Origin of the sequence: Phormidium sp. CCY1219, assembly GCF_035615515.1 — a bacterium.
Taxonomy (GTDB): Bacteria; Cyanobacteriota; Cyanobacteriia; order Cyanobacteriales; family Laspinemataceae; genus CCY1219.
The window spans coordinates 1-57,671 of sequence record NZ_JAJENT010000805.1 but is presented as its reverse complement, the minus strand read 5'-3'; the positions used below and the strand labels follow the sequence as shown (position 1 = coordinate 57,671).

Genomic DNA, 57,671 nt, shown 5'->3' with positions numbered 1-57,671 from the left:
TGCGAACTTTAGAAGTGAGTTAAACATTATGCTATGTAGGGTGGGCATTGCCCACCTCACGATTGTCAACTCCAGTAGTATGTAGGGCGGGCATTGCCTACCTCACGATTGTCAACCCAAGTGCCATATATACACAAAGGTAACTTTCGGGGGGATACGTAAGTCCCAAAATGGGATGAAATCGGCAATGTCAAACCTTTTGCATCAGGTAAAAAACATAGGCGAAGGTCTCGCCAAAGCGATCGCAAATGTCGATTTCGCGTTCGGTTTCCGCAATAATTTGGGATAATTGTGGGTTGAGATTGCCGGCGGCGCGTAACTCAGCAATGCGTTGGCGCAGGGGGTGATAATATTCATCCCACCAGTTCGATCGCGGTAAGGTAAAATTATCCAAAACCTGATATCCGGTCTCAGTTGCGGTTTTGAGGTTTTCTGCGATCGTGGTCATCCCCGGATATTCACCCTGCCAAAACTCTAGGGCTTCAGCGGGCGGATTTTCCGCAATCCAGGTGCATTCACTCGCCACCAAAAATCCCCCCGGGCGCAGCAGGGAACGCCACAAGCGCAACCCAGTGGCAAAACCCACGATATAAATCGACCCTTCCGACCAAATCACATCGAAACTACCCGGGGCATCGGACAACTCTGCCATATCCGCTTCTCGGGTGATGATGCGATCGCTCATTCCGGCATCTGACGCCCGGTGGCGCAAACCCTGCAAAAAATGCGGAAAAATGTCCACCGCCGTCACCGTAGCATTCAGTTCTCGCGCCAAAACCAAACTTTGTCGTCCCGGACCGCATCCCACATCCAAGATGCGCGGCGACGGTGGCAAAGAAGGCAGGCGGCGAATCGCCTCCCGGGTTGCCTCGTCGCTTCCCGGCCCTTCCCGGGGCATATCCCGGTGAACGGTAAAAAAAGCTTCTACATCCATGAGATTTTACGCTATAGTAACGATCCTGCCGATGAGTGTACCATTCTCGGGAGTCACCCGGCGCATTTCTGCCAATTCTCAGGGGTTCGGAGATTTTTCTCCTCTCCGAGGGGGGTGGATGTAAAAATCGGATAGAATGAATGCAAGATGCACATGTAAGCAGGACACTGGTAATGAAACGTACAAATTGACACTAAAGGTGGAGTTAGGGTGGAAATAACAAGGGTTGATGACGAATACAAAATAAGAGGTCAAAAAATCCGCCTCCTAGTTCTTAAAGCGACCCAAAAACTAGCTAATAAGGTGAAAATACAGTAAAATTAAGGGCAAAATATGTCTGATTGAAATCCAGTTAAAATGACAACTTAACTTTAACGCAATTGACGAAATAATCGGGTAAATGGTATAATCTCAAATGACGATGAATGGAAGCAAAGCAATCGGAAAAGTTTACTTAGTGGGTGCCGGACCGGGAGATCCGGGTTTGCTGACGGTGAAGGGCAAAACGTTATTAGAACATGCCGATGTGGTGGTGTACGATGCGTTGGTCAGCCCACAAATTTTAGACAAGATTAACCCGCAGGCGGAACGCATCCACGCCGGGAAGCGTCGGGGAAGACATTCCCTGGAGCAAGCAAAAACCACGCAGATTTTGATAGAAAAGGCGCAGGATTGGGCGGTGGTGGTACGGCTCAAAGGCGGCGATCCGTTTGTGTTTGGTCGCGGCGGAGAGGAGATGGAAGATTTAATTGCGGCGGGGGTGCCGGTGGAAGTTGTGCCGGGAGTGACCTCGGGAATTGCCGCCCCGGCGTATGCGGGAATTCCCCTCACCCATCGCAAATATAGCTCTTCAGTGACATTTGTCACCGGTCACGAGGCGGTGGGCAAGTATCGCCCCCAGGTGAATTGGGAAGCGATCGCGCGCGGTTCGGAAACCATCGCCATTTACATGGGAGTTCACAACCTCGGGGATATCGTGAGACAGCTTACCGAAGCGGGATTGAGTCCGCAAACCCCGATCGCCTTGATTCGCTGGGGGACGCGATCGGACCAAGAAGAACTGATCGCTACCCTAGAGACGATCGCCCAGAAAGTGGAATCCAGCGGATTTGAAGCACCGGCGATCGCGGTGATTGGGAATGTGGTGAACCTGCATGAGGTTTTATGCACCACCCGCCCTGCAGTTTTCTAAACCCAAATGCGGGTGATATGGAAAGGTTGTCGTGAATAAAGTAGGGTGGGCATTGCCCACCCTACCATCCCTACCGTGGCGATAAATTCTGTTGCATCATGCATCGGTATTCCCCGAGATTAACGCTGTAGAATAATCCCACCGCACAAATCGCGATCGCTTCGTTTCACCGTGGGATTGTACGCCAGATAGTTCCCCAACCAATCGCAACCGCGATCGAGCAAATTATCCAGATCCAAATTCCACAGAATCACCGTTTCATCCTCACTGGCGGAGGCGATCGTTTTGCCATCGGGGCTGAAACTGAGACTGAGGACCGGCTTGGTATGACCTTCCAACACCGTAAGCAATTGCCCCTCTGCGCTCCACAATCTCACCGTTTTATCCGCACTGGCGGAGGCGAGGGTTTTGCCATCGGGGCTGAAGCTGACCCAATATACAGAGCCAATATGCGCCTCGAGGGTGGCGATCTCCTTCCCCTGGCGAGTCCAGAGTTTCACCGTATTATCCCCACTTGCCGTAGCAATGCGATCGCCGTCGGGGGAAAACGCGACGCTATACACCTGGTCGGTATGCCCGGCCAAGGTATTCACCAGCGTCCCTTCGCGGGTCCAGAGTTTCACCATATTGTCCTCACTTGCGGTAGCGATCGCTTGACCGTCCGGCGAAAATCCGATACTATTAATCCCTTTTGCATGAGCGACAATGCTGCGAAGCTGAGTGCCGTCGCGGGACCACACCATTGCCATGCCGTCCTCACTTCCAGATACCAAAATCTGGCCATCGGGACTAAAACTCACCGCCAGGACCGGGGCGGTATGTCCCTGCAAGGTTCTCACTAACCCTTGGCGCGACTTGCTCCAAATATTCACGGTTTGGTCTTCACTGGCGGTAGCAAACAATTCGCGATCGGGACTGAAACTGAGATTCCACACCGCATCCTCATGCCCTTGCAAACTGGCTATTTCCTCCCCATTCGGTTTCCACAGTTTCACCGTATTGTCCCGACTCGCAGAAGCGAGTACCCGCCCAGTGGGGGAATATCCCACCACCAAAACGGACTTGCTGTGCCCCATGAAGGCGGGCAACTGGCGATCGTGAGTGCGCCAGAGTTTGACCGTGTTATCGCTGCTGCCCGTGAGTAAGGTTTGACCATCGGGACCGAAGCTCACACTCCAGACCACATCGCGATGCCCGGTTAAGGTTCGCAGGCGATCGCCGCCGCGACTCCAGAGAATCACCTGATTATCCTGACTCGCCGTAGCGAGGGTTTCGCCGTCGGCGCTGAAGGCGACGCCGAGAACCCAATCGGTATGTCCCGCTAAAGTGCGAAGCAATCTCCCATCGGGTGTCCAGAGTTTTACCGTATTGTCGGCGCTGGCGGTGGCGATCGCCTGCCCGTCGGGACTGAAACTCACCCGGGTCACGGCATCATTATGCCCGGTTAAGGTGGCGATCGCCTTCCCGTCGATCCGCCACAATTTCACCGTCTTATCCAAACTCGCCGTGGCCAATATCTGCCCATCCGGGGAAAAGCTCACACTGGTCACCGACTGGCGATGGGCGTTCAACGTCCGCACTAACTGCCCTTCCACGGTCCAGATTTTTACCGTCTTATCCTGACTCGCCGTGGCAATATATTTCCCATCCGGGGAAAAACTCACGCTGGTGACGCCCTTCGCGTGAGCGAAAATCGTGTCGATTTCGCTCCCATCTTCGCAGCGCCACAGTTTTACCGTGCGATCCAAACTCGCCGTGGCCAAGATTTTGCCATTCGGCGACCACGCCACGTCTCTCACCCAGTCGGTATGTCCCACCAATGTCTGCAGTTTGCGACCTTTCCAGTCCCACAGAATCGCGGTTTTATCCGTACTTGCCGTGGCGATCGCATCCCCCTGCGGCGATACGCTGACGCTGACTACACTATTCTTATGCCCTGACAAGCGGTTGACTTCGCTTATTGTATAAACCGCTTTTTGCAGTCGCGTCACGGTCTCCATCTTCAATTCCAGGGGCACTTTGGTCTTCCCTAACTTCCGTCCCGCCTTCACCCCCGCCAACAAACTGCCTATCTCGTCATTCGACAATAATAACGCTTTCGAGGCTAAATTTTGCGCTTCGATTTCCGCCCGCGCGGCATTTTGCCCTTCGGAGAATGCTTTATGTGCCAACCATCCCAGGGCGATCGCCGAAACCGCCGCCCCGGTTAGCGCCCCTTGCATGACCCGGTTGAGCCATTTTTGTGCGCGTCGTTCTTTATCCCGGGCAATGTCTCGCTCTTTTAATAACTGGGTTTTCTCATTCAACTCTTGTCTCACTGCCTTTAAACTGGCTTTAATTTGTTCCTGCTGACGAATAAACATCACCAAATAATCGTGAACTAACTGATAGCGATTCGTGGGTAACTCGCGCAGCATAAACACCAACCCGGCTTTCTCGAAAATCCCTAATACCAAATCTAACTTTTCCGGATTGCCGGACAATTCTGGCGTTAAATCGGCGACGAGTTCGGCGCGACTTTTCAACGGGCGCAAGCCGTTTTCTTCGGTGAGGAAATACAACACCAATCTGGCAATTTTCTCGTTTTCCGGTCCGCAGTCGGCGATGACTTCTTCTAAAAATCGCTCCACCAGTTTTTCTTTCGGTCCGGATTCGCGATAGCGCTTCAGGGTGGTAATGTTTTCCGCTTGCAATTGGGCACCTACCACCTGCAACTCGATGGGGCGGATTTCCCCCAATTTCCCCGCTAAGTCTTCTACTAATTCGTCGATTAAAGCCGGTTCTAAATAAAATTGAGACCGGGCGGTTAAGCTTTCGATGACATTGCGGGCTTTGTCGCGGGAGAGATTGCCCAGATAGTAGCGGATCTTGTTACTGAGGATATCGCCGTCGTCGATGGTTTCTAAATTAACTAGGCGATCGCATTCCAATAAATAATGCAAATAATCTTCCCGCAAGGCAATAATGACTTTCACAAATGGTAAGTTCAAGCATTGAGCGAGAAAGCGATAAAATTCTAGCCGCTGTTGCGGGTCGGTATGGACGAAAAAGAATTCTTCAAATTGGTCGAGAATTAAAACCGTCAGCAGATTAATATCGCCATTGCGCCGCAACTGTTCGATTAAGATTGAAATTCGATCGCGGTTGGTTTGCGGGTCGGATGAATTTTGACCGCTATCGGCTTGAATGGCGGCTAATTCGGGGCTAACTTCCAATCCCAGCTCTTGCAATTCTGCGGTTAAGAATTGCGCCACACAGCGAATCCAATCCGGGTAAACTTGCAGGACGATCGGCAATGTATTGCGCCCGTCAATCGCGCTATGTTTCAGCGCCGGAATCAACCCCGCCTGTAGCAAGGAACTTTTGCCCACTCCCGATTCGCCGTGAATTACGGTGAGTTTTAAATCATTGCGCCCCAGACGGTCGATCGCCCATTTCACATCTTCTTCGCGCCCGGAGGCGGCAATTTCGAGGGCCACACTTTCCGGTTGGGGAAGGGGGGCGAGGGAGGGGTTGAGAGAGTGGCGTTGGGAGTGCAGACGCCCCGCGCCGATAAAGGCTTGCAAGCCAAATTGCGCCTCGATGGCACGTTGTTCTTGCTTGATTTCAAAAGCTTGCAGATATTGCCGATCGCGGAAATAGAGCGATCGCAATTCTGACAAGATGCGACGGTAAAGCTGTAAATCGTATTCCGGATTGGTGCGATCGCGGGCAGATTGCAGATGGGCGATCGCCTCCCCGGGTTCTCCCAGTTGCGCCTGCGATCGCGCCAGCAGCAGCAAGTATAACCCTTCCTGCTGCGATCGCACCGGGGTCGGGGCGCTATCCACCGTAGAAAGGGCAAGCTGCGCCCATTGGCGCGCCTCTGTCCAGTTTTCCCGATGCAGGGCCACTTCGGCTAAAAACCCATAATCCTGAGCCAACTGATGCACATTCCCATAGGTTTGATGCAATTTTAACGCCGATTTCGCCACGGCGTGCAATGCACTCCATTGTTCTAAGCGCTGCAAATTTTCCCCCAAAAATCCAATAAACTGCGCCACCAATTCCGGATGTTGCGCGGCTTCAAAGAGTTTGATACAGCGTTTAAAGCAGTCTCGCGCCCGGATGAGATACTGGTGTCTCCCCCCTTGATGCAATTGCGATTGGCGACAGTAGCACAAGGCAATGTGAAACAGCAACACGCCCTGTTGCACTAAGTAAGGGGAGGGGGAGACTTCCCAGATAACCGGGGAAGGACTCCCGCCGAGGGCGATCTGGGAGAGAGACAGCAGCGGATACTCTCCCCCATCCCCACCCGGGGCGGCGTCGTCTTTAACCGTTTCGCTGTCAGCGGCGCTTTGCCAAAACATCAGGCTTTGCTGATATTGTGCGAGGGCGCTGTCGATGCGATCGTTCGCATAGTCGTCGCGCCCGAGGACGAATTGCAAACTGGCGGTGAGTGCGGGATCTAAGGATACGCCGCGATCGGCTAAATCCTGTTTGGCAAATGCCAGTTCTACGCAAGTGCGCGAGGAAAGGATAAAATGATTGGCAATAAATTGCTCGGAACCGGCTTGCAAAACTGCCTCGAAAACCCGATCGCTAGCATTGGCGATCGCCTGGATTAATTCCTCGGTGGAGGGCGAAAATTCAATGGTGGTTCCCCAACTTTCAAAATCAGGCGCGACTTGAATAAAGGTTTTTAATACCTCGTCATTCATCCACAACACCAAGGGGAAAGGAAAGCGATTTCTAAATTCCTCGCGCACTTGATTCGCCGCCATAAATAGGCGATCGAGATGGTTCACCGATTCGAGTCCCCACACCATAAATGCCTGGGGCATTTCTTCGCCGATCGCCGCTTGGATGCTTTGATAAAGCGTGTTAGTGGAGGTTTGCAAACTCAGTTCTTGCATCTGCAACTCGAGGGTTTCTTGCAGTTGCTGCTTGATGCGATCGCGCAAAGGAGCGTAGTTGCACTGCACCACAATCAGCGAAAACTGACCCTGAGAAAAAGAAATCGCGCGGCGGAGCATTTTTAAAGAGTCTTGGTTATATGCTGCCGTGACTTGGTTATGGTACGATCCGATCATTTCGCGTGCCGTTAGGGGACGTGGGAGGGTGGAAATTGAAATTACCCGAAGGATAAGGAACGAGAGCCAAAATTTCCTTGCTTAAATGCTTTGGCTTCGATTAAAATGGGATTGATATCAAACCAGCGCCCTGCGTCGGCGTGGCGATATTCAAACACGAACATGCTTCGCAATAAGGTTTGATAGGTGGCTTCGCTGCTGATATTTTTGGTTTCGTGAACCTGTCGCAGCAATTCCCAATCGTGGGGCGAAAGGGCTAAAATTAAATCGTTTCGCCGTTCTTCAATCAGCAGTTCGATGGTTTCGCGCGAAAAGGGCGGATCTTCTCGCTGCAAACACCGGAAAATCAATCCTAACAGGTTTCGCACGTGTCCGCCACTGATATTGCACAGGCGATCTAAACTGTCGGAAGTATCGAAAATGCAATCGATATATTGCATTCGGCTGTCGGGATCGGTGTGCGGAAAAGCTCTGGCTAAAATCATTTGTCGCAACAGATTCAAGCCGGCTTCGCAAGGACTGCCCGATCGCAGTTTTACCGGCACCATTGGCAGCACTTTCGGCGCGACTCCCCCGCCCAATCGGGTTTTGAGCGCTTCGCTTTCGTGGGAAAAAATTAAGGAGAGGGGAATGGTGTACACTAAGTGACATTTGAGCTTGCGAAGCTGTTCGCCGCGATCGACGAATAAATACTCGGGAAGCGATCGCCCGGAAGACAGGGGACGGTTATCCACCCGATCGAGGTTATCCACAATCGCCACCAAACCTTGTTTTCCCCGTTCTTTCAGCTGTGCGGTGGCGGGAAGCAGAATTTCTTCATTAATCGCTTGCAAAATTCGACTGGTACGTGGTTCTAAATATTGTCGCAATTGCGTCCGCAGTTTGGGACTACCTTTGGCGCGATCGGTAATTTGCGCGATCGCCCCTGACAGTTCTTGGGTTTCGCTCAGTTCTATCCCGTGCAAAAATTCGCTAATTTCCTGAAACTGTTTGTGGAAATATCCCGACTGCAATTCGATGCCGATCGCCGCGAGATTTTCGCTCACCTGTCTCGCGATCGCCAACAAAATATCCGACATATCCACATCCGCCATCTCTAAATCTTGAGAAGACTCGAAATACACCACATGAAATCCTTCTGACTCTAACTCTGCTTTCAGTCTGAGCAATTCCGTGGATTTCCCGCATCCGATATGGCCGGTAAACAGTTGACAAGTCGGGTCTTCTGGCGATAACCGAACGATGGTTCGTCGCAATTCTTCGATGATTTTGCCCCCCCGCACTGAGGAAAAATCGATATAATACTGTCGGTCCTGTGCTTTCTCAAAATTTAAGGTTTTGCTCGGGTTGCACCCTTGATAAAATTTGAGTAAATCAATGCTCATCACCCTTCTCCTTGCTGGTTGTTCTGGGAAAACTGCGCCCGCAAATTCGGATCGACAACCCTAACCCTACCCTGTCACGCCAGAACCCCTGGCGCGATCGCCCTGGAGGGTGGAGGGGCGATAACACCCACAGTTATCGCCCCTAGCGGTGAGAAACCGACTCGGAGTGATAACCTTCCACTTTGGGGGATGGTCACTGGATGGATGGCGACGCAGAAGCTACCCGGACTCATTTTACGCTCGTTTACCTCTAAGTTTGACTCAATTTTATCTCCTGACTCACCCGATTGAGAAATCCTCGGGAGGCGATCGCCCCCTCGGGTCGATATCCGGCGTCTGACAAGTCACTTTTGCGGATTATTTGCACAGTCCCAACAAGCGACAAGCTTCAGAGTCTTCCCCTCTGGCGGAAATGAGAAACGATGGGGATCTAGTGTCGGTGAATTGTTCTGGAGACCCTTCGGTGGCGATCGCCCGATTCCAATCTGGAGGCATTCGCCCCCCGTGACTCGCCACAGTCTGACCCGTACCGATAATTAAAATCGGGACTGTCAGAAGTAAATTGAACGTTCTGTTTTTCATTTCAACCATCTCCTTGAGGGGTAGACACTCCCTTAATATAGAGTGACGCTTAATTTTTTCTCTAGTTGCTATTTTCTATTGTTTATTCACCAGGTCAGGATCCGTTATCGACCCCGCAACCCCACCAGAAGAAGTTCCCGAAGTCACTTTGGCGACTCGATCGCTGAAATTTCACCCCATCCTTTCCATCCCCCAATTAACTTGACACCGCCAATCGATCTGTTACCGATGCGATGTTGGGTTGGTTGTCATGGGTTGCATTTTCATCTGTGCAACTAACCCATTCTGTCGGGTTTTCGTCTCAGATGTGCCGCCATCCGTGACACTTCTGGCAATGGTTTTTTCTCATCCCGCTTTTTCCTGCTTGTCTCGCATCCGGAGTCCATAGCACGGGAAAATTCCGGAACCAATTTACCTGCCGCGATCGCGAAAATTCAACCTGCACCCGCTCGGCAAAACTCCCGGTCATTCACCCTCTGCGTTCGGGACACCTGGCCATGTGGCACAAACCTTAGTTGCCGATCTAATGTAATGAATCTCTCTAATTTTATTTTAGCATAGATTTTTGAAATTGACCGCCATTAACTTGCGCCAATTCAAGCGATCGCGATCGCCTGTGGGGGATTTAATGAATGGCCATACCTATCCCTTAGCCTGGGAACCGATTTTAAATCAATAGCAGCAATCCCCGGCAACTTCAACACCCCGAACTGGGCATCGGCTTTCTATCTGCTTGCTTGGGGGTCAAAACTCCGGACGATCCCGTGGCTAAAATGGCCAAAAACACTCAAAAAAATAGGACGCGGCACCGCCGCATCCCTACCGTAAATTGAGAGTATTCGGATTAACAAACGGGCTTACATTTTCTCACTGAGCGTATCGAGTACCTCCCAGACTTGAGAGATATTATGCTTCAAGAAATACTCGCAGCGATCCACATAGAAACGCGCCGCTTGGTCTTGGGGATTCTGTTCCAAAACCTTTTTAAACAACTGATGAGCTTCGGCGAATTTTTCCCCTTGATAGAGCATAATGCCGCGCTCGAACTTAGTTCGAGTATCCAGCTTAATTTCCACCAAATGCGGCGGATAGCAATCCAACACCTCAAACACCGCCACCGATTCTTTTTTCCCCTTCACCTGCACCTTGCCCAAAAAGCGATAATTGTACTTCGTCGGGTCATCCAAATGAATCAGGGTTTGGCCGCTAATCGCAATTGACGCCCCATAAAGTTTCGTCAACCCTTCCATCCGCGACGCCAAATTCACCGCATCAGAAATCACCGTAGTTTCCATGCGCTGTTCCTCGCCAATAGTGCCCAGCATCAAAGAACCGGTATGCAGACCGATTCCGATCGCGATCGGCATATAGCCGCTTTTTTGGCGGTGAACGTTGTAAATCGTCACTTGTTTTTGCATATCCAGGGCCGCTTGCAAGGCATCTTCCGCCCGATTCGGAAATAACGCCATCACCGCATCCCCGATGTACTTATCCACAAACCCATTGTAATTTCTAATCACCGGTCCGACGCGACTCAAATAAGAGTTAATAAAATTAAAGTTTTCGCGCGGGGACAGGCGTTCGGACAAACTGGTAAACGAGCGAATATCCGAGAACAAAATCGTCATATCCTTCTGCACTTGGTCCCCGAGTTGCACGTCGATAATGCTTTCATACCCGAGAAACTGCAAGAACTCGCGCGGAACGAATCGAGCATATGCCAGGTTAATTTTAGAAAGCTGGATGTGCATTTTAATCCGCGCCAGCAATTCATTTTTAGAAATCGGTTTAGTGAGATAATCATTCGCCCCGGCACCAAATGCCTCCATCATATCCGTGGTTTGATTGCGCGCCGTCAGTAGCACCACCGGCAGTTCGTTGGCGGGGAAAGTTTCGCGAATTTTTTGACAGACTTCATAACCAGTCATCCGGGGCATCATCACATCGAGTAAAATGATATCCGGGCGCAATCCATTCTCGATCGCCTCCAATGCTTCGATACCATTCGATGCGGTGGTAATCGAATAATTCTCCAACGACAAATGGTTGACGAGGACTTGAAGATTGATCGGTTCGTCATCCACGATTAAAATTTCAAATTCACCATTGCCCCGGTTTCGCATCGGTTTGAATTGAGGAATCGGGCTTTCTTCCCTCGGTGCGGTTTCCGTGGGTTGGGGAACCGGAACCGGAGGGGTCGCCGATTTTTGCGGAAGCGGCACAGAAGGTGCGACTAACTGACGCGGTTTGTTTTCCGTGGCATTCGCCGACAGGGGTAATGTAAAGGTGAATTTCGACCCTTCATTCACTTTAGATTCCACCCAAATTTTACCCCCGTGCAGTTCCACCAGTTGTTTGGTAATGGCTAATCCGAGACCCACACCGCTATATTGTCGCGCGTTGGAGCCATCTACCTGCTCGAAGGAGACAAAAATCCGGTTTAATTTTTCATCTTCAATGCCGATTCCGGTATCGCGCACCGAGATGGCTAAGTACCCCTCGGGGGAAGGGGAATTTTCCGGGGAATCAGACTCGGCGAGTTCCACGCCTTTATGTTCGCGGATAATTTCTGCCGAGACTTCTACCACTCCCGAATCGGTGTATTTAATGGCATTTCCGACTAAGTTATGTAAGATTTGTTGCAAGCGGTTTTCATCCGCCTCCACCGGGGGTAAATCGGTGGCGATCGCATTGATGAGTTGCAAGGATTTATTGCCGATTAGCGGTTGGCAAATGGTCAGCACCACATCGGCAATTTCCCGCATTCCCACCGGTTTGATATCCAGTTGAATGTTTTTGTGTTTGAGTTTGGAAAAGTCGAGCAAATCGTCAACCAGTTGGGTGAGACTTCTACCACTGGCGACGACTAAAGACAGATTCGAGCGCTGGAACTCGCTCAATTCGCCGGTGGCACCATCTAACATGGATTCAGCAATGCCGATAATGCCATTTAAGGGCGTTCGCAATTCGTGGGAGGTATTGGCTAAGAATTCATCTTTCAGGCGATCGAGTTGTTCTAAGGCGCGGTTTTTCTCTTCTAGTTCTTGGGAAAACCCGAGCAAATTGGTATAGAGGCGCGCATTTTCAATCGAGATAGCCGCTTGAGAGGAAAGCAGTTTTAAGACTTCCAGGCGATCGGGCGTAAAGGCACCGGCAATCAGATTGTTTTCCAGGTAAAGAAGACCGATAAGTTTGCCTTGATGGAGAATGGGGGTACAGAGAATCGATTTGGGTTGATGTTGGATGATGTAGGTATCCGTGGGGAAGCGTTCTTCGGTGCTGGCGTCTTTTAGAACCACCGATTCTTGGGTGCGAGCCACGTAATTAATCACCGAAACCGGCAGGCGATCGCAGCGTTCTACCGCCAGATGTTCGGCAATTTTTACCTGGGATTCTTCGGCGGTAGCGGTGGATTCAATATAGAATTTGCCGTCGGTTTCTAAAATTAGATAGCATTTTTGTGCCCCGGCATTTTCCATGACAATCGTCATTAGTTTTTGCAGCAGGTTATCCAGGACAATTTCCCCATTAATCGCTTGCGAAGCTTTGACAAATGCTGTGAGGTCGAGCAATCCCGCATGAGAGCCGGTGGTGGTAGAAATGGTGGTGGTTCTCATCACGCTGGGTTTGTCATCGCCAGATCCGCGCGAGATTAATTGCGGGTATTGGGTGTCGAGTTCTTTGACCTTGCGCGTCGCCCCCCAGCGAATGTAAGTGTAGTAGGCGATTGTCATGTATGTGGCGGCAATTTTTTCCCGACCCAATTGCAGGTAAAATTCTGCCGCCCGTTCCGATGCGATCGCCGCGACTTGAAGGTATCCCTGCTTGCGCGCTGCCTTGATGGCGCGGTCGTAATAACCCATTGCTTTCACGGTTTTACCCAATATCCGCGCCTTTTCTGCCTCGATTAAATCGTATTTATGTTGATAGTTTGTGGCAGCATGAGTGGCCCAGCGCTTCATTTTTCGCTGATTTAACGTGACGCGCATCAAAGATTGAATTTTTCGATAAAGCGGCTGGTCGCGCAGATTCGCCAGTAAGGCAAGGGACTGATAGAAATTATGCTCCGTGGCACTGAGTAAACCCACCACACCGAGTTTGTAGTTTTCCGCCCGTTTGGCGTAAAAAACGGCCCGTTCCCGTTCGCCAAATAAATATGCCAGCATGGATTTGGCGAGATAGACGGCAAACAGAGACATGGTATTGGTGGAGTCTACCAAACTGGGCAACATTGCTTCTTCATCAAAACTGTTGCCCGAAAGTACCCAAGGAGCTTCCGCATTTTCCCGCAAGTTGAACGTGAATTGTTCCCAGATTTTGGCATACTGGATGTGGAATTCCAGTTTTATTTTGACCATCCAGGCAATATATTGTTCGTATTTTTCGACAACGGATTCGAGGGGTTCTCCACTAAATAAATTGTGACTGCAATAATGCAGGGCCGAATGTCCGGCCCATTCGAGGTCGCCGGTATCCAGACCGATTTGAATTGATTGGGAGAGCGGTTCGATGGTGTCGCGGATGTGAAGTTTGGCATGTTTGATATGAGCGTAGACTAAATCACTCACTTTGGCTTTGATGGAATTGGCGTCCAAGCGTTCGACCAAACGTAAGGCGAGTTGACCGCTGCGATCGCCTCCTTTAATATCGGACCAGGTTCCGTAAAGCAGCACGCCATAAAAGGCATAGGCAAAGGCAGAAAGGGGCGAATTGCCGTATTTAACCGAGAGCTGAACCATTGTAAACACTACCACGTGCAACATGGCCGGAGAGGCCACATATGCCGCCGGGGTCATCGCCGCTAAAATTCGCATGGCAGCTAAGCGATCGCGATCGCTCATTTCGGGCAAGGCGGCTAAATCTTCCATCGCTTTACCGGCGATCGCCCATTTCGTGTGGATCAGTTGCCACAACACATGCAGTTGGTTCGGCTTTTTCGGCAAGGTAATGCCCAACATATTCAGCACCACCCACCCGGTGTCGATCGCTTTTCGCATTTGGTTTTGCGATACATACGATTCGATTTTTTTCTCGTAAATCGCAATTTTTTCTAGCAGGGTTCGGGCATTTTCCAGGGCCACTTTTCCTAAGGCACTTGCCCGTCGGTAATTGCGGTTTAAATATTCCGCCTCCACAATTTCCACATAGAGATTTAGGGTCAAATCATATTGGGTCTGCCAGCTATCTGCGGCGAGCAGTTCTAACCCTTGGGTTAAATATTTTACGGCATTTTCATAGGCCATCGCCGCTTTTGCTTTTTCTCCTGCCATTAAATTCAGGCGGGCAAGGCGGTATTTTTCGCTTTGGGAGCGAATCCAGTTGGCGCCGAGATTGAGATGGTGAACGATGTCGAAAATTTTCTCTTCTCGTTCTTCGGGATTGGTATGTTTGAGAATCAGTTTGCCAACTTTTAAATGGACTTGCTCCGTGCGATCGTCGTGAATCATGGAATAGGCTGCCTGATGGACGCGATCGTGCAAAAAGCGATAAGCGACGACTAAATTATCCACGGGCAATGCCACGGGTTCGGTGCTGCCAAATAGCAGGGGAATTTTATAGGTATTTTCCAACGGCACTATCAATCCTTGTTCCACCGCTTCTTTCAAATCGGCGGCAGTGGCGGACAGGGATTTTTCACACACCAGGGCGAGCAAATCGAGAAAAAAGAAATTGCCAATACAAGCGGCAAATTGCAGGACGGTTTGCCCGTTTTCAGAAAGTTGCTGAATTTTTCTGACCATTAAATCGACCACATTATCGGTGATATCGAGTTTCTCGATTTCTGCCAAATCCCATTCCCACCGACCGGCACTGAGGTTGCATGCCAAAAGTTTGTCTTGGGTGAGGGAATTGAGCAGCATCCGGATAAAAAAGGGATTTCCTTGGGTTTTGCGGTAGATTAATTCCGCCAGGGGTTGCGATCGCGTCGGCGGACAACTGAGGGTCTCGCAAAGCAGTTGATTGAGGGCCGGAATATTTAACGGTTGCAGTTCTAGGGGGGTGACTCGCACTCCAGAAGCGGCGATCGCTTCTATGGTTTGCAATAAAGGATGCTCGAAGCCCCGGCGATCGGTTTCTACTTCGTTTTCTCGATAGGCTCCTATCAATAACAAATATTGACTTTCGGCGGCAGTTAAGATATAATGCAGCAACTTCAAAGAGGCGGAATCTGCCCAATGTAAATCATCGAGAAACAGCACTAAAGGATGTTCGGCGATGGTAAAGACGCTGAGGAATTGTTGAAAAACTAAGTTAAACCGATTTTGTGCTTCTAGGGGGGGCAAGGAAGGCACCAACGGCTGCTCCCCAATAATCAGTTCCACTTCCGGAATCACGTCAATAATGACTTGCCCGTTTTTGCCAATCTGGGAGAGTATTTTATTTTGCCAGCGATTAATGTCTTCTTCACTTTCACTCAAGAGCTGGCGCATTAATTCCTGAAAGGCTTCGATTAACCCCACATAGGGAGTGTTGTGTTTGTAGCGCTCGAATTTGCCCCGGATGAAATAGCCGCCTTGTCGCACGATCGGTTGATGCACGGCATCAATTAAGGCAGATTTCCCCACGCCGGAATATCCGCGTACCAGCACGATCTCGCTTTTACCATCGAGGGATTTGACTTGGCGATCGCGAGAGCGCCCACCGGATGCACTCGCACCACTGACTCGCCAGTAAGTTTCGAGCAAAATCGCCACTTCTTGCTCGCGACCATACAGTTTGTTCGGGATGACTAATTCCCCAGATAAGTCTTGTTGGGCGAGGGGAAAACTGGCAATCTCACCCCTGGCCCGCAGTTGGTGCCAGCACTGTTCGAGATCGGCTTTGATCCCATAGGCACTTTGATAGCGCTCTTGGGGAGTTTTGGCCAGCAATTTCATCACGATGTCGGACAGGGCCGGCGGAATGTCGGAATTGACATCGCTCAAATATCGCGGGGTTTTGGCGATATGACAGTGAACGATTTCCATCGGATCGCTGGTTTTAAAGGGGAGTTCCCCGGCGAGCATTTCATAAAAAGTGATGCCGAGGGAATAAAAGTCACAGCGGCGATCGACACCGGCGTTCATCCGCCCGGTTTGTTCCGGCGACATATAGGGTAAGGTGCCCTCGATCGCATTGACTTCCTCCCGCGTCTCGCTCAGGGAAATACTAAAATCTGTAATCTTGACTTCCTGGGTCTTGGGATGAATAATAATATTTAACGGATGAATATCTCGATGGATAATATTATGGTGATGCAGTTCCCCTAAAATGTCGGTTAGGGCGATCGCCATTCGCAAAAAGTCACTGAGCTTGAGTCGAAAAGAGTTTAGGTACTCTCGCAAGGAGACCCCGCCAAAATCTTCTAAGACTAACGCCACTTGCCGATCGTCAAAGTTTTCCAGGGCGTAAGCTTTGACGATGCCCGCAGAATCGAATTGGCTCGCGATTTCATATTCGCGTTCGAATTTGGCCAAATCCTCGGGGGTGGGATACTCGGCTTTTAAGAGCTTCAGAATCGCCTGTCGTTCGTCGCGATCGCGTCGCGCTCGATACACGATGGTGTTGGCCCCTTCGTAAATTTTTTCGCTGATGGTGTAGCCTGGAAGATCGATGGTCATTGGTCTCAACAATAGTCGGTGAGTAAGCTTCGGGATGAATCATGTTTGAATGCCGAGTAATGGACGATGGCTGGTTCTCACTTACCCCCTCTCATGCCCTAATCCGCAATTAGAACTGACGCAGTAAGCAGCAGGCAGACCCGAATAACCCCACCGGTTCTCTGAATTCTGCCTACAGGTGGTATTTGACAATCATGCCGCAGTCCTTTGTTTCGAGTAGAGAGAGTGCCGCTCATGCCACGATGGGCTGAGTTTCTCGCCGGGAGTATTGCCCAGAAATCGGGAAGGGAACTCCGGGCTACTGGCATTGGGGTTATGAAAAATAGGTTGACTCGAAACTTACTCGATTTGGTTCTCCTTGTAGGCTCCTGTGGGGAGCGCACCCCGTTTTCCTCAAACCGTACCCTGAATCCTTCCCGGAAAAAGGACTCTGTGCTTCTATCATCTCCTATCCTAGGATTTTTGTCAGAAAAACGAGTAATCGTAGATACCACAAGAAGTCTTCTGAACGACGACAATGAATCTCGCTCGGGACGATCCTGTGACCCTCACCCGGTTCGGTGGTGGGGTCATCCGGGCAAAACGGGGGATGGAGTAGGCTCAGACTCTCCTGGGCGATCGCTTCCCACGTTCCGGTTGATTCCCTAGCGAATATTTTGCCCCCTTGGGTGGCAGATGCACCAACACCCCTGATGGACGCCCGATTGACTCCTTTGCACTCGGCACACCGTGGATGCTCTGGTTCTGATTCCAAATTTTAAGGCCAAATATGAAAATCTGCTCGGATTGTGGCGCTGATGAGAACCGGGCGATCGCCTCAATGGATCCGCAGTGACGCGAGGCCCTCGGTCCGCGCATCGCAAATCTTCTGGGAAATCCCAGATCCCGCGATCGCTCCACTTCTCCTCCCTGAATCTGCATGCATAATTTGCACCCTTGCTGAATGTAGCCCGGGGGAGCCAAAAAATGCAAACGCCCCACCCTGTTTCCGGGGTGGGGCTTTTCTGACGAGCAAAGCAATTGACAGTTAATGCCATTTGCGATCGCCTTCCCCCGACACAGTGGGCGCGATCGCCTCGCACGAAAGCGGTTTAAGAACGCACTCGCGAGGAAGGAGTCCAAGTGGAACGACAAGTCCCTCCGGAGCAATCCAAATGTAACTCATGCCAATATAGAGTGGGAAGTCCCCAGCCGCGATCGCCTGCATGTTCGCTTCCCAAAACGCGGTTTTCCAAATAATCATTGGGTGACTCATAACGCCGCTTGCGCCAGTAAGGTACGGTAAAACAACCAAACGCCTTGCGGTATTCCTCTGAGTCGATCAATGCCGACACCATTGCTCCCACCCCTCGTTCCACCAACAGCCGATCGCAGGCGCGGATTTCGGTTTCGTCATGGGGCGATCGCCCTAAAAAATGCTTGAAGGCGTTCTCAATAAACTTCACATTCGAACTCGGTTCGTAGAACGTCTCCAAATAAATCTCAGACACCGCAAGACTTTTCAAAAAATGCCGAATCCCGATTTTTCCTTTGATAAAGCCTTTTTCTAACTCCGCAAGCTGCTGACGCTCAAACTCATAAAGCGGACGCTCTATCACCTGATTGTAAATCTGCTTGAGTACAAATTCTCGTTCTTCGGCGGATGCGGTATGGCGCGTCGTCACCGGTTCTTGCAAGGGCATTTTTCCCTCCTTTTCGCTTTTCTTAACTCTATTCTTTTAATTCCCCAAACCTGGCGGCTTCTCTTAACTCGCCATCGCTCCTTTTTGAACGGTTGCCATGAGTTTCGGCGGCAAGTCTAAGGCTTCCATCATCATATTGAGGTAAGGGTCAATCAACTGACTGGCGCTACTTGGCAGGCGATCGTCCACCTCTTCTTTCAAACAGCGATAAGCCACGCCACAAGAATTTTGTTTCTGATACGCGGTCAAAATATTCGCTTGCCACAACAGTAATGAGTCGTTAAAAAACTGCGGGTCGTCTTTCAGAATCGATAATCCAATGTAGCGAACCACTTGCGTCATGTCATAGTAACAGCGCTTTCCGTGCTGTTGCATGATATCCGGGTGCATCGCCATGAACTTTTTCAAGGCATGACGCACCAGCACATCTCCTTTTTCCCGCAAAATCTCGTAGGTTTTCGCGCGATCGGCAAAGGAGTGCAGATATTTTTTCATCGGTTGCAGTTGTGCCCCACTCAGATAGCGCCCCTCGCTGTCGTGAATCAATTCGGCTAATTTGGAATTAATCGCCTGCATTGCATCCCCCTATTCTTCGTCTTCTGTGTTTGTTCGTTCTAATATGATTTTGATATAGCCGGCTGCATTCTTGCAAGCTTTGTATGGAATTTTTAATATTTCCCCCAGGTTTCCGGCAATTGATTAATTTTCAATAATTTTTATGAATTTTTATCAACCCATATCCCGGGGGAGTCGGGAAACCCGCCAAGGACTTGAGAATTCTAGAGAAAATGATAAGGAGGAAGCGCCCCTTCCAGGTGCAATTCCCAACTCGGACAGGCAGACTGCCAATCGCGAAAACGCTGATGGAGTAAAGATTCTTCCTGCACAGAAGCCAGCAAATACATGCGTTGCGTATTTTCCCGAGGTTCAGCAGCGATCGCCTCTGGATAATTCTGGGTAATTACGGAGCGAATATTGGCCCACTGTGCCGCTTGGGACTCGCGAAAATTTTGCAAACTTTGATAGCGCCGCTTTTTTGCCAATAAATAGGCTTTCCCTTTAGTCTGTGCGGGCATATCGGGAGTTGGTGCCGCTAACGGGGTAAATTTTAACGCATATTCTCCTTTGCCCGCCAACCGCTGCAGGGTAGAGAAATACGCCTCCTCCTGGCGAACCAAATGACCTTCTAACCCAGCAATCGAATCAAACACCGTGCCAAACCGTAAAGGCAGGACTACAGTTTGCCGAAACAACTGGCAAATCGCGCGATCGTGGTCTAACACTGCCTGCAGCAGGCGATCGTCATTGGAGTGCAATGCCTCCACATCCACATCCGGTTCCACCACCGCCGCCACCCGATCCCGGGAAATCAGTTGCACCGTTTTAAAAATTCCTTCGGGTAACTCCAACTCAGAAGCCTTGCCCTTTAGCGTAAAAGCGTAAGTGTAGACAGTCATATTCACCAAAAACTTGCATCTAATCCTCTGACCTCGGGAAATTCGGGTGGGAAATAAACTCCAAATGGAAGCTTAACCGAGCGCATGCACCGTACCAACTCGAATCAGAGTGGCACAGTTCCACCGGAATCTCCTTCAACGATAACAACCGCGCATCCAATCGCTTCAGCGGCGACGCCGTAGGGCTAAGCTCCTGTGCAGGCGGCAGCGCTTGAATTTGTTCGATTAACCCCTGCAACAAATTTTCCCCAATCGTCGGTTCTCCACCCCCCTGCCACTGCGGGGCATACACGATCGCATCCCCAGGCAAGGCGCATGTGGATTCCGCCTCACCGGTGGCCACATCCATCTGCCAACTCAACGCCGGGGTAGTCACCTGCAAAATCCCCACCAGTCGCAATATCCCCCGTTCCCAGTAGCTTTGCGATCGCAGCACAGAAGCTTCCACCCCCACCACCAACTGCATCACCGAATAAGACCCTCGAACCATCTGCCATAACAGGCGGTGCAGCAACTCATCCAGGGACATGTCCTTTGCCCCCAGCTCATCCACCGACGCCAATCGGGACTTCTGTTCCTGCAACAGTCCACATGCCGAAGCCACCAATCGGGTCAGACCCGCGTGAAAATCCGGCGTGCAAGCGGGACTTTCCCGGTTCCATTTCTCCTTCCGGGATAACAGACTCATCACCGCCTCAGCGATCGCATGGTGGGTCAATTCCCCGGTCACTTGAGCCAAGGGAATCCGAATGTTGGTATGGCGCGGCGCGGGGGGTCCATCCCGTTCCACCGACATCGGGGGCGGTGGTTCCACAGATGCGGCAGTGAGGTCCCCCTCCGCATCGGGGAAAAATTCAAAATCCAACGTCAGTTGCACCCTTGCGGTTTGCCAGGGGGTGCCCGGTTGCAGTAACGCGATCGCGGAGGGTTCCAGGAAATGCGCCAGTTCTGGGGCGGCATTTTGCAGGTGGCGTTGCACCGTGGCAATTAAGCGATCCTTGGGGGTTGCTTGGTGACACAGAGGAACCGCATCGGATTGAATCTGAATGTCTCTGCCTTGCAGGGTAGCGATCGCCGCTTGTCGTTGCACGGGGCGATCGCTGGCGAGGTCAAAAAACCAAGACCAATCCGCCCCAGAAGCGTCCAAACCGGCCACCAGTCGCACCATGCCTGGGGTTTGTGTCCCGGACTGAATCCTGCGCCCGGGCACCCCGGCGATCGCCCGCATCAGATCGGAGGAACTGCGAACCACGGACCACAACAGTTGGGGAATCAACTCTTCGACGAAAATCAACCCGGTTTCTGAGGCGTAGGTGGTAGACCGAGGGGGCGGTGTTGCTTGCGGGGGTGCCGATTCCGGGTTTCCCAGTGGTTCGGCGCAGGTCAAAGCGTCCCACAGATCGGCGGCTTCTTCTAAAACGTAGGGGGTGAGGGTTTCCGGAGTGGGGTCAGAGTCTACCGACGCGCCGCCGGGACGCGATCGCACCTGGGCGATCGCCGCCATCAACCGCTGCATCGCTTCGGTGGCGAGTTGGGGCACCGATGGGGGTTTTGCAGGGAACCTTTCCGGTGGCGCAATAGTTGGCGGGTTCCATTTGAGGATCGTCTGCGCCACATGCGGCAGCTCTAAGGAGGGTGGGGAAACCTGCGGGTGTTGCTGTTCGCTCATGGATTTTTTTTGACGTTGACCTCAAAGTAGTGTAGTGCTGCACCACCGGCATCGGTTCGGGTCGCGATCGCCAGTTTCATGGAGTCTCCCGGGGTGAGGGTTCCTCCCTGGAAACCCGCCGCTAATGCCACGGGTTCTGGTACCCCCTGCCAGCTTCCCAGGGGATTTCCTTCTTCATCTAAGCAGAGAATTTCACCCGCATGGGCGAGGATAATTCCTCCGGGGACGGCGGACCAACAGGCGGGCGGGGTGGATAAGGGAATCCGGGTCACTTGCAGGGGGAACAGTTGGATGCGCCAAGCGGCGGGTAAGGGATGATGGGCGATGCCGAAGAGGGTATAGGGTTGCCCTGCAAGCATCAGGCGATCGAGTTTCAGTTGCAATTGCACGGAAGCGACTCGCATTCCCCGGCGGGCATACACTTGCAACAGGGTGCGCTGTTTTTTCGGATGCGGATCGGTCCAGATGGCGAGCAGATGGCGCGGGTCGAGAAAGAGGATTTGCGGTAAGCGGGGGGCGGGTAGGGCACAGGCGTGAGTCGGGGCATCGGGTTTGAGGGGCGCTTGGTGGGTGAGGGAATAGAATGCTAAGTGACGGGGACGGGCAACGGCTAACCAGCGGTTTTGCGGGTCGATCGCGGCGTGGAAGGGGGGGTTTAGGGTCAGCAGGGGTTGGCACTGGTCCGCTTCGGGAGAAATGGCGTAAATGTGGTGTTGGGTGGCAATGGTGCAGTTTTTTGCTCCGGGGAGAATCGCGGCGATCGCTTCGGGGAAATTCAGTTGTTTCGTCTGGGGGTTGTCGGCGGGTTGTATTTGCAGGTGTCGATCGCTGGCGGTGTAGAGGACTTCGGCGGTGGCGGTTAAGGCGAAGTCTTTGGTGGGCGAGGATTCGATGCGGCTTGTCTGAGTCGGGGTCAGGGTTAGAGTGGGGGCCTCTGCTGTGGGGGGATGCTCTCCCAAGGGCAACAGGCGAGTGGATAGGGATTGGACTTGCGGGTCTTGCAGCGCTTGGGCAATGGCTTGTGCCATTGTGGTGGCGGTTTTGTAGCGACGGGCGGGCAGTTTTTCTAGGGCTTTGGCGATGATGTGGCGCAAGGCGGCGGGCATCCAGGGCGGTAGGGACAATCGTTGGTTTAAGTGTGCCCACATGAGTTGGGTGGGGTTGCCGGAAAAGGGGCGATCGCCCAGCAGGATTTCAAAGAGCAAAATCCCCATCGAGTACAAATCGGCACTGGGGGAGTACAGACCGTAAAATCCTTCGGGGGCGGTGTAGGCGATCGCGCCAATGGCTTCCATCGCGTCGGACCGAGGGCGCTGGGACTGAAATTGCGAAAAGCGGCGGGCAATGCCAAAATCGGAGAGTCGGGCAAACCATTCGCCGTTTTTCAGGGTCAGGAGGATGTTTTCTGGTTTGAGATCGCAGTGAACGATGCTTTGTCGGTGGGCGCAGTCTAATCCGGCGAGAATGCAGCGCATCAGGTGCAAGCCTTCGGCTAGGGTTAGGGAGTTTTGCCGTTCGAGCAGTTCGCGCAGGGTGCTGCCTTCGCAGTAGTCCATGACGAAATAGCGGGCGGTGGGGGTTTGTTCTAAGGCGCGACAGGTGACAATATTGGGATGCTGCAGGGTCAGCAAGGACCAGAGTTCTTGCAAAAATTTATGGGTGGTAAGCCGTTGGTGGGTGAGTTCTTTGAGGGCCACCAATTGCTCGGTTTTGCGTTCTGTTGCACAAAAGACTTTGCCAAATTGCCCTTGTCCCACTAATTGGAGTATGCGGTATTTGGAAAGTTGTGGTTTCAGGGGGTGCAATGAGGCGCGATCGCTACTGAGGTGGGTGGGGTTCATGGTTCATCCTTTGCCCGAGTTTGTCCGAATCGAGGGTTGGGTTTTCTCTTGCCTATTTTCTATGCTAGTTCGCCTCTGGGCTAAATTGCGGCGCATTTTTGCTATGCCGGGGCAGTCGTTTTGTGCTGAGAAATGTAACAATTATTCATAAATCGTCCTTTGCCCTCAGGGTGCATCCCGTTCGGATTTCTGTGGCCTCTTTGATGCACAGAAGTCGTTTTTTGTCAAGGGTTAATTGCCCGCAACCCTCGCGCGCTTAGTGTCAACCACGCAACTACCAACAAGAAGTGAAAAATGGTCAAAATTGTCAGGTTAGAGCCAATTTCCCAAAATACAGAAGTGCAAACCAATGCCAACCTCCTGTCTGCGTTATTGTCAGAAGATCTACATGTGCTGAAAGAATGTGGCGGTCGGGGTCTGTGCGCCACCTGCCACGTCTATATCAAACAGGGCATGGAGAGTCTCTCTACAATGGCACGCCGCGAACAGCGTACCCTGGAGGTGATTACCACCGCCCAGGCTAATTCTCGGCTGGCTTGTCAGTCGCGGGTTTTGGGCGAAGGGGTGGTGGTGGAAGTGCCTTCTGGTATGTATATTGACGCCCTCGAAGATGTAGAAGCGCTCATCGGTCGCCGCACGGAACAAGCGTTGTTGCACCCGATCACTGGTGATGTGGTGGTGGAACCGGGTAAGCTGATTACTCGTTCGGTGTTGAGCGAATTGAAGGATATCCGCTTCCAAGTGGGCGAATATTTATCTCGCACTCGTCAAGCGTAAATTTCGCCGGCAAAGCAGTCGCGATCGCTGACTTGTGTTTCTTCTACCTGTTTGTTGTTGTTTCATCGACCACACCGGATTTTCCATGTTAACCCAATTCGGACGTCTGCGTGCCTCTGCTGATGGTCGCTATGCCACAGCGGCAGAATTGCAATTCCTGAAAGATTACTTTAAAACGTTCCCACTGCGCTTGAGTGCTTATCAAAAAATTCAAGCAGCGGAAAAAGACATCGTTCGCCAAGTACAAGAAAAACTCCAATCCCGCGACCCGGATATCTTCAATCGCGGTTCTGAGGATTTGACGGCAAAATGGCGTCTGGACTTGATTCGGGTGCTGCGCCACTCTTCTGCTGCGTTATTGAGTAATGACCTCGATCGCCTGCAAAACGATTTTTTACTCTGGTTTAAAAGCATTTTACATGCGTTGCAAGTTCAGCGCCATTCGGCACTGACTTATAGCGTCATGCAAGATGTGGTTAAAGGGTATTTAACGCCGGAAGAAGCAGCTGTGTTTTCGCCAATTTTGGACCTGACTCGAAAGGTTCTGGGAGGATAATTTTCTTTCCCACCAGGGCGGTGGTTTGGGTTAGCATGTTTGTTAGCTCGATTGAGGGGCAAAGGGAAAGCATCCAGCATGACGTTTCCTATCTGGCGCGATCGCCTCCTCTCACCGCCCTGGCATCAGTTTCTCATAATGTACTTTCACAATATCCCAGATTATTCGCCTGAATGTAGCCCTCAAAGGGGGCGTAAATCGGCACCCAACCATTTTGACCGCGATTCTCGATCGCTACCTGTTCGCGAAAGTCGAGATTTCCCACGACTCCACTCTCGAACGAGGGGGTTTGCCAAACGGTGGCACCCTCTCCAAGCACTTCGCGACAGTCGTTGATGGGGGGAGATGCACTCTCGGGGCAATAGGCTAAATCGTTGGCGCGCACGTACCCTTGATAAGGCGCGGAAATCGACACCCAACCCCCTGCGCCAGGACCATCAATGGCCACTTGCTCGTTATTGGGGATTTCTCCCACCACCGCACTATCGGGACGCGGATCGATGAGCACGGTAATCCCCCCGGGTTTCGAGACTTCCCGACAAGCATTGGAGACTTGTGCGACGCGAAATTCCTTCGCCTGTGCGATCGCGGGTTGGATGTTTTGGCTTTTCGCCTGTTGGGGGAGAACCGCACCGCCTAACCCGCTTGCCGCTAAAGAAATAATCGAGGTTAATAGTAGAGAATTTCTCCAATTGCTTTTAACTTTCATAACCGTAATTTTCTCCTAAATTTAATTAAAATGGGAACATGGGAATTCGATAGAATTCCATACACCCGGCTTGTTTTAAGGGTAAAAAATTTTTCAGGCGATCGCGACTATCGAAAGAGGGAGTTTCGGCGGTGAGCTGCTCTGACTGGGGATAGAGTTGCCCTTCATCAGGCTCAAATGGTGCCCCGGCGTAAAAAAACCCGCCCCAGGCGAAAACGCTTCTGGAGCGGGAGGCGGAGCCTGTGATGCCTCGTTGTCGGAACCGAGGAACGAGTACCACTGGGCGGCTGTGAGTTGGGGGGGGGGGAGAGAAACAGAATAGAATCTGTAGCGAAGGGAAGGGAATCTTGTGTTACAACTGCTTCACTTCACCCACGAGCTTGGTGACAATATCTTTTGCACTGCCAAACAGCATCATGGTTTTGTCTTTGTAAAATAGGTCGTTGTCAATGCCGGCGAAACCGGTATTGAGACTGCGCTTGATGACGATAGTGTGACCGGCTTTGTCTACTTCGAGAATCGGCATGCCGTAAATGGGACTGGCGGAATTGTCGCGGGCGGCGGGGTTGACCACATCGTTAGCCCCGATGACCAATGCCACGTCAGTGCGATCGAATTCCGGATTGATGTCGTCCATATCGCACAACAGTTCGTAAGGCACATTGGCTTCTGCCAATAGCACGTTCATATGTCCGGGCATCCGACCGGCAACCGGGTGGATGGCGTATTTCACTTCCACGCCGAGGCGTTCGAGTTGGTCGGCCAATTCGCGCACGGCGTGCTGTGCTTGGGCCACAGCCATGCCATATCCGGGAACGATGACGATGGAGCGGGCGTAACCGAGCATCATCGCACTTTCTTCCGGATCGATGGAGCGCACCACTTTCTCGCCGGCGTCACCGCCTGCGCCAGTGGCACCACCGCCTTCACCGGTTCCGAAGGCGGCAAAGAGGACGTTGGTGAGCGATCGGTTCATCGCTTTGCACATGATGACGGTGAGGATGATTCCGGAGGCACCCACCAAGGCACCGGCAACGATCAGCATGTTGTTCATCACCACGAAGCCGGCAGCGGATGCGGCTAGCCCGGAAAAGGAGTTTAACAGGGAAATCACCACCGGCATGTCGCCTCCGCCGATGGGGATGACGAACATGAAGCCGAGTATCAGAGAAATCCCCACAACGCCGAGGAAGACGGGGGTGTTCAGGGGATTGAGGCACAGATAAAGGCTGCCGGCGAGAAATCCGCCCAGCAGCAGGGCGTTAAAGGGTTGCTGCAAGGGGAAGGTGATGGGTCTTCCGGTCATAATGCCTTGCAGTTTGGCAAAGGCGACGAGAGATCCGGTGAAGGTGATACCGCCAATTAAGACGCCCAGCAATGCGGTGATGGTGGTGTCTAGGGGGGGATTCTCGAAGCTGGAATAGTAGCGCCAAAATTCTCCTACGGCAATCAGGGCGGAGGCGGCACCGCCAAAGCCGTTGAATAAACCGACCATTTGCGGCATGGCGGTCATTTCGACTTTCTGGGCGGCGATCGCGCCGATCGCAGAACCGATCGCGATGCCAAGCAAAATCATCGGGTAGTTCAGCACTTGGGCATCGAGCAAGGTGGCGACGATCGCTACCAACATCGCGATCGCAGCGAGTAAATTGCCGTTGCGGGCGGTGGATGGGGAACTTAGCTTTTTCAACCCCAGGAAAAATAATGATGCCGCAACGATATAGCTGAGCTGGATTCCAGTAGGCAGAAATTCGCTCATGGGTTCACCTCTTTTTTCTTGAACATTTGCAACATGCGATCGGTCACTAGGAAACCTCCCACAACGTTAATGGTGGCAAAGATTACCGCTAGCAATCCTAAAATTACCGTTACGTTCCAATCTCGCTCGCCGGCTACGATTAGTGCCCCCAAAATTGCGATTCCAGAAATCGCATTCGCCCCTGACATTAACGGTGTATGCAGGGTGGGCGGTACTTTGGTAATTACTTCAAATCCGGCAAAGGCTGCTAGCACAAATACGAACAGCGAAGAAATTAATACATCGGACATAATTCTACTGTCTCCTGGATTTGGTCGCTACTGCTGGGGCGCGCGGCACGCCGAGGGTCGGCTCGCAGGGGCGTTCCCTCACGATCGCCCCTCGGCGCTCGCGTCCCCCGGTTGTCACACGCTGCCACTGACGGTTTCTAGGGCTTGGCGCACCCGCTCGTTCTTGATTTCACCCTCGTGGGCGATGCAGGATCCGGCGATGATTTCATCTTCAAAATCTATCTTCACTTCCCCATCTTTGACGATATACTGCACTAAGGTGGCAATGTTTTTTGCATACATTTGGGAAGCGTGAACCGGCATGGATGAGGGCAGGTTAATCGGCCCGACAATCGTGATTCCGTCTCGCACGATGTCTTTTCCGCCTTCGGTGTAAACGCAGTTCCCCCCTTGTTCGGCGGCTAAGTCTACAATCACCGATCCCGGTTTCATCCGCGCGAACATTTCTTCGGTGATTAGGGTAGGCGCTGTTTTGCCGGGAACTTGGGCGGTGGTAATCACCACGTCTGCGCCGGCAACGGTATCGGCGACTAATTCTTGGGTCCGCTTTTTCGATTCTTCGGAGAGTTCTTTGGCATACCCTCCCTCGGCTACGGTGTCTTCGTCGAGTTTGATTTCTACGAATTTGGCCCCGAGGCTTTCTACTTCTTCTTTCACCGCCGGACGAATGTCAAAGGCTTCCACTACGGCTCCTAAACGACGGGCGGTGGCGATCGCTTGCAATCCGGCAACCCCGGCTCCCATGATAAACACTTTCGCGGGCCGTATGGTGCCGGCGGCGGTGGTTAACATGGGAAAGAATTTCGGCGCATTGGTTGCCGCGAGTAGTGCGGCTTTATATCCGGCAACCGCTGCTTGGGAGGAGAGGGCATCCATGCTTTGCGCTTTGGTGGTGCGCGGGATCGTCTCCATGCTCAAGGCGGTGACGCCGCGCTGCGCCAGTCGCTCGATTAATTGGGGATTGCTTAAGGGATTGAGAAATCCGATCGCTATGCTGCCTTGGCGCAGTTTGTCGATTTCGTTGTCTTTCGGAGGCGCAACTTTGACTACAATATCGGCTTCGGCCCACAGTTTCTCGCTGTCGCCCATGACGGTGGCACCCGCCGCTTCGTAGGCTTCGTCGGGAAAAAATGCTGCCTCTCCCGCTCCCGCCTCTACCCAAATTTCTAGTCCCTGTTTGACTAACCGCGCCACGATATCCGGGATTAACGCCACGCGACGCTCTCCTACTTCTGTTTCTTTGGCTACCGCTATTTTCATCGTTTCTCCTGTTCGCTTAAACTAACTATCCATTCGGTATGGAAACTCCCTCGACGCTTTGTGTGGGTGTTCCCCTGCAGTTTTTAAGTGCGATCGCTTCCCCTGCTTTTTCTTTAGTTTGGGATTGAATTGACCGACAACAGTTTTTTTGCCTTGCTGCCTGATGGCTGATTCTCTCGGTTGAAAGCCGCTCGCTTCCCTTTCTCTCCCTTCTCTTTCCCTCTTCTGTCGGACTCTCAACCCTGCCTCGCCCGGGCTTTTTTGGTGTCCGTGGGCGGCACCCCTTTCTCCGGCGAAACCCTGGCTGTTTTTACATCAAGTTTTAGCCAGAATTCTCCCTCAAATCGATTTCCTCCCTCCACCTAAAACGCTCCATTTTTGCATGAGGTTTGCTTACTCCACGCTTTTCCATTGCTTTCCCTTTTCTTGATGATTTACAACGGCTATAAATTCCCGATCGCAGCTCTAACGACTGCGCTGGATAAGTCTACAGGCTTGCCAATCTGTTGGATGATTTTAAATGCAATTTCCCTCCTTTGTCAAGCTGTTCTCCGGTTTGATTCTGGTCTTGAGGGTGGGGTTTCTTAATTTGAGGATTTTATCGTCTCCACTGCTGTTGTTGGCGCTAGTTTAATCTAAATTTAGGTAATTTATATTGTTTTCCTGACAAATGAGCCACCAAACCCTCGGGCGATCGCCGCGCCACTGACCTCCCCAAACCCTTTTGCGGCTGGATCGGCAGGGTTCTGACTCTGGAACCTCCATTCCCAAAACCCAGCGGCGGGATGTTCTTCTTTTATCACAGAACAGAAAAACGGCGATTGTTTGTCAGAAAATTTTAACTTTTCCAAATTTTAAAAAAATGTTAAGATTCCCGCGATGAAGCGGCGAGTCCTTTTTGTTTTACCCCCACCGCCTCTCCCTCCCCCCGCCACGATTTTACCTCTCTTGTGTTCTCCTGCCACAAAACCGATTTTTTGTCAAGCCTACAGCAAAATATTCCGGGGTGTTTTTCCCGCTACCTTCGTCACCCACTACCCTGCATCGGCGCGATCGCGCTTTGGCGGCGATCGCCCCTGAGGAGCGATCGCTCTCCCGATGACTCCCCGACTCCCTCCCCACCCCAGTTGACAACAACCACAGCGCTACAATAAAACCGTAAACTAATCCCTACTGCGATTGGAGGGGAAGCACTCGCTTCCGGAGGATTGCTATGTCGCAAAGCATAAACGATTTTGTCCTCACTGACAAACAACTGATGGAATTTGTTAAAGTCGAACTAGACTTTATCAAAAATTATTGTGCCGATTGTAAACCCACTGCATTTCCACCCATCCTCAAAGTCTTGGACTCTCGACAAAAACTCCACCTGATTAGTCTCGATGTAGACGAAAATTTCCATCGCTCTACTAAACGCCGTCAGGTGTTGGAAGAAGCTGGCACGAAGTTTTACAAAAAATATGGCAAAAATACCTTTCCGGCGATCGTAATGCTCAGCTCAGAAGCGTGGCTAAAAGCATTTAATGCCAACAATATGCCGGACAATATCCGACAACCCAGCGATTACCCCGATGCGGTTGAGGTGGTGGTAGTTCAAGCAATTACCTTCGCCAACACTTCAATTCTAGAAAGTGACTGCCCACCGAGAGCCAGTATGGGAACTTTGAAAATTGAGGCGCGCAACCCTTATCTGAAACTGTCGGAAATGTCGGAACCCAATCTCTATAAAGCCGGCCCGGAGACTACGGATTTACTCGATCGCTTCTTTATCGGTTGGTTTCAAGAAGATGTCCGCACAAAAAACTAAGATGATTCGAGTCATTCACATGGGAGTGCCACTGCGGGGAGGCACTCCCTCTCTATGATTTGCACCCGGTTTGCATAACCGGAATCTTCTTTAAAATCCCCCCATTCGCCGCTATTGTTCTAGGGGCGATGTTCTTGATAATTGGGGTCGGATTGCGGATCTAATTCCCAGCGATCGCTATCCCGTTGTTCCATCCGATCTTCTGTCTGGATGGGTTGGCGATCGTCTCTTTCCAATCCCACCGCCGCGCCGAGTTCGTCTACTACATTTTTATCCGGTGTGGGTGCGGTTCCGCCCACCACTTCTTCCCCGGTATTTTCTGCCTCAGACCACGCCGCATCTACATCGCCGCCGCTGAGTTCCGGTCCGGTGGCGTTGTATTGCTGCATCTTATTTTCCATGCTGCGACCGCCAATATTATAACCGGGCTGCCCCTCTACGCCAGTTCCAAATGATTCGGTAACGGTTTGGGGCAAATCTTCTACATTGCCTTCTTCTGCGGCTTGTTTTCTGAGGTCTTCTTGTTCGTTTTTAGCCATAATTAATCTCTCTTTAGCTACAGTTTTTTTTTAACGGTTTTTTGGGTGGAATCCAAGCACCGGAAAAGGAATCGGGGGATATTGATTAAAATTTAACAAACTCTCCGGGGGTTTCACTTCTATCGAAGGACAGATTTTTTGGCGGTGGCGGGGAACTGATGCGCTGGTGGCTGGGTTGTCGTTCCCGAGGGTGGACTTGTGCGGCAATTGTGCGAGTGCTACAGTAAAAGAAGCAACAGAATAAAGGAGGAATTCAGATGAGAACTTTGGATGAATTCACGCAACTGATTGAAAGTCAGGATACTTGCCCCCCTGACATGCCTGCGGCGATGCGATCGCTGTGGTATGACAAAAAAGGACAGTGGGACCGGGCACATGATATCGTGCAAAATGCCAGCGACGCGGATAGCGCCTGGGTTCATGCCTATCTGCATCGCAAAGAAGGAGACTACAGCAATGCGCGATACTGGTACAGACGCAGCGGACAACCAGCAGTCACCGACTCGTTACCCCACGAATGGGAACAGATTGCCCGGAACTTGCTGCTGAAACAAGGGTGAGGAATTGAAGGGAAAGGGAACTGCGATCGCGCCATTTGGAAGGTGGCTAGCCGTTTATCTCGTCTCCCCCGGAATAGAGGTAAAAAATTAGTCCGCGTTGGCGGACTTTATTTGCTCAGGTGCGATTTCAATCGCCGGCTTTAATTCGCGCTTACCCATCGGGAAATTGCCAACAAGCAATCTGCTCGATATTGTTGCTCCCACAGCGATCGCAGGAAACCTCTTCCACCGAATCCACCCATTCGTAACCGCATTGACGACAGTGGCAAAAAATGTTATTTCGATTGGCTTCGGCGATGTTTAATTGCCAATTATGCAGCTCGTCGTCGTCTAATACCCGAGGCGTTTCTGACATCGTTGCTCTCCCCTCCATGCAAGTTGGGTGTTATTTTACCACAAAATTTTGAAATCCGGTGGCGATATCCCTGTGAGAAAGTACCGGGAAACTTGTCGTCCCCCGGTTCTTTCTCAGTTATGGACTATCCACCAATCGAAGGATAGCGATCGCGTAACTTTTGAGGATTTTCGTATAATTGCTCAGAATCTTTTTGAAATTGGTAATACGTTTTTTGGTATCCGTCGATTTTTTCTTGTAATCCGTCAATTATTCCATACAGTTCTTTCCTGTATTGTTCCATTTCTGTTATTTAATTTTTATACTCTTGGTACTCTTTTTTCAATTCATTTTTGCTCTCCTTCAATTCTTCAATTTCCTGCTTTAATTCCTCGATTTTCGTCTGTTTATATTTTATATTGTTTTCGAGGTACACTTGATAGCCCAAAAAGCAATTTAATACTATAGAAACAATCAACAAACCCCCTACTGATAGCTTATTTAGTCTGCTTAGATTTCTGATTTGTGTCACGATTTTTTGTGGAATTTGTGCTAACTTTGGTATATTTGGCGATGAAATTTGTTCCCATTTTTCATTGTTTAGCTGGTCTGACAAGCCTCGCCAAATGGCATATTCTTCAAAGGTTGTTTTAGGAGTCGTGCCACAGACTAGGGCTAAAATGCGATAATTGGGTAATTGATTGTTGTTGGGTAATTTGTCGGGTAATTGATAGTTTGTTAGTTCTTCACGCAGTTCGGTTTGTAAACTGGATAAGTTTCCAAATTTACAAGTGGTATCCACAGCTTGGCGAGTGTTGAGCGTTGAGCTAGCCGCCAATTTTTCTATTTGAGGGAAATCGACCTTAAATCCTCGGTAATTATTATCGGGACGGATTGCGTTATCGACTTTTGCGGTCAGTTCTCCATCCAACGCTTGTACGGCGATCGCGCGAATTTTGGCTTCCTCAGAGTTGTCACCTTTCCACAAAATGGAGTTGCGAATCGTGCGGGTGCGGTTATCGCTGCGATCGCTGGATTTTAAACCCGTGACCACCAAATACAGGTTCTCTTGGCGATCGCGATAAATCACCAAAGAAAATGAATCACTATCCACGAACTTGAAAATGTCATCATCTAAACCTGGAATTTCTGGCTGAGGCTGCTGATTTTTCGCATCTACCCAACAGTATCCCTGGGAAACTCCCCGACTGCTAACATAAATCTCCATCACTACTCCTACGTTTCAATATTTAACAACTCTTTACCTTGAACGATTTTTGTGACCTTTAAATCGGGGTCAGCAAACTTCCGAACAGCATTATTTAAAGAAGTCCTGCCACCAAACAAAGAGTCGAACGCTCTAGAGAACAGAGGAGGTTTTTTGCTCAAATACACCTCGCAAATAAATTTTAAAATATATTTGAGCGGTTGTTCGCTATTTTTCGGCTCATAGCGGTCATTCGCATCGTACTTTCGGTAATACCATCTCGTCTCCTTTTGTTCGGTTTCTTCAAGGCGGGAAAAAAATACATTCCCCACAGTTTCCACTGGGGCGATCGCTACCGCAACTTTTCCGAGCAAATCATCGCTGCTCAACTTTTTCAGGAGCTTTTTATATCCACATTCGACGCCATCGAATAACTCGTCCTTGCGTTGTTCTTTGATATACTTTTCGCATTTGACCGGAGCAAAAATCACTAATCGCGGCGTTTCCCAGTCTTGAAAAACCTCTTTAAACCAATCCGTTAACTGAGTGGGCTGATTGAAGGTTTCATGGTAAATGCCACCTTGTTCCATCAGCGCCGCTGCATCAATGGGAATGACAATCGCCGCCGATTCTCGAAGAAAATTTTTGACTTATTCTTGTTTTTCTGGTCTATTGATTCCATATTCTCCCGGGTAATCCTGTTTTGACTTCGGGATACTCCGGGGTAATTTGGCTGGCAACTTCTGTCAGAAACTCTTCTGTCAGAAACTCTTCTGAGTCCCGCGCTGCGCTGAGTCCGCCTAACGAACATTTTTCCACTAAAACTTTGACCACCTTTTCTTTGGTGTCTGTAATGGATTTTTTGAGTCCTTTATCGATATCGAGAAATTTCTGCGATAGCCCGGTGCGGACTTCCCCCAAATACTCGTTGTAAGCACTGAGGTAGGAGCCAATTTCGTAGTTCTTCCCTTCGATATCTTCCTCAGTGGGTAGCGGCGGGTTTTTGTCACATTCCTGAATGACGCTTTCAATTTGCAATTTTAGATTTTCATCCTCTGTATCGCGAGTTGAATCTAATTGCTCTAGTAGTTTTTCTAGCTCCTTTGTCAGAGTGACCCAAAATTTTTGAGTAATCCATTTATTGTATTTTTTTTCGAGTTCGTATTTGTCGATATCGGGTAAGACATCTCGAGCGGAGGCTAACTGGTTTTTCAGATCGGCGATCGCCCTTTGTAGGTCTTGCAGTTTATTCCAGGCATAATTTTTATCTAATTCGGTGATATTCGATCGCAGATTATCCAGTACCACCTGCAGCACTTTGCTATTGGCTTCTTCCGGAGAGGAGCAGTCGGCGATCGTGCAGTCTAACACGGGCATTTTTACCGTTCCTGACTCGATATCTGTTTTCTGAGACTGGCAAGTTATCTCGTTTTCCCGATTCCGGTCTACGTTGAGGACAAATAGAGAGCGAGAGGGTAAATCGTTTAAAGCTTGGTTAGCCAGGTCATATAACTGGGTATCATTTTGTTCGAGACTAGCGCGATCCTTGGAGGGCTTGCGGATGAATAAAATAAAATCCACCTCTTGCGCCAGGGCTTCGATCGCGATCGCTTCATCTCCCAGGCGGAAATCCCCCAATCCGGGAACATCCACTAAGACGATATCGCCGATTTCATCGCTGGGAAACGGGCATCGAATTTTAACGTGCTTGACCGCCAAACACTCGTAATTTATCACTCGATAGGTTTGGGCATCATACTTTTGCGACACGTAATTGGCCACTTGTGACGGGTCGTGAATGGTGTAAACTCCGCGTTCGAGCCAGTCGCGATACCGTGCTACATTGGCATGATAATATCTGAGATTGTTATAGATATTAACGTCAGTTTGGTGAGGCGAAGATAAGCGAGGAATTTCCGAATGGGCAAACTCTTTGAAGGATGTCGGTTTCGGGTCTAAGCCCAGTTTGTCGTAGTAGGGAAGAATTACTTCCTTTAAAAAAGAGGCTTTTGAATGAAATTCAATTTCTGCTGTGGTTGAGCCGCCGACTTCGTGGAAAATGGTACTGCGGGCTGCGGTACAAGCTTTCCCTTGAAGTGCGGGAATGACATCATTATTGAGACCCGTTAAGCTTTGCAGGAGGGTGCTTTTTCCCTGACCCATCCGCCCAATTACGCCAATATTCAGGGTAGGGCGAGCAAATCTGCCTTGTAGCCGCCGCAGGGCTTCTAGCAGTTCTGTGGCTTGCTCCTGAAATGGCGCGAAGTTGAGGCGATTGAAGTTAGACTGCTTGTCGGGTTTTTCTGACCAGTAGGCAAATTGCTGCTGGCGATTTTGTTCTAATTTCTATATCCCATTGTACAGATTTTTTAGGTTGGACTCGATATATGCCAGCTTTTTCGCCAGGGGGTGACGCTGGGCGACGATACTTTGAATTTCTGCAGCTTTGTTCATACTATGACCTGTGTGCTGTTTTAGACGACTCTGGAAGGTGTTATATAGACAAAAGCGGATTTCGGCAAGGGCGAGGCTCAAAAAAATTTACAATTATTCACAGGTGTGACTGAAATACTGGGGGGAATGTCCGGCGATCGCATTTGGGGAGGTTCCTTGCTGGGGTGGGGGTCTTACCTTGGAGATGCGATTTGATGGTTGTTCCAGGGGTTGGGGGCGGGGGTAACGCACCCGACGGGGGGGATGGTGGGATGGGGTGGGTGCGTTACCTCGGATATGCGATTTGATGGTTCGGGGTAACGCACCCGATGGGGTTGGGAGAGATAGGGTTAGGTTTCTTGGGGTTTCACTGCAGATAAGGCGCGGGTGAGTTCTTCGATGCGGATGGGTTTGCTGATGTAGTCATCCATTCCGGCGGCTAAGCAGATTTCGCGATCGCCTTCCATTGCATTGGCGGTCATTGCGATAATATGTGGCTTGGGTTTCTCCGGGGCATTGGCATGGTTCGCACAAATCTGGCGCGTAGTTTCCAAACCATCTAACACCGGCATTTGCACGTCCATCAGGATCGCATCATAGCGCTGTCGGGTCAAGGCGTCTAGCACTTCGCGACCATTGCCGGCCACATCTACGCGATACCCCATGCGTGCTAATATCCGGGTGGCGACTTTTTGGTTGACCAAATTATCCTCGGCTAACAAAATCCGCAGGGGAATGCGATCGGCGAGTTGGGTATCGATTTTCGTAGAAACCGGGGCAGAAATCCCTCGCGCTTTCACCCGATCGCCGGTGCGGTTGTTGCTTAAAATATTATTCAGGGTATCGAATAATTGCACTTGTTTGATCGGCTTATTCATAAATGCCGCAAACTTGACCGAAACGCCTTCTTTTTCCAAGCTTTTGGGTTTGCCCATTGAAGTAAACATGATGAGGGGTAACTGCTGTAAAGCGGGCTGTTTTTGAATGCGGGCGGCGAGGGTCAAGCCGTCCATGTGCGGCATTTGCATGTCCAGAATTGCCAAATCAAAGCGCTGACCCGACTGGAGCAATTCTAAGGCTTCAGCACCGGAAGACACCGCCTGAGCTTGCATTCCCCACAATTGAGTTTGTTTGATTAAAATCTGCCGATTGGTGCGATTATCATCTACAATCAGCAATCGCTTGTGAAGCAAAGCGGAGCGATCGCGCAAGTGCAGGGGCAAGTCTTGTTCCTCTCCCGCCACGGGGCGCGCGATCGCGGTAAAAGAAAAGGTCGAGCCTTTGTCTACTTCGCTTTCCACCCACATTTGCCCGCCCATCAATTCGCTCAGGCGCTTGCAAATGGCCAATCCCAAGCCGGTTCCCCCATATTGGCGGGTGGTGGAAGCATCCACTTGGGAGAAGGGTTTAAACAAGCGATCGAGACGTTCTGGGGGAATACCAATCCCGGTATCGGCGATCGCAAAGCGGATTTCGTAGGGGGGACAATCCCCATCCTGCATCGGTTTGGCACTCACAGACACCACCACTTCCCCCTGCTGGGTAAACTTAATCGCATTTCCCAGCAGATTCACTAAAATTTGCCGCAGGCGGGTGACATCGCCGATAATGCGCGGGGGGGTGTGAGGTTCGATTTGATAAATCAGCTCTAATCCTTTTTGCGCTGCTTTAGAGGCGAGCAAGTCGAGGGATTCTTCGATACAGGTTCGCAATGCAAAGGGCTGTTCTTCCAGTTCCAGTTTGCCCGACTCGATTTTAGAAAAGTCGAGGATATCATTGATAATCGTCAGCAGGGCATCGCCACTGGTTCGAATCGTTTCGATATAATCGCGCTGTTCGGGTTCGAGGTTCATATCCAGCAGCAACCCCGTCATTCCGATCACCGCATTCATCGGCGTGCGAATTTCGTGACTCATGGTGGCGAGAAAATCGCTTTTGGCGCGGTTGGCGACTTCGGCGGCTTCGCGGGCTTGTTCCAGGGCTTGATTTTGGGCGGCGAGTTGCGATCGCGCTTCTTTTTCCTGTTCTAGCAGTTCCGCTTGTGCCAAAGCAATCCCCACTTGTTCTGCAACGGCTTCGAGCAATTCGATTTCCGCTTCACTCCAGCGGCGGATGCGATCGCACTGATGCAAGCCGATCGCGCCGTTGGCTTCTCCCTGATAGGAGGTGCGAACCGCTAACATGGACTTGATATTCAGTTGCTCGCAGATAGGCGCAATCGGACGCAGCAGGGGGTCGTAACTGATATCGTCCGAGGCGATCGCCCGGTCTCGTTCGAGTACGTGCTGGGCGTGAGCATTCCCAGTATAAGGAATCGCCCGCTGCATCATCGACTCATATCCCGGTTCTAAATACTCCGCCACCGGATAAAGATTATCCCCCGCCGCCGGTTTGTAGCTGAGAATCGTGCAGCGATTGACGCCAAATGCCCGCCCGAGTAGCTGACTGGCGGTTTGCAAAATTTCTTGTGCGTCTAAACTTTGGCGAATTTCGCCCGTAATTTGTCCCAAAAGCAAACTGCGCTGATATTGCTGCTGCAAGGCATGTTGTGCGTTTTCGCGTTCGATTTCGCCGCCCATCCACTGTGCCATCAGGCTGAGCAATTGCAATTCCACCGCTTTAAACGGTTCCGGGCGCGCGGTGCGACTGGAGAAGCTAAGCGTCCCATACACTTGTCCCGCCACGCGCACGGGAGTGCCGAAATAGGCTTCCTGTTCGCGGGTGATATAGGCGGGATGGTTGCGCCATCGGTCGGATTCTCGCGCCGATTGGATACAAAGGGTGGTACCGCTCTGTGCGGTTTCCCCATCGTAGGTTTGGCTCAAATTAAACGCATCGCCTTTGAGCAGTTTAAAAATCGTATCTTCCGGAAAGTGAGCGGCGACGATTTCATAGTAATCGCCATCAAGGCGACCCAAGATGCCGATTTCCAGATTAAAGCGATCGCATCCCATTGCCAGCATTTGAGCCAGACGGTCTTCAAAGCTCAAATCCACCGCTGCTTGCACTTCCACCAGCGATCGCAAAGCCATTTCGCTGTAGCGCAGTTCTTCGTTCGCGGCTTTTGCCTCGCTCACATCTCGTCCCACGGCTTGAAATGCGGTGAGGTCGCCGCCGTCGTCATACATGCCTCGGTAGGTCCACTGCTGCCACCGCACTTGGCTCGGGTGGAGCGTTACGCGATGTTCCAAGGTAATCACCGGGTTTTCCGGGGTAATCTGGCGCAAATGGGCTTCTAGGTTCTCGCGATCGCCGGCGGGCATTGGCGGGAGAAAGGGTTTCGCCAGCGCTGCGGACCGCCCGTTCCCAAAATAGCGACAGTAGGCATCATTCACAAAGGTTAATCTACCGTCGGGCAAAAAGCGACAGATAAGTTCGGTTTGGTCTTCCACGATCGCCCGGTAGCGTTTCTCACTTTCGCGCAAAGCGGCTTCGGTGCGCTTGCGATCGCTAATATCGATATTCGTCCCCACCATCCGCAGGGGTTTGCCATTCTCGTCGCGATCGACCACTTTTCCGCGCCCCAACACCCAGCAAAATTCACCAGATTTCCGCCGCAGGCGATGCTCTAACTCGTAAATCGGGGTTTTTCCTTCTAAGTGCGCTTGCAGTTGTGCCTCTACGGTGAGTTTGTCTTCCGGATGAACTAGGGGGTCCCAGGCGGAAATATGCCGGGGCAAATCCGTATCGTTATACCCGAGCATCTCCAACCAGCGCGGTGAGAAATAACACTCGTCGGTGACCATGTTCCAATCCCACAATCCGTCCTCGGTGCTTTCCAGAGCCAGCTTGAGCCGTTCTTCGCTTTCTTGCAATTCTGTCAGCAAGCGGCTGTTTTCCGCTTCTGCTTGCTTGCGATCGCTGATGTTGCTGCCAATTCCGAGAAAGCCGGTAATCTCCCCGTGGCGATCGCGCAATGCGGTGATGGAGAGCAACACCGGAAAGCGACTCCCATCTTTGCGAATATACGACCATTCATGTTCGTCTAGCTGTCCCCGCCGCGCTTTGGCCACAAATACCTCAAATCCCGGTTCGATTTCCACCCCGAGTTCGGCAGATAATTCCCGCGATCGCTTGACAACTTCAGCCGAGTCGTGTATAATTGTCGGCGTCGTTTTCCCCACCACTTCTTCTGCCCGATATCCCAACCATCGCTCGGCGGCTGCATTAAAGGTGCAAATTATCCCATCCACAGTGGTGGAAATAATAGTATAATTCGCACTATCTAAAATGGCTTGCTGCAAGCTCATAGTTTCCTGTAGTCTCGCTTCGGCTAATTTGCGATCGGTAATCTCCCGCGACACGGAGATGATTTCGCGCACCTGTTGGGTACTCGGATCCCGAACCGGCTGACTGATAGTTTCCAGCCACAAGTACCGCCCGTCTTTGCAGCGAAATCGATAGCTGATGCAGTTTCGCCGATGTTTCTCCAAGAGGGTGTCGTGGACCTGATGGATCGCCGCGCAATCCTCGGGATGAAAAAACTCATAGGCACAATGTCCGATGAGATCCTGGGGTTCGTAGCCCAGCATGTGGCGCGCAGCGGGAGATACATAGAGAAATGTGCCATCGGGTTGGTGGCGGGCGATGATATCAGTGGAATATTCCGCCAGCAAGCGATAGCGCCGTTCGCTTTCTCGCAGGGCTTCTTGCGCCGTCACTGCTTCAGTCATGTCGGTTTCGTGGAGCAGAAGCAGGGGTTGGCCACTGGCGGGGTCCAAGGTGCGCCGCAGTTCGATCGCGTGCCAGCGAATCCCGCGATCGCTATGAACCTGGGTGTCGCAGCGGTAAACTTTCCCCGTGGCGGCGGTTTCTCGCCCTACTTCCCCCACCCTCGGATCCACGAAACGCTGCATCAAGGCATTATTGGGAGAGTGGCTGGGGGGTTCTGGGGGTTGCGAGGCGATCGCCGCTGGATTTTGCAGGACGATTTCTGCTCCGTCGCTGCTGTACAGGGAAATCATCGCTGTGGTGTGGCGCAGGGCTTCGGTGGCCCGCAGGGTTTCTTCGTCGATCCGGTCCATCACGTCGGTGACGCCTTCTACTAACATCGCCAAGCGTCCATCCTCGATCCGAATTCCGGATCCCACACAGCGCACGCTCACCGCTTTGCCTTCTGGGTAAAAGGTCCAGTTCTCCACCACGGTTTTTCCCTCGCGAAACTGCTGCAGATAGCTGCTTAACCGGGTGCGCGTCGCGTCTGAAACGTCGCTGAAATCTCGCCCTAGGAGGTCTTCTAAATCCCTTGCACCCCATAGCCGCAAGGCGGCTGAGTTCGCCCACCACATCTGCAGGCGATCGATGTCGAACACCCACAGGGGCGATCGCAAAATATTGAAAGCGGCGAGGTCAGGTCTGGCAAAGATGGAATCGGTGGTTTCGCGCATAGCTCAGGGTGCTGTTGCCAAAAAGATGAACTAGGATATTTCTTTCCATTGTGCGCCAGATTTCCGCAATTGGTAAACCCAGCACTGGCCGAAGCTAATTTTAACAAATTTCGCCCTTTTCAGAACTCCCCATTTTCCTTCCCTTTCCCAGGAGTTGGGTAAGACTTCTTATTTCCTCTGGCTAGAATAATGGCAACCCCCACCCTTGCGAACCGGGGGTCAATTTTTATCAACTTTTATCAACTTTGCAGACAAAAAATAGCACATTTAGCCGAGAAACCTGTCAATTTTTATCAACTTTTCTCTATCGACAGGCTAAAAAAAATCGGCCATACTGAAGGCGAAGCGATGGAAGAAGTTGGCGAAGAAGTCTGGACTCGCGCTCAGTTTTTTATTGATAGCGTGGTGTGAGGGGGGCGGCGAAAGCGGGAAAAGTTGGAGTATAAAGGGCACCCCGGCATTCTCCCGCTAACCTCGGCCAGAGGGTGCTATATTGCGCGCCCATCGTCTTGGGGGACTAACTGTTCGCACCGGGTTCCGGGGATTCAAAGGACTGGTTTTGGATAAACAAGCGCAGGCGATCGAGCTGATGTTGCAAGGTTTCGATCGCGCCGTCTATCTCTTCGCCGTTTTGTTGTTTGGCGCGCCGTTCCAAGTCGGCGGAGATCGCAGCCAGTTGGGTTGCGCCCATATTGGTACTCGCACCTTTAATCCGGTGGGCTTTTAACTGCACCTGAGACCAATTTTGCGCCGCAAAGCTCTCGGCGATCGCTTCGATATCCGCTTGGGTACTTTTCACAAACGCTTGCAGCAATCGCTCTCTCAGTTGTGCTTTGCCCCGGGAAATGCTGTGAACGCGCTCGAGATTCAGGGGGGCATCCTCCTCCGGCGCACTGGGTGAGCGATCGCCATCAGATGACGGTTTCGGCGCGTCCTCCTGCGGCGCTGACGGTGGCATGTTTCCCTCGTATTTGGGTTTCCAGCGTTCGAGCGCCGCGCGCAATTGTTCGATGTCCACTGGCTTGCTGATATAATCATCCATGCCCGCCGCCAGACATTTTTCGCGATCGCTGGGCATGGCATGGGCGGTGAGAGCGATAACCACCGTATGACGATTCGACCCTTCGCGCTGACGCAGGGCTTCGGTGGCGGCGTATCCGTCTTTTTCCGGCATCTGACAGTCCATCAACACGATATCGTAGTCTTTTTCGGCGAGGCGATCGAGGGCGGCGATGCCGTTTTCCACACAATCCGCCTCATATCCCAAGGCTTCGAGTTGAGACAAAATCACTTGTTGGTTGATTTCGTGGTCTTCCGCTACTAAAAGTTTTAAACTCGAGGGGGTAGGCGGGGCGATCGCTCTCTCTTGGTGTAAGCGATCTGGCCCCGATTTATCCTTATCGCCAAGAGATTGTGTCGCACTCAAACTCGTGAGTAACAGGTCAAACAATCGCGAAGCTCTCACGGGCTTAATCAGATAGCCGGAACAACCCGCCGCTAAGAGTCTTTGGGCGCGATCGCGTTGGGGGAAAGCGGCGATCGGGATAATCGCAGTGGATGCCAGAGCAGTATCGGAACCCATCTCTCTCACGAAGCCCTCGCTCTCCCCTTCTACTAGGTTTAAACTCAGCAGCAGCACTTGATAAGGCGTTCCTTCGGCTGCTGCGTGGCGTAATTGCGACAAAGCACTGTCCGTATCTACTGCTTCATCGATATGCATTCCCCAGCGGTGGGCGAGATAGCGCACCGACTGACGATGGGTCGCACTTTCATCGGCGAGCAATACCTTTACCGCCCTCAGATCTAAGCCTTGAGGCAAAAAGCGATCGCTGCGATCGCTCTCGGTTTGCGGTTTCGGGAAATTCACCTCAAACCAAAAGGTCGAGCCTTGCGCTACTTCGCTTTCTACCCCGATTTCGCCGCCCATTGCTTCCACCAACTGCTTGCAAATAGCCAATCCCAATCCGGTTCCGCCATACTGGCGATTGGTGGAACTATCCACCTGAGAAAACGATTGAAACAGTTTAGCGCGATCGGGACGCGAAATGCCAATTCCCGTATCGATAACCGCAAAGCGAACAGTGGCGCGATCGTGAGTGTCGGATACTAACCGCACCTCTACCATCACTTGCCCCGCTTCGGTAAATTTGATGGCGTTGTTCACCAAATTGAGCAGGATTTGCCGCAACCTAGCCGGATCGCCGAGCAGTTGTTTCGGCACCTGGGGATTCACAAATAACGCCAATTCCAGCCCCTTGTCTTGCGCCGGGGCAACCATTAAGTCAATCGCTGACTCGATACATTCATCCACCGCAAAAGGGATGCTTTCGAGCTGCATTTCTCGCGCTTCGAGTTTAGAAAAGTCCAGGATATCGTTAATCACCGTCAGCAAATGTTGGGCGCTGGCGCGAATGGTTTGCGCGTAATGGTGCTGTTGCGGATTGAGAGAGGTTTGCAGCATCAATCCCGCCATTCCCAGTACCCCATTCATCGGGGTGCGGATTTCGTGACTCATGCTGGCGAGAAAGTCGCTCTTGGCCCGGTTGGCGGCTTCGGCTTGTTGTTTCATCTCTTCTAAGATGATATTTTGCTCGCTCAGTTGTCGAGAAATGCGCGTTTGTTCTTGCAGCAGTTCTGCTTGTGCCAGGGCGATGCTCACTTGGTTGGCTAGTTGTTGTAGCAGTTCGATTTCAAAGCCGGTCCAGTGGCGCGGTTGGTGGCATTCGTGGGCGATGAGCAGTCCCCACAGTCTTTCGCGCTGCAGTAGGGGAACAACAAGGTTAGCTTTGACGCCGCATTTTTGCAGCAGTTCCACATGGCACGGTTGGATATCCTCGGCTTCGATATCGGGAATTGCCCGGATTCTTCCCTGCCGGTATTTCTCCTGAAATTGCTCGCGAAAGCACGGATCGTCAAATTCCCGTCCCAGTATGGAAAAACATTCGGGCACCACGGCTTCTTTCTTCACTTGTCCGTTCCCTTCGGCGTCGATTTGGAAGATGAGTACCCGATCGGTGTCTAGCACTTTGCGGACTTCTTCCACGGTGGTTTGCAGAATTTCTTCGATGTCTAAAGATTGACGAATTTTAATGGTTAATTCGGCAAACAGTTGCGATCGCTGGTTTTGTTTGACTAATTCTGTCTGCGCCGCTTGACCTTCGGTAATGTCTTCGGACATCCCTAACACATACTGCGCTTCCCCATCTTCGTCGAAAATCGGCACTTTGCGCGTGTGCAATACTCGCACCCCGCGATGGGGGGTATGAATGTTCTCTGCTGCAATATCTTGCATTTGTCCCCGGGCTAATACTTCGCGATCGACCTGGGTGAAAAAGTCCGCTTCTTCCTTGGGGAACAAGTCATAGTCGGTTTTGCCTAAAATCCGCTCTCTGAGATAGCCAAATTGTTGTTCGCTGGCTTTATTCCAGGCAACAAATTTTAGGGTGCCGGCTTGTTTGATAAACAGACCCAAGGGCAGGTTTTCGATTACGGAATTGAGAAATTTCTGGGTTCTGGAAAGTTCGGCTTCGGCTAATTTGCGTTCGGTTATATCAAAAATAACCCCTTCGATGTATTTGAGTCCGGGGGCGTGAAATTTCTTCGGCGTTGGCTTTTGCATTGCGGAAGTGTCCGCTGACGGTATTGTGCTGAGGTTGGATGGGGATGAGTTGGGACTTTGCGTGGAACTCTGGAAAATTCCCCGCCCTTGTTCGTATATCCAGCGCCGAGTGCCATCGGCGTGAATAATGCGATATTCTATGTTATAGGGTTGTTTCAGTTGAACCGCCTCTAAAATGGAGCGTTCTACTTTTTCCCGGTCTTCGGGATGAATGATACTGGCAAAACTGCGAATTTTGTGTTGCAGAAAGTCAGCAGCGGGAAAGCCACTAAGTTCGGCGATCGCATCGCTGACAAATTCCATCGTCCGATTCCCATCCCAGCGGGCGCGATACACCACCCCGGGAATATTGGCGATAATGGTTGTTAATTTTTCTTCTCGTTCTTGCAACGAGGCGAATAGTTGGGCGTGCAGTTGTGCGGCGCGCACGCGATCGCTGATGTCGGTACAAACTCCCACCCATCCAATGGAATGTCCGCTACCGTCTACGATGCGATCGATTCGCACTAGGGTGGGAACGATGTCGCCGGTTTTGCTTTTCAGTTCCACTTCGCCACTCCAGGATTTACGATCGCTCAATGCCTGTAAAATGCGATCGCTCGTCTGGGAATTCACCGCCAGCGCGTTGAACCCCCCCGCCGCTTCTAGTTCTGCGGCGCTATAGCCATACAGGTTTCTAAATGCCTGATTGTGATAAATCGATTCCCCTTGGCGTGTGGTGATGGTAATCGCGTCGCTGGTACTTTCCACTGCTTGGGTGACGCGCACCAGGTTTTCTTGCTCTTGCTTGCGCGCGCTAATGTCGATGAAGCTACAGATAATTTGTCCGATATCGCCATTGTTTTGCACCATCGGATTCACATTCACCATCAACCAGCGGATGCAAGGTTCGCAACCGCGTTGCGATCGCCCATCTTCGGGGGCAAAAGTCTCGGCGGTTTCTCTTGGGGAATCCCGGGTGTGAGATGCTTTCTTTTTAATTCCCACCACTAAGTTTTTCACCGGGCGTTTGCTGGCGATCGCTTGTTGGAGGGGTCGCCAGTTTTGGGCGATCGCCCTACCGCTTTCGTCCACCAGTTGCCAGTTTAGCTCGCTCAAGTGCTTTCCCTGCAATCGATCTTGGCTGATTCCGAGCAACTCTTCCACCGCTTTGTTACTCAGCTTTATCTGAAACTGCGGACTCAGCAGCAAAACCCCCACCTGCATTTCGCTGATGAAGGTTTGCAGTTGTTCCAGGGTTTGTTGCTGTGCCCGAATCTGTTGATTCACCGCTGAGGTGAGAAGGGTGACACCCAACAGCACCGAGGTGCCAATCCCTACCCAAATTGCCACATCCTCCCGATTTAAGCTGGCCCTCAATCCTGACTCTACCGGCGCGGATACACTGAAACTGACCCCTTTCATGCCCATGTAGTGCAGGGCACAGATCCCCCCTCCCATCACTAGGGCGCTTCCCAGTTTCTGCCAATTCCAGGCGCGTTGGGAGCGCAGTTTAAACGCTACCCAAAATGCTACCTGCGAGGCTCCAATCGCGATCGCCACCGACAGTCCCACTGTTCTCAGGTCATAGTGCGCGATCGCCGCCGTGCAAATGGCTGCCATTCCCATATAATGCACCACCACCATCGCCACCCCCAAAATCGCCCCCCCCATCAGCAGCATCCATCTATCGAGTACCGGACGACTCACCAGCACCAGGGCAACCCCAGCGGTTATAATCGTCAAAAATAGGGACAGCAGCACCTTCGGCAGGTCGTAACTGATGGGGATGGGTAAATGAAATGCCAGCATCGCCACGAAGTGCATCGACCACATGCCAATTCCCATCGTTACCGCACCGCCGCCAATCCAGGCCCACCGATACCGTCGTCCCTTCAGCGCCGTCACTTGTCCCGCAAGGTCGATGGCGGTGTAGGAAGCGGCGATCGCAACAAATATCGATAGCGCCACTAAACGCCAATCATAGCTGCCACTCACCACCTTCTCCATCGATTCGGGATTTCCCATTATTCCCAGAAGCATTTGATTCACGGTTAAATTCAATTTCCTTTGACCTTTCCCTTCTCAATTGATTGGCAATTCAATAGGCCGTTGCCAGTAGCATCTCTAGTCCTAGGTTAGCACCCCTTCTCTTGCTCCTCCCTCTCTCTGTTGAAATATTTTTTCCCCCACTCCTCTACTGTTTGGTAGATTTGAGCCAAATCTAGCGGGAATTACTGGAAAATTAAGCCAATTTTAAGGTTTAATTCATAAGTGTTGGTGTATTCAACCCGAAGTCTCATCTGCGGCTGGTTTCTAAACCACCCGACTTCAGGTGTTTTTTAAAATAATCTCTGGCCAAAAAATAACCCTTCCCTCATGGGCTTTTAGACCGAGCCATTAAAACGATATGCCACCCTCGAAGCAGCGCAACCACCTGCAAGCCTCTGGCTGACTCTTTTAGTAGCGTTTCAGAGACTCACACTCCCCCCCCCACACAGAACTGAAGCCCGTTTTTCAAGCATTAATTATGCAAATTAACTGTAGGAACAGGCCATGCCAGATACATACAGGCTGTGGTTCGCAATCAAGGTTGCAACAAATTAATACAAGTTTAAAAAAAGCCCCGCCCCGATAACGGCAGGACTTTTTAAAACTTACCAAAAACTAATGACAAATGACCACCGACCGAAGACCACCGACCAAGGAAAAATGACCAACAACCAATAACCAATGACAACTGACCCAAAACTAAAATGCCTAACTAAAGTCTCAATTCCCTGCTACTTGTCGTCATATTCCGCCCGCCGCATTCTGAGCTGAACGTCTTCGAGTAACTGACGATTCACCGCCATCAAATCAGCCACCAAACCCAAAATCCATAACTGAAATCCCATCAGCATCAAAATCGCCGCTAAAATCAAACTGGGGATGCGAGTTCTATCGGTTCCCGAGAAAAAGAACCACAACCAACGCAAGCCCAAGCCAAACCCCATACTAAACGGAACGCTGCCTAAAAGCAGAAAAAACCGCAGGGGTTTATAGGTCATAAAAATCCGAAAAATCGTCAAAATAGAACGCTGAATATAAACCGGAATGCTTTTAACCAACCGCGACGGTCGTAAATAGCCATTAGTCCTAATCGGCACGGAAGTAATCGCCATACCTTTTTGCCCCGCTTGAATAATCGTTTCTAACGTATAGGTATATTGATTGAATACATTAATTTGCATAGCGGCTTCGCGACTAAATGCGCGGAAGCCACTGGGGGCATCGGGGATTTTCGTATTGCTAGCCAGACGCACCACCCAACTGCCAATTCGCTGCAGGATTTTTTTGGCGGGGGAAAAGTCTTCGATATCTTTAATCGGTCGCGCGCCGATGACAATTTCGGCTTGGTTTAATAGAATCGGTTGAATCAGTTTGGGAATATCCTCAGCACAGTATTGATTGTCGGCGTCGGTATTGACAATAATATCGGCACCGGCTTTCAGGGAAGCTTCTAATCCCGCCATAAAAGCTTTAGCGAGACCTTGATTGGTAGCCAAGCGGACGATGCGATCGACCCCACAAGCTTTGGCCACTTCTACGGTGCGATCGCGACTTCCATCGTCAATTATCAGCCACTCGATAGTATCGATTCCGGGCAACTGGCGGGGCAATTCACTCAAGGTGACGCCCAGGGTGCGTTCTTCGTTATAACAGGGAATTTGGATAATCAGTTTAGTCATCAGTGATTCAAGAACATCGATTTAAGATTTTACAGAATTTAAACTCTTAAATCGGCTGGGTTCGCGATAAAATAGCAAGGTGAGGAGTGCTTTTGCCCGTGCGAGTTGTGGGCGCAGGGGTACTGGCTGTTACTGGTTCCCCGTGGCATTGGATTCCCCATCAGCGATCGCCTCCACAATCAAATTCACCGCCTCCACCGCTCCATTGACAAAGGCAGAGGAGCGAGGTTCCCGCGTCCCCGGATCGCGCAGAAACTGAGCCACTGCAGCGATCGCCCCCGGGATGTCCTCCACCCAGCGTACTGCCGCATTTGCCCGCAGCAACCGCCGCCCCTGTCGATCGTACTGACGCGCAAAGGCAAAAGCGACCAAGGGAACCCCCACCGCCACACATTCATACACGCTGTTGTAACCGCCACCGCCAACCACCACATCGGCGGCGGGCAAACATTCGATTCCGGGCCAGTGAAACACCCATAATGAAGGGGGACACTGGGGGGGACGTTCGGCGGACAAACAGCGCACCATCGCCTGGGGAAACGCTTGCGCCAAGGCAACGGTTAACTCGCCGTACACCTGCAATTCTTCATCGCGACCCGCCGCCAGAACCACGATCGCCGGGGTATCGTCCTGCGGGTTGAGGCGCAGGAACTGACGCGCGGTGGCGCGATCGGGCAGTTCTGACGCAGTGCGGATCGACCAGGGGGCGGTTCGTCGCACTTGTGGCAAATGGGCCAACGGGGGGTCTTCCAGGGTGCCGGGGATTAAAATTAACTCGAAGTTTTCCGCCACAAAGCGGGATAAGTCTTTGGCGCGCACGTAGTTGGGGTCGAGGTCGCGATGGACGAACACGCGCGGGGTGCTTTTCATCTGCGGGAGCAAATCCGCCAATTCGCCGCCGAGTCCCCGGGGAAATGTATCCACAATCAGCAGGTCGTGGGGATTCTGGAAAATCACCTCTCGCACGCGATCGCGTGTCTCGTCAAACGAAGCAGTGTGGGGAATCGCTTCCAGGTAACAGCCCTCGACAATCGGTTGGGGTTCTTCCCCCGCCGCATAAAGCAATATATCCGCCGCATAGGGACTGTTGCACAAAATCAGCACTGGTCGGCAAGTTCCGGCGATCCGACCCAAGGCTAACGCCCGCACCAGATGCCCCCATCCTCCCCCCATCGCATAAATCAACCAGCATTTTGCCGTTGAATTGTGGCAATTTTCCACGTTCAAAATGGATCGCTCACTGTTGAAGATTTCACCCTAATTGTCTCTGGCTGGATGGAGTTGCGGACAGCCCCTCTTGGCGGAAAGTTCCGGGGGCCGTAGGCGTAGCACTCGGCTCATTTTTGGGTCTTCTCCCTCCTTTCTGGTTTGGCACGGGGCTTAACGGGCAAGATTGGGTTTCTCCCCATCGATTCCACCGCGTCGCCGCCGCATCGAATCGACTGTTTTACCCTATCATCAATTTTGCTTCCATCACGCGCAATTTTTCCGCCTCGCGATTGCTTCAGGGGTGGTAAAATCCGGTTGGGAGAGTGCGAGCTTGACTCGTTTTTCCTAGGGGGGAACGCCGCTTCCGAGGCTGGAGCCTGGGAACGAGTCTATCTGCAATATAATTGGCTGGCTTGCCACGCGGTTCTCCAACCCTCCCCCTATTCTACCGATCGCGCCGTTGCGGTTTGCGGGCGATAAATTTTTCCCACACTGCGATCGCGATTTATCTCGATCGCTAAATCTACCCACCGAGAATCGCTCACTAGCGGGTCAATGAATAATTCCGGATGCAAAGCTTTCCAGAAATACTTGACAAATTCCTCGATTTGTGCGTCGCTCATGCCCCCTTTGCCCAAGGCTCGCATTTCCCGTTCCGCCTGCATTCGCCACTGCAAACTGAGGCGATAATCTACCGGATACAACAGGATTAAACTATCTAAGCGCTCCCATAACGGTAAATACTCCCGCAAGCGCTGGTTTGTATCCCGGGCAAAGGCGCGATCGCCCTCGGTGACGATCGGGGACGGGGGGCGCTCGAATTGTGCGGACTCCACCGGGCGCACGCCGACAAACCATCCTTCAAATAAAACGATATCGGCGGGTTGGAGAATTTCCGGTTCCCGGCGATCGCCTTGTCCCCCCCACGCCGACTTATCAAAGCGCGGGACTCTCACCGATTCCCCGTCCGGAACGCGCAAGCGATCGAGCAGTTCGATGCCTAGCTCTACATCGTGCGTCCCCGGCGGTCCGCGCCACACCAAACGCGGATCTCGCACTTTTAACTGCTGTCTCTCGGCGTAGGTTTTATAGAGGTCGTCGATCGAAATGCCAATCGTGGAATATCCTAACTCTGCGAGAATGATAGTGAGTATTTTAGTGAGAGTCGTTTTTCCGGTGCCCTGTCCGCCCAAAATCCCTTGTATCCAGGGACGCCCCAGGCGATCGCGATCCGCTGCCAGATCCATAGCCAGAGGAATCCACAAGTGCCACAGGGTCTCTACCAGGCGATCGCCCAAGGGAAACTGCTGCTGCACTTGCGCCACCGTCGCTTCAAACAACCGCGATCGCGCCGCCAGTTTGTCCCCCACATTCTCCGCCGTCACCGCAAACGCCCGGGCGCGAGAAGCATCCGCCAATTCTTCTCGCACTAACCGGTCCCATGCTGCAGCATCGGGTTGCTTTCCCCTCGCCCATTCGGCTAAAATCTGCATCACCTCGATAGTGTTTTTCCTCATTTCCCCATCCCACGCGATCGACATCGGGCTTACGAACCCAAGGTAAAGGCTAAAATAAATAAATTGTAAATCAGGCCAATTTTAAATGCATTGAGACTTTGCGCCAGAAGCGATTGCTTCATTTTCTGGTACATTTTGTAAAAAAACCAGCTATAAACTTCCGTAAACACCAGCAAAACAGCCGCAACTACCGTATCTAAGTTAGCATTTTGTCCCGCAATCGTGGAAATTGCCGTACCCACAAAATTGCCCAACAAAAAGCTAATCGTCAGCAGCGAAATTCGCCGCCACGGGTTGCTTAACCCTTGCGACACTCCGGAAAGCGCCCCATTCAGCAGACTGCTCAAACGAGTATTTTGCATCTCTTATCCCCATTTATCGGTTTATGCTCGATTTCGATGATGACTTGACTCTTTAATTTAACCGATTTCACCCAAATGTTAAAGTCCTCCTGCAGTGAGGATAGCATTTCCTCGCCTCGGTTCCGGGGAATCCCCACGAGTTGCGGAGGATAGTAACGGTGAAGTTTGGCCAAAATCGCGATCGCCCGCCAGGGGATCCATGCTATCCTCCTTCCCGGGAAAAGGCGGTTAGAAACCTGAAGAATGCATTTTGCCCGGTGAATGTTATCCCTGTAAACTCCAAAGACATCGCCCCCAATTTTACCCCTTTGTAGCATAATTTTAAACCAGGGGGAATAGCCAATTGCCAGGGCGATCGCCCCGGTATTTGTGCCCGATTGGGTCATTTGCCTGCGCGGCGATCGCCCCTCACCAAACACACCGACTCACCCAGAAGAAACACAAATTATGTTCAAGGTCAATCAGTCAATGCGATGGATGTTAAATCACCGAGAACCACAGGGCGCGATCGCCTGGGCGCTGGGAATAATTTGGCTATTATTCATCGGCGCAATTGCCTTTTTGTGGAAACTCGGAGATGTAGGCTTAATTGACGAAACCGAACCGCTTTTTGCCGAAGCTGCCCGTCAAATGACCGTCACCGACGATTGGATTACCCCGTATTTTAATCAAGAAACCCGCTTTGATAAACCGCCGTTGATTTATTGGTTGATGGCGATCGCCTATCGCATTATTGGCGTCAACGAATGGGCCGTGCGATTGCCCTCCGCCTTATCGGCGATCGGATTAATGGCGCTTTTGTTCCTCACCCTGCGCTACTTTAGTTTCTCCCCCTCTCTACCCCTCTCCACCCCGCCCCACCAACCGCAAAAAAATACCCAACCTCCGGCATTAAAACCCTGGATTGCTGCAGGACTCGCTGCGGCAATTTGGGCATTAAATATTCAAACCATTGCTTGGGGACGCATCGGCGTTTCCGATATGTTGCTCAATGCATGTATGGGCGGTGGTTTGCTGGCGTTTTTCTGGGGATATGCGCTGCAAGACTTTCCCCCAGAAACCCTATCCGGAAAAACCGCTGATTATGCCCCTGCAGGGGAAGCAGAGAAACCGGATAAATCCTTAGCCTTTTGGTTGCGAAACCAAGGATTTTGGTATGGGCTATTTTATGTATTGATTGGATGTGCCGTTTTGACGAAAGGCCCGGTGGGAATTGTGTTACCCGGGTTAATTATTGGCAGCTTTTTGCTTTATGTGGGAAAATTTTGGCAAGTGGTGGGAGAAATGCGAATTTGGCGCGGGTTAGGGATTTTCCTGGCGATCGCCCTTCCCTGGTATATTTTAGTCACCCTCGCCAATGGGCAAACCTATCTGGATTCTTTTTTTGGCTATCATAACTTCGAGCGGTTTACCCGAGTGGTGAATCGTCACGGAGAACCGTGGTATTTTTACCTTGTGGTGGTGTTATTGGGATTTGCCCCTTGGTCCGTGTATTTGCCCGTAGCGATCGCCCGCTTGCGGTTAATTCAGCGCGATCGTCTGCGCCACCAACCCCGTTTTACTCATCTTGGTATCTTCGCTTTCTTCTGGTTTGCCAGTATCTTTGGGTTTTTTACCGTTGCGGTGACTAAACTCCCCAGCTACATCCTCCCCGCCCTTCCCGCCGCCGCCATTTTAGTCGCTCTGGTTTGGGCGGAATTTATCTTCAAACCCTCACCGGAAAGAGGAAACACCAATCGAAAAATGCCCGACGGATTCCAGATTTCCCTGATAGCCAATTGGGCATTAATTGCCATAATTGCCGGGGGTTTGTATTGGGTGTCCCAGACATTAGAACCGGATCCGGCGATGCCGAATTTTCCCGCAGCGCTGCAAGAATCCGGATTGGTATGGCGCGGGGTAGGGATTTTAATCGTCACCGCTGTTGTGGGGGTGCTGTTGTTACTGCGACGTCAAAACCGAGGGGCGATCGCGCTCAATATTGTCGGATTTATGGCCTTTTTTATCTTCGCCTTAATGCCCGTATATTTGCTAGTGGATACCCACCGCCAATTGCCCGTGCGACAACTGGCAGAAATTATCCCAGCGGTAAAGCAACCGGGCGAAGAAACGATTATGGTGGCGTTTGAAAAGCCCAGTTTGGTGTTTTATTCTCATCTCCCAATTTCCTTTTTCCGTCGGTCTACCGATACCCGCCGCTATCTTCAGCAAGTCGCCCAGGAAAATTCCACCCCACCGCAGGTTTTAATTGTGGGATATCCCAATAAAATTAAAGGGTTGGGACTGAGAGAATCTTATCAGTATCAGCTGTTAGCAGAAGCGGGAAACTATCGCCTGATTCGAGTAGACAAACAGTTATTTTTGCCCCAAAAAAACAGCGGCAATTAATCCGGGATTTTAACTGTGAAATTAGCCCGTATCGGCGGGCTAAGTCCGGATACCCCTTCACCTTTTTAGGGTGCGGGACTTTTTTCACCCATTCAAGTGGGGGTGAGTCGATTTGAGGGTTTGGTTAATCCGATCGAGCAACTCTTGCATCGAGAGAGAGGGGGGTAAAATGGCAGTAGAAATTTCCTGCAATACCACCTTAAGTGCCGGCATTTGTTCGAGGATAGAACGCGATTGTTTGGGCGAAGTTTCGCCTGTTGCGCTCAATTCTGGGGTGCGATCGAGGATTAAAATGGCCGGTTTTTCCGAGAGGCGGTTCAAACTCGTCAATGCATCGATCGCCCGGGGTTGGAGGGCATCAGAACCCAAACAAATTAACAGCAGATCCACAGTATGGTGCTGCAGTTGATGCAACACCTCCGACCAAGATCCGCCGACGATGCCTTTAAACCCAGCGGTTTGCATGTATTGAATCGCAGCTTGCAACCATTCATGGTGAGTCGAGTCAGGAGGGAGTGGTTCGGAACCATGAGAGGCGATCGCCCCAGAGACAGACTCAGAAGAAACCGGGGCGAATTCAGGCAAAGTGGAAATATCGATCGCCAAAATCGTGGGTTTCAAACCGATTCCCGCCGCCACTTCAATCGCTTGCAATAAAGCAGCCGGATCCAGGGAAGACTCCTGCCCCTCCCGGCGCGCCTTGTGACAATTCACACAGGGAAACACCGTCAGGCCCGGAACCTGCAAAGCGGCGTCGCTAGTGGGGCGATCGAGCGTCACCAAAGGAGTCGCAGCTAAAGCCGGATATTGGCTCAATTGTTCGATAAACGCTACTGGGTTGGGGTTCACCGCAGCGGTATCGAGCAAAATAGCATCTAAGTGCCACACCCGGGCGAGGATTTCAGCTTGTTCCAAATCATCCGCTTCCAGAACCCGATAATGATGATGAGCCAGTTGCGGGTGACTCCCCCAACCGAGCAAATGATTCAATTGAGAACCGAGGGTTTCGCTGCGAGTCGCGGGAGAGGAGAGCGTTTCCGACACCGCATCCGATTCCAGGGGAGACAGACACAAAATCGTCAGTTTCGTGGTTGGCGTCTGCGATCGCTCCTCTAGCACCGGTAGAGCATTCAACTTATCCAGACACTTCTGCAAAGAAGCCAACTTCACCGGCAAACTCAAACACCCATCCGCCCCAGCTTCTTTCGCCCGCTGCTTGTCCACCTCCGTCGCCATCACGATCGCCGGAATATGATGAGTGCGCTCATTGCCCTTGAGCAAGGTCAGCACATCCCATCCCGACAGCATGGGGAGCAAAGAATTGAGAAAAATCGCGCGCGGTTGCAGGCGACGGGCTTTTTCCAGCGCTTCCGTCCCCGCCCGGGCGATCGCCACCCGATAGCCCAACGCCGTCAGTTGCTCGGTCAGCTCCTCAATATAGCGCGGTACCGCTTCCACAATCAAAATCAGTCGGTTAGGTGGTGTAGCAGACTCTCCCAGGGCCGTGGTGGGTTGTGGCGGAGAAGGGGGCAGCAACAGGGTAAATTCGCTCCCCACCCCCTCCTTGGAAATAAACGACACATCCCCCCCATGCGCTCTCGCAAGGCGCTGCGTCAGCACCAGACCCAAGCCAGTTCCTTCAAATTGACGAGTCATGGGATTTTCCAGTTGTTGGAATTTTTGAAAGATTAAATGCTGCTTTTGCGCCGGGATGCCCATGCCCGTATCCCACACCGTAAAGGCTATCCAGCCTTCCCAGCGATTCACCTTCAGACCCAGGGTGCCCTCAGCGGGGGTAAATTTGAGCGCATTGGATAGCAGATTGTAAAGCATCTGGCGCAGGCGCAGTTCGTCAGCGATAATGATATTTAACCCCGCTTCGATGTCCACCGTAAATTGAGTGGCGGGGTCTTCCGGGTCAGCCGGGGAATTTGACGCCGCGCTAGAGGAGTCTTTTGCGGCTTCATGGAGGGCTTGCTCGAAGGCGCGATCGCACACCTCGGCAATTTGCACCGGCTCGAGCATCAGCTCCATCTGACCGCTTTCGATGCGGGTTAAATCTAAAATGTCATTCACCACATTCATCAGATGACGCCCACTTTGGTAAATCATCTGGGCGTAGCGCGCTTGGCGATCGTTTAGGTCTCCGAGGGTTCGTTCTTTCAGCAAGCTAGACAAGCCCAACACGGCGGTGAGGGGGGTTTTCAGTTCGTGACTGATGCAGGCGAGAAATTCGTCTTTCAGGCGATTGAGCTGCATTAAATCGGCATTTTTCGCCGCCAGTTCTTTGGCCACTTGCTGGCGATCGGTCACATCCTGCGCCAGAACTAGCCATAACCCTTCTCCGGGCAAGTTTCCCCCATCAATCCCCATACTGGCGGGGTCACTGGGGATAGACAGGGGAATTTTCTGCTCTCCAAGAGGCGGCGCGCGCAAGTTGGGATTCCACTGTTGATCGCCGGGGTGTTTGTGCCCGGATCTCAGTTGTGCGGGGCTACCGATAGGCGTAGCGCCTAGGGGGATTTTTACAAATTCCCACACCCGATCTGGGGGATTGGGCATCGGGCACATCCCCACGCTGTGTTCTTGGGGGATATCTGTGGCTTCCTCGGAAGGCGCTGTCGGGTCGTCGGTGGGTTGGCTTTCGACATGCAGTTCAAATTGCTTGCGCCATGCTTGGTTGTAGGATAGAACGTTCCCTTCGTCGGTTTGCAGTTTCATGGGTAAGGGAATTTCTTCGAGCAGTTCTGCTAGGGGCGGGAGTCTGTCTAGGGGATGGGCCAGGGCAACAGGTTGCAGCGGTGGGTCTTCCCCCGCATGGAACCGCAAAGAGGGATGTTGGGCGAGGTAGCCCAGCAAACGGGAACTATCGAGCAAGCCGAGGAATTTTCCCGCCCCATCCACTAATGCCCACTCCTGGGGGATTGGTTTGGGGGCGGATTGTGTTTGCAGTGCGTGCCAGAATTGGTTCCAATCCCGAGGGGCGCGCAGTTTCTGCACCGGAGCGATCGCCTCGGGATCCAGGGCAGATAGGGGTTGCTGCCACCAGGATTCTCTTGGGGTGGCGCTGTGCTGTTCCCTCTCCCGGCGCGATCGCCGATCGGTAGGTGGCGTTTGCGCTTCCATGAAATCGGGGAGTAAATGACCCCAGGAGATGATGCCCAAGGGAGCGTTTTCTTCGTTCACCACCACTAGGCGATCGGGGCGGGACTTTTGGTGGGCGCTGACCCGCCAGCGCTCCCACAACTCTGCTATACTGTCGTTCTGTCTGCAGACAAATGTGGGTTGAGTGAATTGTTCGAGCAACAGGGAGGTGATGGACATCGCTATCGAATTGAGGTTTGAGGTTTAAGAGGACAAAGATCGGGCGATCGAAGCAGGCAATGGCGTCGCCATCGGTTCGCGCGCGGCACATGCAAACCCATTCGCACTCGGGATGAATCGCGCACCTGTCGGGGTGAAGATTGTTCCGTCTAAAATGTCAATTTTACCTGTTGGGTTATTGGTGGATGTCTTCTGTCTGGACCAGTCGGTTTAGAAGACGAACCCACGGAGGGCAAAAATACCCCTTTTCGCCTGTTTCCCGGTTGAAATGGGGCTGTATTCCCCCTCAACTGGTGTCCGCCCTCGGGGCAACCCTGACTTTCTCAGGGCTGTGTTTTCCCCCACAATGGGGCGCGACGCCTCCTTCTGGGTTCCACTGCTACAACTTAATTATGGATCTCGATCGCCCTAGGGAAGTGCAAATTGCGATTACCGAGAATCGGCGTAAAGCCCCCGGATTTATCCGTGGGGATATAAGCCGAGCGACTGACCCACGGTTCCCCCAC

Annotated in this window: 36 protein-coding genes (1 of these 36 running past the window's edge); 8 read left to right on the top strand and 28 right to left on the bottom strand. The window is 51.7% G+C overall.

The features are described from left to right. Positions 1 to 23, top strand: the end of a protein-coding gene (locus tag LKK83_RS25025) for an ABC-ATPase domain-containing protein (protein WP_324634155.1). Its footprint begins 1,678 nt before the window's first position; 23 of the gene's 1,701 nt are visible here — the last part of the coding sequence; the start codon falls outside the window, past its left edge; it ends in the stop codon at positions 21 to 23. Positions 24 to 190: 167 nt separating this feature from the next. Here the strand turns inward: LKK83_RS25025 and LKK83_RS25020 are convergent, their stop codons facing one another. Continuing rightward, positions 191 to 934 carry an SAM-dependent methyltransferase gene (locus LKK83_RS25020; RefSeq protein ID WP_324634154.1) on the bottom strand — a complete coding sequence of 248 codons (744 nt, stop codon included), beginning with the start codon at positions 932 to 934 and terminating at the stop codon, positions 191 to 193. A 421-nt stretch (positions 935 to 1,355) separates the two neighbouring features. Between LKK83_RS25020 and cobA the strand changes: the two genes are divergently transcribed. Beyond that, positions 1,356 to 2,126, top strand: coding sequence for a uroporphyrinogen-III C-methyltransferase (gene cobA, locus LKK83_RS25015; protein WP_324634162.1), 771 nt, complete (start codon positions 1,356 to 1,358; stop codon positions 2,124 to 2,126). A gap of 119 nt (positions 2,127 to 2,245) precedes the next feature. On the opposite strand, the gene LKK83_RS25010 is transcribed toward cobA, so the two are convergent. From LKK83_RS25010 to LKK83_RS24970, 9 genes are all read right to left on the bottom strand, one after another. Beyond that, on the bottom strand, positions 2,246 to 7,144 hold the full coding sequence (locus LKK83_RS25010; RefSeq protein ID WP_324634153.1) for an nSTAND1 domain-containing NTPase: 4,899 nt from the start codon (positions 7,142 to 7,144) through the stop codon (positions 2,246 to 2,248). Positions 7,145 to 7,242: 98 nt separating this feature from the next. Continuing rightward, entirely contained in the window at positions 7,243 to 8,586 is a 1,344-nt protein-coding gene (locus tag LKK83_RS25005) for an ATP-binding protein (RefSeq protein ID WP_324634152.1), read from the bottom strand. 357 nt (positions 8,587 to 8,943) lie between these two features. Beyond that, the gene (locus LKK83_RS25000) at positions 8,944 to 9,168 is read right to left on the bottom strand and encodes a hypothetical protein (protein WP_324634151.1); all 225 of its coding nucleotides are present in this window, start codon (positions 9,166 to 9,168) and stop codon (positions 8,944 to 8,946) included. Positions 9,169 to 10,025: 857 nt separating this feature from the next. Then, positions 10,026 to 16,769 carry an AAA family ATPase gene (locus LKK83_RS24995; protein WP_324634150.1) on the bottom strand — a complete coding sequence of 2,248 codons (6,744 nt, stop codon included), beginning with the start codon at positions 16,767 to 16,769 and terminating at the stop codon, positions 10,026 to 10,028. A gap of 1,091 nt (positions 16,770 to 17,860) precedes the next feature. Beyond that, positions 17,861 to 18,451 carry a phycobilisome rod-core linker polypeptide gene (locus LKK83_RS24990; RefSeq protein ID WP_324634149.1) on the bottom strand — a complete coding sequence of 197 codons (591 nt, stop codon included), beginning with the start codon at positions 18,449 to 18,451 and terminating at the stop codon, positions 17,861 to 17,863. 63 nt (positions 18,452 to 18,514) lie between these two features. Further along, on the bottom strand, positions 18,515 to 19,027 hold the full coding sequence (locus LKK83_RS24985; RefSeq protein WP_324634148.1) for a phycobilisome protein: 513 nt from the start codon (positions 19,025 to 19,027) through the stop codon (positions 18,515 to 18,517). Between the two features lie 203 nt (positions 19,028 to 19,230). Further along, positions 19,231 to 19,908, bottom strand: a complete 678-nt coding sequence (locus LKK83_RS24980; protein WP_324634147.1) for a GvpL/GvpF family gas vesicle protein — start codon at positions 19,906 to 19,908, stop codon at positions 19,231 to 19,233. Positions 19,909 to 19,927: 19 nt separating this feature from the next. Continuing rightward, positions 19,928 to 21,577, bottom strand: a complete 1,650-nt coding sequence (locus LKK83_RS24975) for a hypothetical protein (protein ID WP_324634146.1) — start codon at positions 21,575 to 21,577, stop codon at positions 19,928 to 19,930. After that, the gene (locus tag LKK83_RS24970; protein ID WP_324634144.1) at positions 21,574 to 23,418 is read right to left on the bottom strand and encodes a serine/threonine-protein kinase; all 1,845 of its coding nucleotides are present in this window, start codon (positions 23,416 to 23,418) and stop codon (positions 21,574 to 21,576) included. Before LKK83_RS24970 ends, LKK83_RS24975 begins: the two co-directional genes overlap by 4 nt. A gap of 294 nt (positions 23,419 to 23,712) precedes the next feature. Here LKK83_RS24970 and LKK83_RS24965 point away from each other — a divergent pair, with 294 nt between their 5' ends. Next, on the top strand, positions 23,713 to 24,195 hold the full coding sequence (locus LKK83_RS24965) for a 2Fe-2S iron-sulfur cluster-binding protein (RefSeq protein WP_324634142.1): 483 nt from the start codon (positions 23,713 to 23,715) through the stop codon (positions 24,193 to 24,195). An 85-nt stretch (positions 24,196 to 24,280) separates the two neighbouring features. Then, complete coding sequence (locus tag LKK83_RS24960; RefSeq protein ID WP_324634141.1) at positions 24,281 to 24,751, top strand: phycobilisome protein; 471 nt, start codon at positions 24,281 to 24,283, stop codon at positions 24,749 to 24,751. 133 nt (positions 24,752 to 24,884) lie between these two features. On the opposite strand, the gene LKK83_RS24955 is transcribed toward LKK83_RS24960, so the two are convergent. From LKK83_RS24955 to LKK83_RS24940, 4 genes are all read right to left on the bottom strand, one after another. Beyond that, the gene (locus LKK83_RS24955; protein ID WP_324634140.1) at positions 24,885 to 25,460 is read right to left on the bottom strand and encodes an SH3 domain-containing protein; all 576 of its coding nucleotides are present in this window, start codon (positions 25,458 to 25,460) and stop codon (positions 24,885 to 24,887) included. Between the two features lie 352 nt (positions 25,461 to 25,812). Next, a complete protein-coding gene (locus LKK83_RS24950; RefSeq protein ID WP_324634139.1) occupies positions 25,813 to 27,219 on the bottom strand; it encodes an NAD(P)(+) transhydrogenase (Re/Si-specific) subunit beta in 1,407 nt (468 codons plus the stop codon). Then, positions 27,216 to 27,509 (bottom strand): NAD(P) transhydrogenase subunit alpha, encoded by a 294-nt coding sequence (locus LKK83_RS24945; protein WP_324634138.1) that lies wholly within the window; start codon positions 27,507 to 27,509, stop codon positions 27,216 to 27,218. Before LKK83_RS24945 ends, LKK83_RS24950 begins: the two co-directional genes overlap by 4 nt. A gap of 114 nt (positions 27,510 to 27,623) precedes the next feature. Further along, positions 27,624 to 28,769: a Re/Si-specific NAD(P)(+) transhydrogenase subunit alpha gene (locus LKK83_RS24940; RefSeq protein WP_324634137.1), complete on the bottom strand. Its 1,146-nt coding sequence runs from the start codon at positions 28,767 to 28,769 to the stop codon at positions 27,624 to 27,626. Positions 28,770 to 29,982: 1,213 nt separating this feature from the next. On the opposite strand from LKK83_RS24940, the gene LKK83_RS24935 reads away from it, so the two are divergent. Then, a complete protein-coding gene (locus tag LKK83_RS24935; RefSeq protein WP_324634136.1) occupies positions 29,983 to 30,576 on the top strand; it encodes a hypothetical protein in 594 nt (197 codons plus the stop codon). A 119-nt stretch (positions 30,577 to 30,695) separates the two neighbouring features. Here the strand turns inward: LKK83_RS24935 and LKK83_RS24930 are convergent, their stop codons facing one another. Next, positions 30,696 to 31,115: a DUF6335 family protein gene (locus LKK83_RS24930; protein WP_324634135.1), complete on the bottom strand. Its 420-nt coding sequence runs from the start codon at positions 31,113 to 31,115 to the stop codon at positions 30,696 to 30,698. A gap of 257 nt (positions 31,116 to 31,372) precedes the next feature. Here LKK83_RS24930 and LKK83_RS24925 point away from each other — a divergent pair, with 257 nt between their 5' ends. Then, complete coding sequence (locus LKK83_RS24925) at positions 31,373 to 31,675, top strand: hypothetical protein (RefSeq protein ID WP_324634134.1); 303 nt, start codon at positions 31,373 to 31,375, stop codon at positions 31,673 to 31,675. Between the two features lie 151 nt (positions 31,676 to 31,826). Here the strand turns inward: LKK83_RS24925 and LKK83_RS24920 are convergent, their stop codons facing one another. The 6 genes from LKK83_RS24920 to LKK83_RS24895 all read right to left on the bottom strand — a co-directional run bounded on the left by LKK83_RS24920 (position 31,827) and on the right by LKK83_RS24895 (position 41,036). Beyond that, positions 31,827 to 32,030 (bottom strand): hypothetical protein, encoded by a 204-nt coding sequence (locus LKK83_RS24920; protein WP_324634133.1) that lies wholly within the window; start codon positions 32,028 to 32,030, stop codon positions 31,827 to 31,829. Positions 32,031 to 32,154: 124 nt separating this feature from the next. After that, positions 32,155 to 32,313: a hypothetical protein gene (locus LKK83_RS24915; RefSeq protein ID WP_324634132.1), complete on the bottom strand. Its 159-nt coding sequence runs from the start codon at positions 32,311 to 32,313 to the stop codon at positions 32,155 to 32,157. 9 nt (positions 32,314 to 32,322) lie between these two features. Next, positions 32,323 to 33,237: a hypothetical protein gene (locus tag LKK83_RS24910; RefSeq protein ID WP_324634131.1), complete on the bottom strand. Its 915-nt coding sequence runs from the start codon at positions 33,235 to 33,237 to the stop codon at positions 32,323 to 32,325. 8 nt (positions 33,238 to 33,245) lie between these two features. Then, on the bottom strand, positions 33,246 to 33,806 hold the full coding sequence (locus tag LKK83_RS24905) for a hypothetical protein (RefSeq protein ID WP_324634130.1): 561 nt from the start codon (positions 33,804 to 33,806) through the stop codon (positions 33,246 to 33,248). Positions 33,807 to 33,885: 79 nt separating this feature from the next. Further along, complete coding sequence (locus LKK83_RS24900; protein WP_324634161.1) at positions 33,886 to 35,388, bottom strand: hypothetical protein; 1,503 nt, start codon at positions 35,386 to 35,388, stop codon at positions 33,886 to 33,888. Positions 35,389 to 35,999: 611 nt separating this feature from the next. Beyond that, positions 36,000 to 41,036: a PAS domain S-box protein gene (locus LKK83_RS24895; RefSeq protein ID WP_324634129.1), complete on the bottom strand. Its 5,037-nt coding sequence runs from the start codon at positions 41,034 to 41,036 to the stop codon at positions 36,000 to 36,002. Positions 41,037 to 41,225: 189 nt separating this feature from the next. On the opposite strand from LKK83_RS24895, the gene LKK83_RS24890 reads away from it, so the two are divergent. Further along, a complete protein-coding gene (locus LKK83_RS24890; protein ID WP_324634128.1) occupies positions 41,226 to 41,447 on the top strand; it encodes a hypothetical protein in 222 nt (73 codons plus the stop codon). Positions 41,448 to 41,553: 106 nt separating this feature from the next. Here the strand turns inward: LKK83_RS24890 and LKK83_RS24885 are convergent, their stop codons facing one another. From LKK83_RS24885 to LKK83_RS24860, 6 genes are all read right to left on the bottom strand, one after another. After that, the gene (locus LKK83_RS24885) at positions 41,554 to 46,677 is read right to left on the bottom strand and encodes a PAS domain S-box protein (RefSeq protein ID WP_324634160.1); all 5,124 of its coding nucleotides are present in this window, start codon (positions 46,675 to 46,677) and stop codon (positions 41,554 to 41,556) included. A 740-nt stretch (positions 46,678 to 47,417) separates the two neighbouring features. Beyond that, complete coding sequence (locus LKK83_RS24880) at positions 47,418 to 48,365, bottom strand: glycosyltransferase family 2 protein (RefSeq protein WP_324634127.1); 948 nt, start codon at positions 48,363 to 48,365, stop codon at positions 47,418 to 47,420. A gap of 129 nt (positions 48,366 to 48,494) precedes the next feature. Further along, on the bottom strand, positions 48,495 to 49,592 hold the full coding sequence (locus LKK83_RS24875; RefSeq protein ID WP_324634126.1) for a glycosyltransferase: 1,098 nt from the start codon (positions 49,590 to 49,592) through the stop codon (positions 48,495 to 48,497). Between the two features lie 422 nt (positions 49,593 to 50,014). Beyond that, a complete protein-coding gene (locus tag LKK83_RS24870) occupies positions 50,015 to 51,091 on the bottom strand; it encodes a glycerate kinase (protein WP_324634125.1) in 1,077 nt (358 codons plus the stop codon). A gap of 29 nt (positions 51,092 to 51,120) precedes the next feature. Next, the gene (locus LKK83_RS24865) at positions 51,121 to 51,453 is read right to left on the bottom strand and encodes a DUF565 domain-containing protein (protein WP_324634124.1); all 333 of its coding nucleotides are present in this window, start codon (positions 51,451 to 51,453) and stop codon (positions 51,121 to 51,123) included. Beyond that, positions 51,435 to 51,839, bottom strand: a complete 405-nt coding sequence (locus LKK83_RS24860) for a hypothetical protein (RefSeq protein ID WP_324634123.1) — start codon at positions 51,837 to 51,839, stop codon at positions 51,435 to 51,437. The genes LKK83_RS24865 and LKK83_RS24860 overlap by 19 nt, the downstream gene beginning before the upstream one ends. Here LKK83_RS24860 and LKK83_RS24855 point away from each other — a divergent pair. Continuing rightward, on the top strand, positions 51,823 to 53,841 hold the full coding sequence (locus LKK83_RS24855; RefSeq protein WP_324634122.1) for an ArnT family glycosyltransferase: 2,019 nt from the start codon (positions 51,823 to 51,825) through the stop codon (positions 53,839 to 53,841). The genes LKK83_RS24860 and LKK83_RS24855 overlap by 17 nt on opposite strands. A gap of 84 nt (positions 53,842 to 53,925) precedes the next feature. On the opposite strand, the gene LKK83_RS24850 is transcribed toward LKK83_RS24855, so the two are convergent. After that, a complete protein-coding gene (locus LKK83_RS24850) occupies positions 53,926 to 57,165 on the bottom strand; it encodes an ATP-binding response regulator (RefSeq protein WP_324634121.1) in 3,240 nt (1,079 codons plus the stop codon). Positions 57,166 to 57,671: the final 506 nt, after the last annotated feature.

Bases quoted from the DNA above. Each gene is read 5' to 3' on its own strand.
- LKK83_RS24890 (WP_324634128.1), top strand. From the start codon at position 41,226: ATGGCAACCCCCACCCTTGCGAACCGGGGGTCAATTTTTATCAACTTT.
- LKK83_RS24895 (WP_324634129.1), bottom strand. From the start codon at position 41,036: ATGCGCGAAACCACCGATTCCATCTTTGCCAGACCTGACCTCGCCGCT.
- LKK83_RS24935 (WP_324634136.1), top strand. From the start codon at position 29,983: ATGTCGCAAAGCATAAACGATTTTGTCCTCACTGACAAACAACTGATG.
- LKK83_RS24880 (WP_324634127.1), bottom strand. From the start codon at position 48,365: ATGACTAAACTGATTATCCAAATTCCCTGTTATAACGAAGAACGCACC.
- LKK83_RS24965 (WP_324634142.1), top strand. From the start codon at position 23,713: ATGGTCAAAATTGTCAGGTTAGAGCCAATTTCCCAAAATACAGAAGTG.
- LKK83_RS24980 (WP_324634147.1), bottom strand. From the start codon at position 19,908: ATGACTGTCTACACTTACGCTTTTACGCTAAAGGGCAAGGCTTCTGAG.
- LKK83_RS24985 (WP_324634148.1), bottom strand. From the start codon at position 19,027: ATGCAGGCGATTAATTCCAAATTAGCCGAATTGATTCACGACAGCGAG.
- LKK83_RS24865 (WP_324634124.1), bottom strand. From the start codon at position 51,453: ATGCAAAATACTCGTTTGAGCAGTCTGCTGAATGGGGCGCTTTCCGGA.
- LKK83_RS24990 (WP_324634149.1), bottom strand. From the start codon at position 18,451: ATGCCCTTGCAAGAACCGGTGACGACGCGCCATACCGCATCCGCCGAA.
- LKK83_RS25000 (WP_324634151.1), bottom strand. From the start codon at position 9,168: ATGAAAAACAGAACGTTCAATTTACTTCTGACAGTCCCGATTTTAATT.
- cobA (WP_324634162.1), top strand. From the start codon at position 1,356: ATGAATGGAAGCAAAGCAATCGGAAAAGTTTACTTAGTGGGTGCCGGA.
- LKK83_RS24955 (WP_324634140.1), bottom strand. From the start codon at position 25,460: ATGAAAGTTAAAAGCAATTGGAGAAATTCTCTACTATTAACCTCGATT.
- LKK83_RS24860 (WP_324634123.1), bottom strand. From the start codon at position 51,839: ATGACCCAATCGGGCACAAATACCGGGGCGATCGCCCTGGCAATTGGC.
- LKK83_RS24975 (WP_324634146.1), bottom strand. From the start codon at position 21,577: ATGAGCGAACAGCAACACCCGCAGGTTTCCCCACCCTCCTTAGAGCTG.
- LKK83_RS24950 (WP_324634139.1), bottom strand. From the start codon at position 27,219: ATGAGCGAATTTCTGCCTACTGGAATCCAGCTCAGCTATATCGTTGCG.
- LKK83_RS24945 (WP_324634138.1), bottom strand. From the start codon at position 27,509: ATGTCCGATGTATTAATTTCTTCGCTGTTCGTATTTGTGCTAGCAGCC.
- LKK83_RS25020 (WP_324634154.1), bottom strand. From the start codon at position 934: ATGGATGTAGAAGCTTTTTTTACCGTTCACCGGGATATGCCCCGGGAA.
- LKK83_RS24930 (WP_324634135.1), bottom strand. From the start codon at position 31,115: ATGGCTAAAAACGAACAAGAAGACCTCAGAAAACAAGCCGCAGAAGAA.
- LKK83_RS24995 (WP_324634150.1), bottom strand. From the start codon at position 16,769: ATGACCATCGATCTTCCAGGCTACACCATCAGCGAAAAAATTTACGAA.
- LKK83_RS24850 (WP_324634121.1), bottom strand. From the start codon at position 57,165: ATGTCCATCACCTCCCTGTTGCTCGAACAATTCACTCAACCCACATTT.
- LKK83_RS24870 (WP_324634125.1), bottom strand. From the start codon at position 51,091: ATGAGGAAAAACACTATCGAGGTGATGCAGATTTTAGCCGAATGGGCG.
- LKK83_RS25010 (WP_324634153.1), bottom strand. From the start codon at position 7,144: ATGCTCCGCCGCGCGATTTCTTTTTCTCAGGGTCAGTTTTCGCTGATT.
- LKK83_RS24920 (WP_324634133.1), bottom strand. From the start codon at position 32,030: ATGTCAGAAACGCCTCGGGTATTAGACGACGACGAGCTGCATAATTGG.
- LKK83_RS25005 (WP_324634152.1), bottom strand. From the start codon at position 8,586: ATGAGCATTGATTTACTCAAATTTTATCAAGGGTGCAACCCGAGCAAA.
- LKK83_RS24925 (WP_324634134.1), top strand. From the start codon at position 31,373: ATGAGAACTTTGGATGAATTCACGCAACTGATTGAAAGTCAGGATACT.
- LKK83_RS24970 (WP_324634144.1), bottom strand. From the start codon at position 23,418: ATGAACCCCACCCACCTCAGTAGCGATCGCGCCTCATTGCACCCCCTG.
- LKK83_RS24960 (WP_324634141.1), top strand. From the start codon at position 24,281: ATGTTAACCCAATTCGGACGTCTGCGTGCCTCTGCTGATGGTCGCTAT.
- LKK83_RS24905 (WP_324634130.1), bottom strand. From the start codon at position 33,806: ATGGAACAAGGTGGCATTTACCATGAAACCTTCAATCAGCCCACTCAG.
- LKK83_RS24910 (WP_324634131.1), bottom strand. From the start codon at position 33,237: ATGGAGATTTATGTTAGCAGTCGGGGAGTTTCCCAGGGATACTGTTGG.
- LKK83_RS24915 (WP_324634132.1), bottom strand. From the start codon at position 32,313: ATGGAACAATACAGGAAAGAACTGTATGGAATAATTGACGGATTACAA.
- LKK83_RS24885 (WP_324634160.1), bottom strand. From the start codon at position 46,677: ATGCTTCTGGGAATAATGGGAAATCCCGAATCGATGGAGAAGGTGGTG.
- LKK83_RS24940 (WP_324634137.1), bottom strand. From the start codon at position 28,769: ATGAAAATAGCGGTAGCCAAAGAAACAGAAGTAGGAGAGCGTCGCGTG.